The following is a 46,269-nucleotide window of genomic DNA, read 5'->3' as shown; positions in this document are numbered from 1 at the left end:
CACCTGCGCGACCAACCCCCGCGGCCCCCCACCCCGCGCCCCCCCCCCCTTCCCCCCCCCCCCCCCCCCCCCCCCCCGCCCCCCCCTCCCCCCCCCGCCCCCCTCCGCGCGGTCTGCTCGATCCGGGCCACGTCGGGACTGGAGCGGTCCTGCAGCCCTCGTACGCCCGCGCTCGCCGCGAGGAGGCGCGCGGCCTGCTCGGGCTCGTCGCGGCGCAGGGCCAGGTCCGCGACCCCGACGAGCACATGCGCGACGAGCATCGCGTGTCCCGCCTCGGACGCCGTCTCGCAGGCCGCGACACGGTGCGCCCGGGCCTGGCCGATGTCGTCGGCGAGATAGCCGAGCACGTCGTGCGTCAGCGCGCGGATGTTCGCGCCCTCCGCTTCGTCGCCCAGCAGGGCCTGTACGACGCCGAGTTGGCGGCGTGCCTCCTCGACGTCGCCGCCCCACCGGGCGATGTCCATCTTCGCGAGGGCGAGCTCGGCCAGCGCGTTCGGCCAGGTGACCCGCTCCGCGCACCGCTGCGCCTCGGCGATGGCGGCCGCGCAGGCGTCCTCGTCGCCGAGCAGCCGGTACAGCCGTGCCTGCAACGACCGCAGCCGGATGACGTCCTCGGTGGCGCCGACCTCGGTGACGACCGCGATCGCCTGCTCGTAGTACGCGCACGCACCGGCGAACTCGCCGCGTACGGCGATCCGGTCCGCCAGCTCGCTCAGGGCGAACGAGATCCCGAACCGCTCGCCGAGCGCCCGGAACTCGGCGAGCGCCGTCTGAAGGTGCGCGTCCGCGTCCCGTCCCCCGTGGCCGAGCATGATGCGCGTCTTGCCCATGTGCAGCCGGGCGAGGGCACGCACCCACGGATCCTCGCTGTCGAGCAGCGGTTCGAACGCCGACAGGGCCGCGTCGGACCCGTGCAGCATGCGTTCCATCGCGGCGACGAGCCCGAGGAGCGGGGAGCCGCTTCGGCTGAGCCGGCTGAACCGGTGCGCCTTGTTGATGTACTCCGCGGCCTCCTGCGCGTCGCCACGGCCGGAGCTCACGAACAGCACGACCATCAAGTACGCCATGGCCCGCACCGCGTCGGTCACCTCGCCGGGCGTCCTGGTGGCCGCGGTGATCAGCTCGATGCCCTCGGTCCTGTGCCCTGCGAGCCACCAGTACCAGCCCGTGCTCGCCGCGAGGCGCATCGCCGCCTGCGCCTCACCCGCCGCGAGCGCGCCGCGCATCGCCGCGTTGATGTTGTCGTGGTCGGCGTCGAGCGCGGCCAGCCACTCCAGTTGCTCGGCGCGGCGAAGATGCGGCTCCGCGGTCTCGGTGAGTTCGGTGAAGTGGGCGAGATGCGCGTGGCGCGCCGACTCCGACTCCCCCGCCTCCGCGAGCCGCTGCCCGGCGTACTCCTTGATCGTGCCGATCATGCGGTAGCGCGGGGTGCTTCCGGCATCGGCGACCAGGAGCGACTTCTCGGTCAGCGCGGTGAGCAGTTCGAGCACCTGCTCCCGCTCGACGCCGTCACCAGCGCAGCCCGCGGCACTCGCGCAGCCCGCGTCACCCGCATGGCCCGCGTCACTCGCGCAGACCCGTTCGGCCGCTTCCGGGCTCGCCCCGCCGGAGAACACCGAGAGCCTGCGCAGCACCGCACGTTCGGCGTCGGTGAGCAGGTCCCAACTCCAGTCGACCACCGCACGCAGCGTCTTGTGCCGGGGCAGCGCGGTCCGGCTGCCGCTGGTGAGGAGGCGGAACCGGTCGTCGAGCCGGTGGGCGAGCTGGTCGACGGACATTGTGCGCAGGCTGGCCGCGGCCAGTTCGATCGCGAGCGGCATCCCGTCGAGGGCCCGGCAGACGCGCACCATCGTCGACAGCGTGCGGGCGTCGGCCGCGAGGTCCCTGCGCACCGCCCCGGCCCGGTCCCGAAGGAGCTGGACGGCGGGTGAGGACTCGATCTCGGCCGGGCCCGCGCCCTCCGCGGGCAGGGCGAGCGGCTCGACCGGCCACAGCGCCTCCCCCGTGATGCCGAGCGGCTCCCGGCTCGTCGCCAGGATCCGCAGCCGCCCGCACTCCCCCAGCATCCGGTGGGCGAACCGTGCGGCCGACTCGATCACGTGCTCGCAGTTGTCCAGGATCAGCAGCGTCTCCCGCTCGCGGATCGCGGCGATGAGCCGGTCCGTCAGCTCCGCGTTCGGGGCGCCGCCGAGCAGGGCGTCCCGCAGGCCAAGACCGGCGAGCGTCGACTGTGCCACGTCTCCGTCCGCGCCGATGGCCGCGAGCTCCACGAGCCATACGCCGTCGGGAAGATCGCCGAGCAGCGTGCGCGCGGTCTCCGTGGCCAGCCTGGTCTTGCCCGAGCCGCCGGGCCCGATCACGGTGGTGAGCCGGTGCTCGGCGATGAGCTCGCCGACCGCGGCGACGTCGGCCTCCTTGCCGACGAAGGTGGTCAGCTCGGCACGCAGGTTGGTCTTGCGGCTCTCTTCCCGCCGCCCCAACTCGCCCCGCAGCAGCGCGACGTGCAAGGCGGCGAGCTCCGGCGAAGGGTCGACGCCCAGCGCGTCGGCAAGGGCCTCCCGGGCACGCTGGTACACGAGGAGCGCCTCGCTGTCGCGACCGGCCGCGGCGAGGGCACGTATCAGCGCGGCGACGAGCCGTTCCCGCAGTGGATGCGCGGCCACCAGGTCGGTCAGCTCCGTGACCATCTCCGGGCCGCGCCCGAGCGCGACCTCCGCGTCGGCCCGCTCCTCCGTGGCGGTCAGGCGCAGCCCCTCAAGGCGTACGATCGCGGCGTCGAACGCGGCGCTGTCCTGCAGACCGACGTCCTGCATCGCCGCACCGCGCCAGAGCCCGGCGGCCTCGTGCAGCAGCCGCACCCGCCGGGAACCGTCCTCGGTACCGGACCGGCCCGCGACGACGAGACGTTCGAACCGCACGGCGTCGACGGCGTCGGGCTCGACCCTCAGCCGGTAGCCGTCCGGCTGCCCCTCGATCACCCCGTCCGGCAAGACCTTGCGCAGCCGGGAGACCAAGCGCTGGAGGGAGTTCGTGGCGTCGGCGGGCGGGTGCTCTCCCCAGATCCAGTCGACGAGCGACGCCTTCGGCACGGCCTGCCCCGGCTTGAGCGCGAGGGCGATCAACAGCCCACGCAGCCGCGCACCCGGCACGTCGGCCAGGCCACCGTCGTCGGCGCGCACCTCGAATGGGCCCAGCATCCCTATCTGCACCCGCTGATTTTGCCATGGGCGCCGGGCGGGCATTCTCGGCTGGACGCGACTCAATGGCGCTGTGCCGAAAGGGCAGTTGAGCACCGCGCTCCGGCTTCGGGACCGCACGAGCCGGTACGGAGGCCACACGAGCCCGCATGAAGGCCACACGGGGGGGTGAGGCCGGTCTGAGGCCGACACACGTAGAGGCCACACGCAGGCCACAGCAGGCCGCGCAGATGCCGGACCAAGGCCACACGACGCCGGACTGAGGCCGCATGAATCGCCGGACCGAGGCCACACGAGATCACGCAGATGCCGGACGAACCCGCACGCAGGCCGCACGGGCCCACAGGGAAGCCGGACCGAGGCCGCACCGCAGCCGGACAAGGCCGCACCCCGCCCGCACGCAGGCCCTCCGATCGCCCCTCAGCGAGGCCCCGCCACCCCCCGCAGCGCCCCCAGTACCCTGCTCACCGCGGCGCCCCCCGCCGCCCCGCGACGCACCGCCGCCACCACGTGCCGCCGCGGCCGGTCCGCGGTCAGTTCCCGCATCGCCACGTCGTCACGGCGGACCGCCGCCATCCGCGGGACGAGGGCCACCCCCATCCCCGCCTCCACCATCGCGAGGATCGCCGTCCAGCCGGAGGCGGAATGCGCCTGCTCCGGGGTGAACCCGGCCCCCTCGCACGCCGCACGCGTGATCTCCGACCAGGGACCGCTGCCCCCGAAGATCCACGGTTCCCCGGCCAGATCCGCGAGCCGGAGCCCCTCGGCGGCCGCCAGCGGATGGTCCCCGGGCAGCGCCACGTCCAGCGGATCCGCGAGGAGCGACTCCCGCGTGAAGCGCGAGTCGGCGTCCCCGGACGCCGGCGCCGTCACCGCCAGGGAGAGGGCGACGTCCACCTCGCCCGCGGCAAGGAGTTCGTACGCCTGAGCGGCCTCCGCCTCACGGACCCGCACCGAGATCCCGGGCGCCGCCGCCCGCAGCTCCCGCACCGCGGGGACCACGAGTGCGGGCACCGCGGTCGAGAAGGCGCCGACCCGCACCTCCCCGGCCTCGCCCTGCGCGTACGCCGCCAACTCCACGTCCGCGCGCTCCAGTTGGGCGAAGACCGCTTCCGCGTGCCGCAGCACGAGATGCGCCGCGTCCGTGAGGCGGACCCGCCGCCCGTGCGCCTCCAGGAGCGGCACCCCCAGCTGCTTCGCGAGGTTGGACAGCTGCTGCGACACCGCCGACGGCGTCATCTGCAGCGTCCGCGCCGTCGCCGTGACCGTGCCCCGCTCGCTCAACGTACGCAGGATCTGCAGTTTCTTGATGTCCCACTCGCTCATGGAGTCAACGTACCGACTGGTCAGGAGAGGTGATCCCACGGGACGCTCCCCCTACTTCGTACGCGCCGCGCCGAGCACGACGCCGCCCAGGATCAGCCCCATGCACATCACCCGCAGCCACCCCATCGCCTCGCCGAGCAGCGCGAAGGAGAGCAGGGCGACGCACACCGGCTGGAGGTAGTAGATGACCCCGGCGCGGGCGGCGCCGATGATCGAGATCGCCTTGTTCCAGGCGAAGAAGGCGATCGCGGACGAGACGACACCGACGTACAGGAGCGGGGACACCGTCCCGAGGGTGGGCTCGAAGCCGCCCTGGAGCACATAGCTGGCCACGAACACCGGAAGCAGCATCAGCGCGCCGAGTGTGAACGTCGCGAAGAGGAACGGCAGTCCGCCGATCTCGGTCGGCTTGCGCTTGAGTAGCGCGCTGTACGAGCCGAAGGCGATGGCGCCCGCGATCACCCACAGGTCGCCCGCCGCGAAGTCCATGGCGAGAGATCCCCCGGAGACCAGGACCAGGACGCCCGCGCAGGCGATCAGCATGCCCGTCACGCGGCGCGCGCCGAGCCTCGCGCCGCCGAGTCGTTCGTACACCGCCATCAGGACCGGCGACGCCGCCATGATCATGCCCATGTTGCCCGCGGTGGTGGTGACGCCCGCCTGGTTGACCAGCGTGTTGTAGATGGTCACGCCGAGGAGGGAGGCGAGGAGCAGGAAGCGCAGGTGTTCGCGGAGCAGGGCCCGCTGCCGCCATGTCTGCCGCGCCGCGAACGGCGCCACCACCGCGATCGCGATGACCCACCGCCAGAACGCGTGCTGAATGGGCGGCACGCTGTCGGCCAGGGCACGTGAGGTGACGAAGCTGCCCGACCAGACGACGGTGGCGAGTGCCGCGAGGGCGAGGCCGATGCCGATGGGGCGTGTGGCCCGGTGCGGCTCGCTCGCCACCGTCGGGGTCGGCGCTTTCGACGCGGCATGGGTGGAGGTCGTCCGGTCCAGGACCGTCACTGATATCCCTTGTCTCTCTCCCGATGGCCCGGGAAAACACGATCCCCGCCGAGGTGGTCACCACCCGGCGGGGATCTCTTGGCTGATCTCTTGGTTGGCTGCGGGACTACCGTCGCACCTCCATACCCATCAGGTCCATCGAATCTTTTCGAGGTTTATTTGAAGCTGAACTGAACAGTAGGTCTCGTGAGTGAGCCGCCGTCAGGCAGCCGCGCCCCACTCCCCCAGCGCCGCCCGCACCGCACCCGCGTCCGCCTCGTCCGCGGCCCACGCCACGTACCCGTCAGGACGGACGAGGACGGTCGTACGCCGCCCGCTCGTCCAGTGCGTCACGACGGCACACCCCGCGCCGTACTCCGCGTCCGTGCCCTCCGGGACGATCAGTACGAACTCGCCCTCGCGCAGGGCCTCGTAGAGCCGCCCCTCCTTGAGCGCGATGTCCGGAGCGCGGTGCCCGGCCAGGCGGTGGGCGCCCTTCGGGGCGGGGTAGGTGTAGCCGATGCCGGTGAGTTGGCCGATCGCCTTGTCGCGGACCGGGCGCACGGCGCCGATGAAGGACGCGAGGACGGCGCGGCCCGCGCGCGACCACGGGCGTTTGACCATCGCGAGCCGCACGATCCCGCCGCTGCTGCGCAGGACCGCCTTGCCGATGGGGTGCCGCTCGGACTGGTAGGTGTCCAGCAGACCTTCCGGCGCACGGCCGTTGACCACCGCCACCAGCTTCCAGCTCAGGTTCACGGCGTCCTGGAGGCCGGTGTTCATGCCCTGCCCGCCCGCCGGGGTGTGGACGTGCGCCGCGTCCCCGGCGAGGAAGACCCTCCCGACCCGGTACGCGGGCGCCTGGCGCTCGTCGCTGTGGAAGCGGGACATCCAGCGGGCGTCGTGCATGCCGTAGTCGCGGCCGAGCGCGAGCCGGGTGATCTCCTTGACCTCGTCGAGGTCGAGGGGCTCGCTGTCGGGGACGTTGTGGGCGCGGTTCCAGCCGATGACGCGGTAGTAGCCGTCGGCGAAGGGCGCGATGAAGGCGAAGGCGTCACCGGCGGCGTTCACGGTGAGGACCGACGCGGGCTTCTCGGCGAGCTTCACGTCGGCGAGGACGAGCGAGCGGATCGCGGACTTCCCGGGGAAGGGCAGGCCGATGGCCTTGCGGACCGGGCTGTGCAGCCCGTCGGCGCCGACGACGTACGCCGCCCGTCGCGTGCTGGACTCACCGCCGGGGCCCCGGACTTCGAGGGTCACGCCGTCCGCGTCCTGGGTGAGTCCGGTGACCTCGCTCTCGTACCGGAAGTCGACTCCGGCCGCGATCGCCCGCCGTTCGAGGACACGCTCCACCTCGTACTGCGGCAGGACGAGGAGGTGGTTGTAGCGCGAGGGCAACGTGGCGAGGTCCACGTCGAGGTGGGCGAAGAGGCGCAGGCGATCGAGCCTCCTGCCCATGGCCTCCAGCTCGTCGGCGAGGCCGCGCGCGTCGAGCTGTTCGAGGGTGCGGGCGTGCAGCACCAGGGCGCGCGAGAGGTTGCTGATCTCGTGCGGCCGCTTTTCGAGGAGGGTGACGGGGACACCCGCGGCCGCCAGGTCCCCGGCGAGCAGCAGCCCTGTCGGGCCGGAGCCGACGACGATCACAGTGTCCTGGGTCCGGGTTCCGTTCATGGCGGCCTCCTTGTGCCAACAACTGTTGGTCAACGCTTGTTGGCTAACGTAGAACCACCGTCATGGACTGTCAACACATGTTGGCCTACGCTTGTTGGCATGACGGAAAGCGCACCCGATCCAGTGACCGCGGCACCACCCCGCCGCTCCGACGCGACCCGCGGCGCGATCATCGACGCCGCCCGCGAGCGGTTCGCCGCCGACGGCTATGAACGGGCCACCATCCGCGCCATCGCCAAGGACGCGCGGATCGACCCGTCGATGGTGATGCGCTATTACGGCAACAAGGAGGGCCTGTTCGCCGCGGCCTGCTCCATCGATCTGCGGCTGCCCGATCTCACCGCGGTGCCGCGCGAGGACATCGGGCGAGCCCTGGTGAGCCACTTCCTCGACATCTGGGAGAACGACGGGGTGCTGACCGCGATGCTCCGCGTCGGCATCACGAACACGGCGGGCGCCGAGCGCATGCAGGGCATCTTCAGGGACCAGCTGCTGCCGGTCGCGCGCCGCGTCTGCCCCGATCCCGCCGACGCACCGAAACGGGCCGGGCTCTGCGCCTCGCAGATTCTCGGCATGGCGCTGACCCGCTATGTGCTGCGGTTCCCGCCGACGGTCGCGCTGTCCGGCGAGGAGATGGCGGAATGGGTCGGGCCGACGGTCCAGCGCTATCTGACGGCCGAGCGGCCATGACGTAGGTGCCGTACCTGTCGTACGTGCCGTACGTCCCGCACCTGTCGTACGTCCCGCACCTGCCACGACACACATAGGGGGCTCTCGACCGGCGTACGCAACGCATGCGTGCGCGCCGGTCGAGAGCCCCCTACGGAGAACTCAGGAAGTGAAGCGGAAAGCGGGAAGCGGCGTCAGCCCCGCTTCTCCTGCTTGCGGGACTTGTCACCGACCATGACGAGGCCCGCGATCACCAGGAACAGCACGATGGGCGCCACGACATAGAGACCCAGCGTCTCGACCACGCTCAGGCCCGGACCCGGGTCATCACCGTCGTCCTGCATGTACGCGAGCGCGGGGGACGACATGAGCAGCATCATCAGCGTCGTACCGGAAGCCAGGGCACCGGCGCGCAGAGCGTTCTTCTTGTCCACGGTGCCAACGTAGCGAATGGCTAAACGGGCCGCGCGCCCGGGGGTGCCGTACGGGGCTCTCGGCGTGCGCGGCGCACGTCCGTGAACACCTCCATGAACGCGTGCAGGCGCGGTGACGCGGCGAGTTCCTCCAGGGTGACGGGGCGGCCTTCGGCGTCGGCGACCGGCAGCCGCCAATTGGGGTACTGGTCCCAGGTGCCGGGGAGATTCTGCGGGCGCCGGTCACCGACCGCGTCCGGCAGCCATACGCCGATCATGCGGGCCGGGGTGGCGCGCAGGAAGCGGTGGACGGCGCGGATCTCCTCCTGTTCGTTCCCACCGCCGCCGGGCAGCATCCCGAGCCGGGAGAGCAGCCCGAGCCACTCCGACACGTCGGCCGCGGCCTCGGCCTGCTCCACGGCCGCCGGGCGGGTCAGCAGACCGAGCCGGTCGCGGAGTTGGACGTGCTCGCCGCTGAGCCGGGCCGCTGTGGACGGCAGGTCGTGGGTGGTGGCGGTGGCCAGGCAGTCCGCGCGCCACCGCTCGGGCGGCAGTGGCCGTCCCGTACCGGCCCAGTCCCGCTCGAACCAGAGCACGGACGTGCCGAGCACGCCGTGCCGCTGCAAGGTCTCGCGGACACCCGGTTCCACGGTGCCGAGGTCCTCGCCGATGACGAGGGCGCCCGCGCGGTGCGCCTCAAGGGCAAGGACGGCGAGCATCGCTTCGGCGTCGTAGTGGACATACGTTCCCTCGGTGGGCGCGCGGCCCTCCGGGACCCACCAGAGCCGGAAGAGCCCCATCACATGGTCGATGCGGATCGCGCCCGCGTGCCGGAGCAGTCCGCGCAGGAGGGCGCGGTAGGGGGCGTATCCGGACTCGGCGAGCCGGTCGGGGCGCCAGGGCGGAAGGCCCCAGTCCTGGCCGCGCGCGTTGAACGCGTCCGGCGGGGCACCGGCCGACATGCCCGCGGCGAAGTGCCGCTGCTGCGCCCAGGCGTCGGCCCCGGCCGGATGGACACCGACCGCGAGGTCGTGCACCAGGCCGATGTCCATGCCCGCGTCGCACGCGGAGCGCTGCGCCGCCGCGAGCTGGGCGTCGGTGAGCCAGGCGAGACGGCAGTGGAAGTCGACACGGTCCATCAACTCACGGCGGGCGCGGGCGGATCGGGGTGACGCGGGGTCACGCAGGGGGGCGGGCCAGGAGTGCCAGTCGGGGCCGTACCGCTCGGCGAGCGCGTACCAAGTGGCGTGGTCCTCAAGGGCTTCGCCGTGCTCGGCGAGGAAGTCGTTGTAGGCGGCGCCCCGTCCGGGGCCGAGCGGGACCTCGTGGATCAGCTCCAGGGCCTTGAGCTTGAGCTCCCACACCGCGTCGCGGTCGATCAACTGGCCCTGCTGGAGCACGGACTCGCGCAGCGCGGCGGCCCGGCGCGTGAGGTCGGCCGCCTGGTCGCGGGCCTCGCCTTCCAGGTACGCGTACTCGGGAATGTCCTCGACCCTCAGATGGACGGGGTCGGGGAAGCGGCGCGAGGAAGGGCGGTAGGGAGAGGGGTCGGACGGCCCGTCCGGCGGCTTCGGCACCGCCGCGTGCAACGGGTTGACCTGTACGAATCCCGCGCCCAGGGAGCGGCCGGACCAGGCGGCGAGCTCGGCCAGGTCACCGAGGTCGCCCATGCCCCAGGAGCGGCGGGAGAGGAGGGAGTAGAGCTGGACGAGTATTCCGTACGAGTTCGCGCGCGGGGGCGGTAAGTGGTGCGGGGCGACGATGAGGTGGGCGGTGGCCGTGTGGGCGTCCGGGGTCTCGGCTCGCAGCTGATGCACGCCCGGCGGCAGCGCCTGCGCCAGATCACCCGGCGCCTCCCACTCCACCCGCTGCCCCCGCTCCGTCTCCACGGACAGCCTCGTGCCCGGTGGCAGGCCGGACCAGGGCGGGGGCGTGTCAGGGCCGCCCTGCCACACCACCACCGTCGGCGGCAGCAGCTGGTCGCTCAGCTCCGTCTCACGGGCCGTGAGGGCGCGGCGCACCGTCTCGGGTGTGCTCGCGTCCACGTCGAGGGCGGCCAGGGCCGCGATCACCGCGGCGTCGGTGGCCGGAACCGTTCGGTCCGGTGACGGGGAGTAAGAAGTCGCCACGCCGTGCAGGGCAGCAAGGCGGGAAAGTTCGGTGGGGCCGACGGGTCCGACGGGTTCGATGGGTCCGGCGGGTCCGGTGGGGGCGATGGGTCCAGTGGATCCGGTCAGTCCGGTGGGCTCAGTGGGCTCAGTGGGGCCGGTGGGACCGGTAGCTCCGGGTGGGGCCATCTAGACCCCCATGTAGTCCAGGCCCGACGCGGTGCCGGTGGAGGTCGGCTCGCTGGTCAGCGGGGCGGCGTCGGCGAGCGGGGGCTCGCTGGTCAGGGGTGCGGCGTCGGCGAGCGGGGGCTCGCTGGTCAGGGGCGGCTCCAGGCAGCCGCAGGAGCAGGAGCCGTCGAGTCCGGAGTCAGGACCGGAGACCTGTTTGGAGAGAGCGGAGAGAAGCATCGTGGAAGCGGGCACGTAGGGCTCCATTGTCAGGGGGCAGGACGGGTCTTCGGCAGCAGCCCTACCCCGAAAGCTGGTTCGCAGACATATCCGTTGTATGAACGTGCGCGTACTCACATTCGTTTCCCCGAGTGGGGGGATAGACGCAAGATCTTCCTTTTCCCCTGTTCCGTACCTTCCCGCACCCAGGGTCACCCATCCGGCTCCCTTCAGCTCCCCCCCCCAGCTCCCTCCGGTCCCCTCCAGCACCTCCGCCCCCTCCGGCACGCGCGTGCGAACTCCACACCCGTTGACACCCGCGCCACGCAGGTGATGGGCTCGGTGACACCCTGAGACGACCCGTGCACCATAAGTGATCACCGGGACCCGCCAAGACCCACCGTGACGAGGGACCGAGCCGAGGAGAGTGCCGTGCAGCTGCGGCGCAGGAAGGGCGCGGTGGCCATCACCGTCGCCGTCATCGCCGGCACGCTCGGCGGCGCTCCGGGCGCTGTCGCCGCCCCCGGCGCCCCCGGAAAGCCCGGCACCCCGGCCGCGTCCCCGGACGACGACCGGGAGACCGACGGCACCCTCCCGCCGGTCTGGCCCCGCCCTCAGTCGATGAGCATGAGCACGACAGGGACTCCGGTCACTGTCACCGACGAGGTCGTCCTGGTCACGGGCCGGGCCCCGGACCCGTACGCCATGGATGCCCTCCGCGCCCTCCTCGGCGACGCGGGCGCCCGCAGGATCACCGAGGTGAAGGACGGCGAACCACTCCCCGCGGGCAGCGGAAACCTCGTCATCCGTACCGAAGGCACCAGTGCGGACCAGGCGCTGCGCACCCTCGGCGCCCGCGACCGGCGCGACCTCCCGTCCGGCGGCTACCGCCTCGCGGTGGGCCGGATCGGCGGCCAGGACACCATCGCCCTCGCGGGCGTGGGCGCCGACGGCCTCTTCCACGGCGTACAGACCCTCCGCCAGCTGGTCACCAAGGGCGGCGAGAAGAACACCGGCAACACCCGGCGGACCATCCCCGGAGTCCAGATCCGCGACTGGCCCGGCACCGCGGTCCGCGGCATGACGGAGGGCTTCTACGGCACCCCGTGGACCCGCGAGCAGCGCCTGGACCAGCTGGACTTCATGGGCCGCACGAAGCAGAACCGCTATCTCTACGCCCCCGGCGACGACCTGTACCGCCAGGCACGCTGGCGCGAGCCCTACCCCGCCGACCAGCGCGCCGACTTCCGCGCCCTCGCCGAGCGGGCGGAGCGCAACCACGTCACGCTCGCCTGGTCCATCGCCCCCGGCCAGGCCATGTGCATGTCGTCCGAGAAGGACATCAAGGCCCTGAACCGCAAGATCGACGCCATGTGGGCCCTGGGCGTGCGCGCCTTCCAGCTGCAGTTCCAGGACGTCAGCTACAGCGAGTGGCACTGCGAGGCGGACGCCGACGCCTTCGGTTCCGGACCCGAGGCCGCCGCGAGGGCGCAGTCCCGCGTCGCCAACGCCGTCTCCGCGCACCTCACCGAGCGCCACCCGGACGCGAAGCCGCTCTCCCTCATGCCCACGGAGTACTACCAGAACGGCTCCACCAAGTACCGCGCCGCCATCGCGGACCGCCTCGACCCCGGCATCGAGGTGGCGTGGACCGGCGTCGGCGTGGTCCCCAGAACCATCACAGGACGGGAACTCACGGGCGCCCGCACGGCGTTCGGCGATCACCCGATCGTGACGACGGACAACTACCCCGTCAACGACTTCGCGGAGGACCGCGTCTTCCTCGGCCCGTACACCGGCCGCGAGCCCGCCGTGGCCACCGGCTCGGCGGCGCTGCTCGGCAACGCCATGGAGCAGCCTTCCGCGTCCCGCATCCCGCTGTTCACCGCCGCCGACTACGCCTGGAACCCCCGCGCCTACCGCCCGCACGAGTCCTGGCTCGCCGCGATCGACGACCTCTCGGGCGGCGACAAGAAGACGCGGGGCGCCCTGCGGGCCCTCGCGGGCAATGACGCGTCCTCCGTGCTCGGCGCCGACGAATCGGCGTATCTGCGCCCGCTCATGGACGACTTCTGGCGCGCGCGTACGACGACGGACACCGCCCGTATCAAGAAGTCCGGGCAGGCCCTGCGGGACGCCTTCACCGTCATGAAGGAGGCACCGCGACACCTCGCCGACAGCAGCAGTGGCATCTACGGCGAAGTGCGGCCCTGGGTGACGCGGTTGGCGCGCTACGGGAGAGCGGGCGAGACGGCGGTCGACATGCTGCGCGCGCAGTCCACCGGCGACGGAGCGGCCGCCTGGCGCGCCTCGCGCACCCTGGCCGGACTCCAGAGGGACCTGAAGGCGGCCGGTCAAGTCACCGTCGGCAAGGGCGTCCTTGCCCCCTTCCTCGCGCGGTCGCAGAAGGCGTACGAGGCGTGGGCGGGGCTCGACAACGAGCAGGCGTCCGACCGCGCGACGGTCCGCGTCCCCCGTGCCCGTCCCCTCACGGCGGTGACCGCGCTGACCGACCCCGGCACCAAGGGCAGCATCGAGGCCCACGTCCCCGGCGAGGGCTGGCGCCGGGTCGCCGCCCTGTCCGACACGGGCTTCACCGAGGCCAGGCCCGAGCCCGGACCCCATGGCCCAAGCCCCCGCGTCGACGCCGTCCGCGTCAAGGTCACCGAGGGCACGGTCCGCCACGTGGTCCCCTGGTACGCCGACTCCCCCGCCGCCCGCTTCTCCCTGGCCCGCGCCGAGGCCGACGTGGAGATCGGCGGCGGCCCGCAGCGGGTCACGGCGAAGCTGACGTCCCTGCGCCCCGGCGACGTGCAGGGCAAGGTCACGGCCAAGGCTCCCGAGGGCATCGAGGTGCGCACCCCCGAGAAGTCCACGCTGCCGCGCGGCACTCAGGTGGACGTCCCCGTCGACGTCACCGTCCCGGCGGGCACGCGCTCGGGTACGTACGAAATTCCGCTCACCTTCGACGGCCGGAGCAGAACGGTCTCGATCCGCGCCTACCCGCGCACCGCGGGACCCGACCTGGCGCGCGGCGCGAAGGCGTCGTCGTCGGGCGACGAGACAAGGGACTTTCCGGCGTCGGGCGCCAACGACGGTGACCCCGGGACCCGTTGGTCCTCGCGGTACGAGGACGGCGCCTGGTGGCAGATGGAGCTCGCGGAGCCGGTCAGGCTCGGTCAGGTCGTCCTGCGCTGGCAGGACGCGTACGCGGCGGGCTACCGCGTGCAGACGTCCGCCGACGGCAGGACCTGGCGCACGGCCGCGACCGTGAAGGACGGCAAGGGCGGCCGCGAGGCGGTCCGCATGGACGCCCGCGACACCCGCTACGTCCGGGTGCAGGGCGACAAGCGGGCCACGCGCTTCGGCTACTCCCTCTGGTCGGTGGAGGCGTACGCGGTGGCCGACGCCAGGTAGAAGGCCTGCCTGCGCGTCAGCAAGGCGCCTGCGGGGCTTGCCAGTTGGGCCTTTCGGCGCGCGATGATGGAGACGAGGCCTCACCAGGGGGGATCGACATGCGGCTACTGGCGCACCGACCGGATGCGCGGCGCTCGTGTGCCGTTCTGCTGTACGAGGGCGACGTCGGCTGGCCGGACGCCTATCGCCACCGGCCCGGTCACGAGGACGACCCGTACGAGCGGGAGCGCCGTGAGCGCGAGTGGTACGAGCGGGAGTGGTACAACCAGATGGGCGGCCACCGGCGCTCGTCGTCCAGACCTCCCCACCCCGCGTCCTCTCCCCTTCCTCCCCCGGCCACACTGGCCGTCCGGGACTCCCTGACCCGCTGGCCCGACAGCCTCTTCCGCACCGAGCCCGGCCGCGTCGTCGCGCTCGACCTCACCTTCCCGGACAGCTCGTACAGGCTCCACGAAGCCGTCCGCGACACGAGCGATCTGCTGCTCGTCCACTACACGGGCGTCCTGGACGTCAGCGACCCCCATGACCGGCCCCCGGGCCGGGGCGGCCTGTCGTTCGCCTCACTGTTCGATTTGATCGACGTGGTCCGGGACCGGGCCCGGCACATCGTCGTGGTCCTGGAACCGGACCGACCGGACCAGGCCCGGCAGATGGCGGAATTCCCCCGTCGGTACGAGCAGCTGATGCGGCACTTCCAGGGCCGTCTCACTCTGATCGTCACCAACCCGGACCGTTGGTCCCCCCGCCCGTTCCTGACCGACGCGCTCGCCGCCGGAGCCCCCCTCTCCGCGCGCACGCTCGCCGCCCACCCGCGGGCACGCGTCCTGATGCGGGCGAACGGCCGCGACGTACAGCTGTCGGGGCCCGGACGGCGCGGCGGCCGGGAACCGCTCCTTGGCCACCGCGCCCGTGACGCACTCTCCGTCACCCGCTCCTCACTCACCAAGGCCCGTGAGTCCACCGCCTCCGCGCTGTCCGCCGCCGCGCTGCCCACCCTCCTCCTTCTTGCCTTCGCGGTGATCGCGGGCGGCCTCTACGCCTTGCTCAGGGCGTTGCCGCCGATGCGGGGGACGTGGGGGGCGGCCGCACTGCTCGGCCTGTGGGCGGTGCTCGTCGTCATCGGGATCGTCGGCGCCCGGCTGCGGAGGCCGCCCGCCCGCGCCCGCCCGCCCGGCGCCGCGTCCACGCCGTCTCCCGTGCCCCGGAGCCGCGCCTTCATGGACGGCGTATGGGCGGCGTGGGGGTTCTCCGGACCGCTGACGGACACGGCCGCTCGCCCCCGACAGCCGGTCCCGGACCCGCCGCGCCCCACCCGTGAGGAGGCCCAGGCCACGGTCGAACGTTCCCTGAACGCCTTGTACGCCAGGCTGCCGGTGCCCCAGCTACGAGCCCCGGACCCGCCCGCACCGCCCCCGCCCCCGCCCTCGTCCTCTCCCTCGTCCCCCTCGCCCGACAACAACGGGACCACTCCATGACCGCCCCCGTCCCACCCCGCTCACCGGAGCCGGAGAACCCACCGGAGCCGGAGAAGTCCCCGGAGCCCGCAGCGCAACCCGCACCCGGCGAGTACCGCGAGCTGCCGTCCGGCGAGCAGATGCGCATCTGGAACGATCTTGTGTCGGACTCGGCCGAGCGCATGCTGTCGCTCGTCGAGCAGGAGTTCCAGATGAAGAACAAGCTCGTCGACCAGCGGATACGGGACGCCGAGCACAACCGCCGTCTCGACCTGGTCAACGTGTGGTTCCGGGCGGCGGGCCTGGTGACCGGCGTGGTCCTCGGCGCGGGCGGGATCGTGGGCTACCTCTGGATCGCCAAGTACTGCGTCGACCACGGAGCGGCGGGCGCGGGCGCCGGGCTGCTCGGCGGTGGTGTCGCGGCGCTGGCAGCCGTGATCACGGCCGTACAGCGGCGTAACGGCTCATGACAACGGCTCATGGCGCAGCGGATCAAGACGCAACGGGTCATGACGCAGCGGATCATGACACAACGGCTCATGACGTGTGGCCGGAGCGGTGCGGACGCCGACGCTCCGGCCACACGTAAAAGCCCGGATCTCTCAGGCAGAAATGCCGTCGATCCGGGCCATCGCGTCGTCCGCGCCGAACGGCTGCAAGTACGGCAGCCAGCGCGGATCCCTATGCCCGGTCCCGATGATGCGCCACGCGAGGCCCGAGGGCGGCGCGGGCTTGTGACGCAGGCGCCACCCCAGCTCCAGGAGGTGACGGTCCGCCTTGGTGTGGTTGCAGCGGCGGCAGGACGCCACCACGTTCTCCCAGGCGTGCGGGCCGCCACGGCTCTTTGGAATGACGTGGTCGACGCTGGTTGCGACGCCACCGCAGTACATGCACCGACCGCCGTCGCGGGCGAAGAGCGCCCGCCTGGTCAGAGGAACGGGCCCCCGGTAGGGGACCCGGACGAACCGCTTGAGGCGGACCACGCTGGGTGCGGGGACAGTGCGCGTTGCGCTGTGCATGAAGGCGCCGGATTCCTCGAGGCAGAGAGCCTTGTTCTCCAGGACGAGGACGAGCGCGCGGCGGAGCGGTACGACGCCAAGAGGCTCGTACGACGCATTGAGGACCAGGACGTGCGGCACGGATGCCTCCTATTACGCCGGCGGCGCGTGGCTCGCGCCGGGACGATCTGTAGCCAGTCTCCCCTCATGCCTGGTCCAAGCGCCACCATGTGCCGGTAACGGGCTCGGAGTGTTTTCGACCACAGATGCACAACACCCTTATCTTCCCCAGGCCAACACCGTCTCTCCCTCGAACATCACAACGATCCACACACAATGCCCCGTTAGTGTGGTGTCTCTGCCCGGTGCATCTCCTGGGCAGGCCGCTATGCCTGGAGGTACCTGCCGTGTTCCTGTCCGTCCTGTCAGCAGCCGGAACGGACCCGGACGACAAGACGACGCCGAAGCCCCCGACCTTGGAAGACGCCCAGGAGCACGCGACGAACGCCGCGAGCTGGGTCGAGCAGAACTGGTCGGCGTGGCTCGGCATCGGGCTCCGCATCCTGCTGATCATCGCCGTCGCCGTCGTCCTTCGTGTGGTCATCCGGCGCTCGATCACCAAGCTCATAGAGCGCATGAACCGCACGGCGCAGTCCGTGAACGGCACGGCGCTCGGCGGCCTCCTGGTCAACGTGGAGCGCCGCCGTCAGCGCTCGCAGGCCATCGGCTCGGTGCTGCGTTCGGTGGCGTCGTTCCTGATCCTGGGCACGGCCGCGCTGATGATCCTCGGCACATTCCAGATCAACCTCGCCCCGCTGCTCGCGTCGGCGGGTGTCGCGGGTGTGGCGATCGGTTTCGGCGCCCGCAACCTCGTCACGGACTTCCTCTCCGGCGTCTTCATGATCCTTGAGGACCAGTACGGCGTCGGTGACTCGATCGACGCGGGCGTGGCCTCCGGCGAGGTGATCGAGGTCGGCCTCCGCGTCACGAAGCTGCGCGGCGACAACGGCGAGATCTGGTACGTCCGCAACGGCGAGGTCAAGCGCATCGGCAACCTCAGCCAGGGCTGGTCGACGGCGGGTGTCGACGTCACCGTCCGCCCGGACGAGGACCTGGAGAAGGTGCAGGCGACGCTGATCGAGGTCGGCGAGTCCATGGCGAAGGACGAGCCGTGGAACGAGCGCCTCTGGGGCCCGGTCGAGGTACTCGGCCTGGACAGCGTGCTGCTGGACTCGATGGTCGTGCGGGTCTCCGCGAAGACGATGCCGGGCAACGCCCTGGGCGTGGAGCGGGAACTGCGCTGGCGCATCAAGCGGGCCTTCGACGCGGAGGGCATCCGCATCGTGGGCGGCCTCCCCCTCCAGGCGACGGAGGAGGCGCCCGACCCGTCAGCAGGCGTGGCGGCCCCCTCGGCATACGCGTCCGCGACCTCCCCCCAGTCCGTGGCGGCATCCCCGCTGGCCCCGCCCCCGAACCTGGCGAAGTAGGCATCGGGCGCCGTCGGCATCGGGCGCAGTCGGCCATCGCAGGAAAGTCCCACCGCGCGGCGTCGGCGTCGGCGTGTCGCCGGGACTTTTCTGCGATGGCCGATGTGCTGTCCGGGCGGGCGGCGGGTCAGGGGGAGTGGAAGGCGACCTCCGGGTTGGTGTTCGACGGGCCGTCGAGGACGGATCGGTGCCGGGCCTTGAGGTGCTGGTCGAAGAAGGCTGTGACGTATTCGGTGGTGATCTCGCCCGAGCGTTTTCCGGACAGCGGGGCCGAGGGGTCGGTCATCCCCAGCTGATCACCGAGTACCGGCATGTCGGTGAAGGTGAGGTGTCCGGAGTCGGCGACCGTGAGCCAGCGCTTCCAGCCGTGCAGGCGCCTCCACTCGCGTGGCCAGGTGACGTCGTCGGTGCGGGGGCTGTGGCCGTTCCGGGTGCCGAGCATGAGGACGGGGCGGCCGGTGCCCGCAGCCGGGACCGGCGCGAAGAAAGTGCCGTCCAGGTTGGCCGCCGCACGGATTCGGTGGTCGGTGCCGGCTGCTGTGGTCGCCGCGTTTCCGCCGAGCGAGTGGCCTGCGGCGCCGATTCGCCGGGGGTCGATCAGGGCCCGGTAGTCGGGGTGGCGTCCGTCATCGGTACGGGTGCGGGACCGGTTGTCGTCGGTGCGCGATCGGCCGTCGTCGGTGCGGGAGCGGCCGTCATCGGTGCGGGAGCGGCCGGTCAGCGCGTCGATGACGTAGGAGATGTCCGCCGCCCGGTTCCTGGCCGCCTCGGCCAGTGCCTTCTTCTCTCCCGCGTCGCCGTGCGGCGCGTTCTCGACCTTCTCGCAGGCGACGCAGGTGAGCGTTCGGGAAGACTCCCCCTTGCCGGGGAATTCCGTTCCGAAGGACTCGTACGCGTGGTCGACGAGCGCTACGAGATAGCCCTGCGACGCCAGTTCCTCCGCGAGGCCGGTCAGCGTGGCGCGGTGCAGGGTGAAGCCCGGGGAGAGGACCACGAGCGGATGTCTGCCCTTGGCCGGGCGGGCGGCGGGCCTGGCGTTCGTCCGTACGGAAGCGACCTGCTCGGCGTCGAACCGCTCGTCCAGCTTCTGCCCTTTCAGCAGCAGTGCGGACTCCTTGACCGACAGATACGGCGCCCTGGCACCGCCACCGCCACCGCGCTGAGCCGGATAGAAGACGGACACCATCAGCTCGCGGGCCCCTGCCGATGGCACCCACAGGTCGCGGCGGCTCGCGTCCACGAGGTGGAGGGTGTCCCGTCCGACGCTGTGGGGTCCTGACGGGCGCGGTAGGGACGGTCCGGCTTCGCGTTCGGCCGCGGAAGCGGGGCGGTGCGAGAACGAGTCGTCGGCGCGGGCCGCGGCTGTCGGAGCGAGGAAGGTGAGGGCCACCAGGGCTGCTGCGGTCCTGCGCCGGGTGCGGTTGCCCATGCGGTTGCCCATTCGATTGCCTATGCGACTGCCCATGCGGTTGCTGCTGCGGTTGCTGGTCATGGCGGTGAGCGTAGGAATCGCGGGTGGGCGTCCGGCACCGGCGAAAGTGCGGCGCGCCCCATGACTTTCGTCCATGGCATGAGCCGGAAGCACCCCGTGCAACGCCCCGCCCCCGCAGGTAACGACTTGGTTGCCGCGGGGGCGTGCGCTATTGACGCCTCATTCACGCCAGCCGTACGGTCCTCACGAATTGGAAAGTTTCCTAACAGTTAGTGGGCGAGCGCCGATCGGTGCCCGGCCGCTAACCTTCGGGCAGCCGATAGGCAGGTGTCGTCATGGCAGCAGCAAGCAGCACCCCGGGGACCCCGGGCACGCCCAGCGTCCTGCGCGCCATGAACGACCGGGCGGTGCTCGACCTGCTCGTCGTGCACGGGCCGCTCACCCGCACCCGCATCGGTGAGCTGACCGGCCTCTCCAAGCCCACCACCTCGCAGCTGCTCGGGCGCCTTGAAGCCGCCGGCCTCGTGCACACCACCGGCAGCCTCAGCGGACGGCCCGGACCCAACGCACTGCTGTACGAGATCGACCCGGGCGCCGCACATGTCGCCGCCCTGTCCGCCGACCCCACCGGGATCACCGCGCTCGTCGCCGACATCACCGGCACCGTGATCGGGCAGGCGCGCGTCGAGGCGGAGGCCGTGGCCGAGGATGTGCGCCACCGCACGGCACAACTGGTCACGGAGGCCGTCGACGAGGCGCTGCGCCAGGCGGGCCTCGGCCACGACGACCTGCGGGCCGCGGTGATCGGCACGCCCGGCGCCATCGACCCGCACACCGGAGAGCTGCGGTACGCCCCGCACCTGCCGGGCTGGCACTCGCGGACGCTGCGCGACGATCTCGCCGCCGTCCTCGGCACGCCCGTCGACATCGAGAACGACGTGAATCTGGCCGCCGTCGCCGAGCAGTACGAGGGCGCCGCCCAGGACAACGACAACTACGTCCTTACCTGGCTCGACGACGGCGTCGGTGCCGCCATCGTGCTCGGCGGCACCCTGCTGCGCGGCGCGACCGGCGGCGCGGGCGAGATCGGCTACATGCCGCTGCCCGGCGCTCCCCTGGCGCACGGCGGTCCCGAGGCGACCCGCGGCCCCGACGGGGGCGGCGGCTTCCAGAGCCTCGTCTCCGCGCCGGTCGTCAAGCAACTCGCGGGCGGCGCGGCCACGTTGGCCGACGCCTTCGCCGACGACACCGTGCTCGGCGAGGTCGCACGCCGCCTCGCCACCGGTATCGCCGCCGTCGTCGCCGTCGTCGACCCCGAACTCGTCGTGCTCTCCGGCTCCGTGGCCCAGGCGGGCGGCGACAAGCTGCGCGTCAGGGTCGAGGAGGAGCTGACCGGGCTCGCACTGCCACGCCCCCAGATCCGCATCAGCGAACTCGACGGCGACCCGATCCTCACCGGCGCCCTGCGCTCCGCCCTCACCCTGGCCCGCGACCAGGTCTTCGACACGGCCTGAACCGCCGCCCCACCCTCTTCTCCGCACCGCACCTCCCCTCCCCCGTAAAGGAAGTCCGCCATGCCGCGATGGCGCATGCCCACCTGCGCGTCCGCGGCGCTCGCCGCAGCCGGTCTCTTGCTCTCCGGCTGCGCCAACCCGAGCGTCGGCAGCGCGAACGACGACCCGACCAAGCCGGTCACCCTGAAGTTCTGGCACGGCTGGTCGACGCCCGGCGAGGTCAAGGCCGTCAACGACAGCATCGACCGCTTCGAGAAGCTGCACCCGAACATCAAGGTGCGGGCCACCGGGAACGTCTCCGACGAGACCGTCAACCAGGCCCTGCGGGCGGGCGGCGACAAGGCACCTGACGTCGTCTCGTCCTTCACCACCAACAACGTGGGCCAGTACTGCGACTCCGGGATGTGGGCGGACCTCGATCCGTTCATGGAGAAGACCGGCCTCGACAAGCGCAAGACCTTCCCCAAGACGCTGCTCGACTACACGAACTACCGGGGAAGCCAGTGCGCCCTGCCGCTGCTCGCTGACGCCTTCGGGATGTACTACAACAAGGACGCCTACAAGAAGGCGGGCATCGAGCGGCCGCCGCGCACGATGTCCGAGTTCGAAGAGGTCTCCAAGAAGCTGACCATTCGCAGCGGCAAGGGCTCGTACAAGCAGGTCGGGTACATGCCCAACTTCCGCTTCTACCAGAACAGTCCGGACCGGCTCTTCGCACAGTGGGGCCCTGAGTACTTCGACGCCGACGGCGACTCGCGGCTCGCCGACGAGCCCGCGGCGTACAAGTTCTTCAAGACCGCACAGCAACTGGCCAAGGCGCAGGGTGGTTTCGGCGACCTGGAGAAGTTCCGGATGTCGTTCGGCGACGAGATGTCCAACCAGAACGCCTTCCTGACCGGCAAGGTGGCCATGCACCTGGACGGTGAGTGGCGCGGCCTGATGCTGGACGAGGCGAAGGCGAAGTTCGACTGGGGCGTGGCACCGCTGCCCGTCCCGGACGACCAGGCCGACACGTACGGGCGGGGCTTCATCACCGGCACCGTCGCGGGGATCGCGCACAGCAGCAAGCACCAGAACGCCGCGTGGGAGCTGGTGCGGTTCCTGACCGCCGACACCAAGCAGGTCGTGGACTTCGCGAACGCCATCCACAACGTGCCCTCCACGTTCGCGGCGCTCAAGTCACCCGACCTGGACGCCGATCCGACCTTCCGGACCTTCTTCGACATCCTGGAGAACAAGCACAGCAAGGCCCTGCCGCCCTCCGTCAACGGCGGCGCCTACGTCGTCTCGCTGATGGACTTCGCGTACGGCGTCGAGTCCGGGCGCGTCCCCGATCTGCGCAAGGGCCTGACGAAGCTCGACGAGCAGATCGACGCCGACACCCTCCAGTCGAAGAGCTGAGGACCCCGCCATGGCACTTTCCCTCTCCAACCCCGCGCGCCGCAGACTGCGTACGCTCGGCTTCCTCTCCCCCTGGCTGGTCGGCTTCAGCGTCTTCTTCGCGTATCCGCTGCTCGCCACCGTCTACTTCTCGTTCATGCACTACAACCAGATCAAGGAGCCCACCTTCGTGGGCCTGCGGAACTGGAAGTACGTGTTCGAGCAGATGCCCCTGTTCGGCCCGGCCCTGTGGAACACCCTGTGGCTGGTCGTGATCATGGTGGCCGTGCGCGTCGTCTTCGGGCTCTCGCTCGGGCTGCTCATCACGAAGATCAAGACGGGCGCCGGGTTCTTCCGCACCGCCTTCTACCTCCCCTACCTCGCCCCGCCGGTGGCCGCCACCGTCGCCTTCGTCTTCCTGCTCAACCCGGGCACGGGACCGGTGAACGAGATCCTCGACGCGGTCGGGACCTCGGGCCCCAACTGGTTCAACGACCCGGACACCGCCAAGCCCTCGCTCGTGCTGCTCTCCCTGTGGGGCATCGGCGACCTGATGGTCATCTTCATGGCCTCGCTGCTCGACGTACCGAAGGAGCAGTACGAGGCCGCGGACCTGGACGGCGCCGGGGCGTTCGCCAAGTTCCGCTACGTGACCTGGCCCGCGATCACGCCGATCGTGATGTTCGCGGTGGTCACCGGCGTCGTACAGACCATGCAGTACTACACACAGGCCCTGGTCGCGGGGAAGGTCGCGTCCGGCGTCAACATCGGCCCCGGCTCGGTGATCCAGCCCGGCTACCCGGACCACTCGACCCTCACGGTCCCCCAGCTCGTCTACCAAATGGGCTTCCAGAACTTCAACACCGGTGCCGCGTGCGTGCTCTCGCTCGTGCTCTTCGCCATCGCCATGGCCGTCACGCTGCTCCTGATGCGCAAGCGCTCCGGGCTGCTCGCGGCGGAGGACTGAGGACTCTCGATGACTTCCACGACTCTCAGCGCGCCCGCGTCGGCGCCCGAACGCACCGCCCCCTCCAGAGGCCCCGCCGCCGCCCGCGCCCGCCGCAAGCGGATCCTGCACTGGATCGCCGTGCACAGCGTGGCGATAGGCGTGGCGCTGCTCTTCGTCCTGCCGTTCGTCTTCGTCTTCCTGACGTCGGTGATGAGCGACTCACAGGCGATGAGCGGCGACCTGTGGCCCGACTCCTGGCACTGGTCGAACTACAAGGAAGTCTTCGAGACTCCGGGCTTCCTGGACTGGTGGCGCAACTCGCTGATGTACGCCGGTCTCGGCACCCTCTTCACCGTCTGCTCGGCGATCCCCGTGGCGTACGCGCTCGCCAAGTTCCGCTTCCGCGGCCGGCGCACGGCGATGCTGCTCGTCATCTCGACGATGATGCTGCCGCCGCAGGTCATCGTGATCCCGATGTATCTGGTCTGGGCCCAGCAGTTCCATCTGTCGGGCACGCTGTGGCCGCTGATCATCCCGATGGCGTTCGGTGACGCGTACTCGATCTTCCTGCTCCGCCAGTTCCTCCTCACCATCCCCAAGGAGTACATCGAGTCGGCGAAGGTCGACGGCTGCGGTGAGTTCCGCACCATGGTCAAGATCGTCGTGCCGATGGCCAAGCCCGGCATCACCGCCATCGCGCTCTTCCAGTTCTTCTACTGCTGGAACGACTACTTCGGGCCACAGATCTACGCCGCCCAGAACCCCGGTGCCTGGACACTGAGTTACGGCCTGGAATCGTTCAAGAGCGCGCACTCCGTGAACTGGAACATGACCATGGCCGCGACCCTGCTCGTCATGGCCCCCGTCATCATCATCTTCTTCTTCGCACAGAAGGCCTTCGTAGAAGGCGTCACCCTCACCGGAGTAAAGGGCTGAGAACCGATATGAAGCTCGCAGTGGTCGGCGGAGGGTCGACCTACACACCCGAACTGATCGACGGATTCGCGCGGTTGAGGGACACCCTGCCGATCGAGGAACTCGTCCTCGTGGACCCGGCAGCCGACCGTCTCGACCTGGTGGGCGGCCTCGCGCGGCGCATCTTCGCCAAGCAGGGGCACCCCGGCCGCATCGTCACCACGTCCGACGTGGACGCGGGCGTCGCGGACGCCGACGCGGTCCTGCTCCAGCTGCGCGTCGGCGGGCAGGCGGCCCGCAACCAGGACGAGACGTGGCCCCTGGAGTGCGGCTGCGTCGGCCAGGAGACCACAGGCGCGGGCGGCCTTGCCAAGGCCCTGCGCACCGTGCCCGTCGTCCTCGACATCGCCGAGCGCGTACGGCGCACCAACCCGAACGCCTGGATCATCGACTTCACCAACCCCGTGGGCATCGTCACCCGCGCGCTGCTCCAGGCGGGCCACAAGGCCGTCGGCCTGTGCAACGTGGCGATCGGCTTCCAGCGCAAGTTCGCGAAGCTGCTCGACGTCGCACCGGGCGATGTGCACCTCGATCACGTGGGGCTCAACCACCTGACATGGGAGACGGGCGTACGTCTCGGAGGGCCTGACGGCGACGACATCCTGCCCAAGCTGCTCGCCGAGCACGGGGACGCGGTCGCCGCGGATCTGCGCATGCCGCGCGAGATCGTCGACCGGCTCGGCGTCGTGCCCTCGTACTACCTGCGCTACTTCTACCAGCACGACGCCGTGGTGGAGGAGTTGCGGACCAAGCCGTCGCGGGCCGCCGAGGTGGCCGAGATGGAGCGCGAGCTCCTGAAGATGTACGGCGACCCGACGCTCGACGAGAAGCCGGCCCTGCTCGGCAAGCGCGGCGGCGCCTTCTACTCGGAGGCGGCCGTGGATCTCGCGGCCTCGCTGCTCGGCGACGGCGGCAGCCCCTTCCAGGTGGTGAACACCGTCAACAACGGCACGCTGCCGTTCCTGCCGGACGACGCGGTCATCGAGGTGCAGGCCTCGGTGGACGGCTCGGGCGCCACGCCCCTGGCGGTACCGAAGCTGGATCCGCTGTACGCCGGGCTCATCTCGAACGTCACCGCGTACGAGGACCTGGCCCTGCAGGCCGCGGTGCACGGGGGACGCGAGCGCGTCTTCAAGGCGCTGCTCGCCCACCCGCTCGTCGGCCAGTACGCGTACGCCGAGCAGCTCACCGAGAGCCTCATCGCGCACAACCGGGAGCACCTGGCGTGGGCGTAGGCACGAGTGTGCTCGCGATCGACGCGGGCAACAGCAAGACCGACGTCGCGGTGGTCGCGGCCGACGGCGAGGTCGTCGGCGCGGCACGCGGCGGCGGGTTCCAGCCGCCGCAGGTCGGCGTCGAGGCCGCGGTGGACATCCTTCAGGAGGCGGTGACGCGGGCCCTGGCCGAGGCGGGCGTGGCCTCCGTCGGGCATGTGTCCGCCTGTCTGGCCAACGCGGATCTCCCGGTGGAGGAGCGGGAGTTGGCCGACGCGCTGCGCCGCCGCGCGTGGGGCCGGTCGGTCGACGTACGCAACGACACCTTCGCCATCCTGCGGGCCGGTCTCCTGGAGGACACCGAGCCGCGGGGCGTCGCCGTGGTGTGCGGCGCCGGCATCAACTGCGTGGGCATGCTGCCCGACGGGCGCACCGCCCGCTTCCCCGCCATCGGCCGGATCTCCGGCGACTGGGGCGGGGGCGGCGCTCTCGCCGAGGAGGCCCTGTGGTTCGCGGCGCGGGCCGAGGACGGCCGCGGCGAGGCGACCGCGCTGCGCGAGGCGCTGCCCGCGCACTTCGGCCTGCCCTCCATGTACGCGCTGATCGAGGCCCTGCATCTGGGGGGCATCGCTCCGGTACGGCGGCACGAGCTGACACCGGTGCTCTTCGCCACGGCGGCGGCGGGCGACGCGGTGGCGCGTGCGCTGGTGGACCGGATGGCCGACGAGGTCGTCGCCATGTCGACCGTGGCCCTCGACCGGCTCGGCCTGCTCGGCGAGGAGGCCCCGGTGCTGCTCGGCGGCAGCGTCCTGGCCGCCCGCCACCCGCAACTGGACGACCGCGTCCGTACGTTGCTCGCCGAACGGGCGCCCAAGGCGGTGCCCCGGGTGGTCGTCGCCCGTCCCGTGCTCGGCGCCGCGCTGCTCGGCCTGGACCAGATCGGGGCGCCCACCGAGGTGCACGCGCGCGTGCGGGGGCACTACGAGAGTGGCGTGGGAGCCTGAAGCGGCTCAGTTCATGGGCCCGGCAGGGAACCGAACCGTACTGAATCGCGTATTCAAGGGCAGGGGTGGTGTGCGATCTTCGCGTGACCCGGGCAGAGGGGTCGCCTGATCCGGACAGGGGGATCCGTACACGGTGATGCGGACACGATGATCAGTACAAGATCGAGTCAATGCCTGTGCGGATGTCAGTCCCTGCGGCGATACTTGCGGCCGTGCACTTCTTCCCGCACCGCGCACTTGGGGCGGAAGTGAACGTCCGATGACCAAGGGGGAGGTCGAGGTCGAGGTGACATACCCGCCTAACGGCAGTGCCGCGCCGCCGGGACAGGCAGCGCCGACGATGCCCACCGTCCCGCCTCAGGCGGGAGGGGGCTCCGCCGCGCCCGCGGAGACCGTGCAGAGCGCGCCGCCCCGCCGCCCTGCCTGGATGGAAGGCCGCGACCGGCTGCGCGCGGCGGCGACGACCGAACCGGGCAGGCTGCGGATCATCGGCGCCGTGCTCGCGCTGCTCGTCGTGGCGTTCGGCGCGGTCACCACCTGGCAGATGACCGACCGCTCGGACGCCGCGAACAGCGTCCTGAACCGCAGCCAGCCGCTGAGCGACGACGCGGCGGCCATCTACCGCTCCCTCGCGGACGCCAACACGGCCGCTTCCAGCGGCTTCTTGGCGGGCGGTCAGGAGCCCGCCGCCGTGCGCGACCGGTACAACCGCGACATCGACCGCGCCTCCGAGAAGCTGGCCAACGCCGCGTCGAACGCGGGCGCGGGTTCGACGGCCGCCGCCTCGGTGAGCAAGCTCAACAAGCTCCTCCCGGAGTACACCGGCCTGATCGAGCGGGCCCGCGCGAACAACCGCCAGGGCCTCCCCCTCGGCGGCGCCTATCTGCGGTACGCCAACGACAAGATGCAGACCAAGATGCTCCCGGCGGCCGAGGAGCTCTACACCGCGCAGAAGCAGCGGCTGAAGTCGGACTACGCCGACGCGAAGCCGTATCCGTGGTTCGCCATCGCCCTCGGTGTGCTCGCGCTCGGCGCCCTGTTCTGGGCCCAGCGCCGCAACTACCACCGCACGAACCGGGTGTTGAACCACGGCCTGGTCGCCGCGACCGCCGCGTCCACGATCGTCCTGCTCTGGCTGGTCGCCGGGCACACCTTCGCGCGCTCGGGGCTCAATGACTCGTACGACCACGGCGTGCAGTCCCTGAACGTCCTGAACGACGCCCGCATCAGCTCGCTCAAGGCCCGCAGCAACGAGAACCTCACGCTGGTCAGCCGGGGCGCGGAGACCGTCGAGGTCGGTGCGGACAAGGAGATCAAGGACAAGTTCGACGTCGACTACCAGGCGCAGATGAAGCAGCTCGGCAGCGCCGACAGCGGGCTGCTCGGCCAGGCCGCGGCCATCGCCGACGACGCGTCGGGCAAGAACCCCGTCGAGGCCGCCGCGAAGAACGTGTCGGTCTGGAAGGACCGCCACAAGACCGCGCGGGACAGCGACGACGCGGGTGACTACAAGGGCGCGCTCGCCAAGGTCGTCGGCGACAAGAAGGACAAGCCCACCGGCGAGTGTTTCGACAATGTCGACGAGGCACTCGAGGTCGCGCTGAAGCACGAGCAGGGCGAGTTCCAGCAGGCGGCCAAGGACGGCAAGGGAGCGATGACCGGACTCCCGGAGGGCGCCGCCGTGCTCGCGGTGCTCGCCGCCGCGGGCGCCCTGCTCGGCATCGGGCGCAGGCTGTCGGAGTACAGGTGAGAGGGGGCGAGCGGACGATGCGTACGCGAGGACTGGCGAGGCTGCGCGGCTGGGGCGGAGCTGCCGCCATGGCGGTGGCCTGCGCGCTCACGGGCTCCCTCGTCCTGGTGCTGCCGGAGGCGGGCGGCGCGGCCAAGTCGGGTGGGGACGCCGGTGCGAGCCGTGCGTCCCAGCGTTCCGCCGGGGCCGCTGCCGCGCGCGCCGAGGAGTGCGAGGCCCCCGAGACGAGCCTGTCGCCCTCCGGCAAGGACGGCCCGACGATCGAGGCCATCCGCAACCGCAAGGTCAAGAAGCTCATCGTCGGCGTCGACCAGAACAGCTACCGCTGGGGGTATCGCGACCCGAACAAGAAGACGGCGACGCTCGAAGGCTTCGACATCGACCTCGCGCACAAGATCGCCGAGGACATCCTCGGCGACCGCGACGCCGTGCTCTTCCGCGCCATCCCCACCAACCAGCGCGTCAAGGCCATACAGAGCGGCCAGGTCGACATGGTCGTACGGACGATGACGATCACCTGCGAACGCGAGGAGGACGTCTCCTTCTCCACCGCCTACTTCAAGACCGGCCAGCAGGTCCTCGCGCCCAAGTCCTCGGACATCACCGGGTTCAACGACACACTGGACGGCAAGAAGGTCTGCTCGGCAAAGGGTTCCACGGCACTGACGGAGCTGGAGGAGCTCAAGAAGAAGGGCCTCGGCGCCGACATCGGTACTACGGTCCCCAACCAACTCGACTGCCTGGTGAGGCTCCAGCTCGGTGAGGTGGACGCCGTCGTGACCGACAGCGCGCTCGCCGCGAGCCAGGCCGCGCAGGACCCTACGGTCGAGCTCAAGGGCGACGCGCCGCTCAACACCGAGTACTACGGCGTGGCGATGAAGAAGCCGGAGAACGGCGACGACGACCTGGTGCGGCGGGTCAACCAAGTCCTGGAGGACTATCGCAAGAGCGGCTGGCAGAAGTCGTACGACCACTGGCTGAAGTCGGCCCTCGGTGAATCGGCCGGACCTCCCGCGCCGAAGTACAGCGACTGAGCCGGACGTGAACAGCAACGCAGAGCGGAGAGGTGATCGATGAGCGTCGCGGGACCCCCCGGTCCTGTGATGGACCGGGACGAGGTGGACCGTGCGCTGGCGCGGCTCGACGCCGAGCACGAGGCGATCGAGACCTCGCTCCTCGCCCTTCAGGATCACGCGGGCCGCCGACTCCTCGAAGGCGCCGGTCTCACCGGCACCACACAGGAGCGCTGGCAGTCCACCGAACAGCAGATCACCCTCCTGTGGGCGTACTTCGACGCGTACGCCGCCGCCCTGCGCACCGCGCACGACGTGCGGCTCCGCAGACGATGGCCCAACAGGGACGACCTGGTGGAGCTGACCGAGCTGCTGCGCGGTGAGAGCATCACCGTCGCCGGCGGCGCCGCCCCCGCGCCGTCGGCCTCGATCACCGGTCCCGCCAAGCTCACCGAACGCTTCACCCTCATCGAGCTCGTCGCACGGATGAACGACCTGTACGCGCACTCGCTCGACATGGTCGTCGCCGCCGACGCGGTCTGGTCCGCGCTGCCCGCCCGGATAGACCTCCTGGCCGCCGAGCTGCACCGCACCCGCCAGCTCGCGCACTCCGTGGGCGTACGCCCGGGCGAGCATCCGGCGGGCGACGACCTGGAGCGGATCACGGCGGAGCTGACGCGCCTGCGCGAGCAGGTGGTGTCCGACCCGCTGGCCTTCTGGCAGCCCACGAAGGGCAGTTCGGCCCCCGGCGGCGGACGCCCGCACACCGAGCGGTACGACCGCGAGGCCCGCGCCCTTGAGGACGTACGCCGTGAGATCGACGCCGTGCTCACCGTCCGGCAGGACGCGGAGCTGCGGCTCGGCAGGCTGCGTGACGTGCTCTCGCGCGCGGACCGCACCCTGGCCGAGGCCCGCTCGGCGCGCGGCGAGGTCCTCGCCAAGATCGCCGCGTCCGAAGTGCCCGCCGTCAGCGGCCCGTCGACCGCGCTGCAGGAGCAGCTGGCCATGGCGTCCGACTACCGCAGGCACGCCCAGTGGCACCGCCTCTCCCCGCTCCTGGAGTCACTTGAGCAGAAGGCGGAGGACGAACTCCTACGGGCCCGGGAGTCGTTGAGCGCCGTCACGCAGCCCCTCGCGGTCCGTGCGGAGCTGCGCGGGCGCCTGGACGCGTACAAGGCGAAGGTCGCGCGGCTCGGTCACGCGGAGGACCCCTTCCTCGTCGAGCGGTACGACGCGGCGCGCCGGATGCTCTGGAGCGCGCCCTGCGATCTGCGCGTCGCCGAACAGGCCGTGCTCCGCTACCAGCAGGCGGCGGCCGAAGTCCTAGCACCGAGGGTGCCGCAACAGGGCGCACCCACCGACCGGAGGGGGGAAGCATGAGTGAGCAGCGGAAGTGCCAGCGACCCGGATGCACAGGGTCGTACGAGGACGTGGGCGGCGGCGAGCTGTACTGCGACACCTGCGGCCTGGCCCCGGTCGTCTCACCGACGGGCATGGTGTCCTCTCCCCCGACCGGCATCACCGGCGGCGCAAAGGGCTCGGGCAGCAGCAGCTCCCGGTCCAGCTCCCGCGCCTCGTCCCGCTCGGCGCGCTCGCAGTCCTCGCGCAGGTCGGTGTCGGGGCGCCTCTCGCGCTCGCTGTCCGGCGCCTCGACGTCCCGGTCGGTCTCGGTGCGCAGCTCCGGCGCGGCGGCCAGTTCGTCGGCCCGCAGCAGGCTGGGCGTGGGCCTGGTCCTCGTGCCCGAGGTGCCGCGCCCCGACCCTCGCCAGGCGGTGCAGGAGAACCCCGAGGTTCCCGAGCGGAAGCGATTCTGCTCGCGCTCCGACTGCGGTGCTCCGGTGGGCCGCGCCCGCGGTGAGCGCCCCGGCCGCACCGAGGGGTTCTGCACCAAGTGCGGCCACCCGTACTCGTTCGTGCCGAAGCTGGCCACCGGCGACATCGTGCACGGTCAGTACGAGGTCGTGGGCTGTCTGGCGCACGGCGGGCTCGGCTGGGTCTATCTCGCCGTCGACCGAGCGGTCTCCGACCGCTGGGTGGTCCTCAAGGGCCTGCTCGACACGGGCGACCAGGACGCGATGGCCGCCGCGATCTCCGAGCGCCGCTTCCTCGCCGAGATCGAGCACAGCAACATCGTGCGCATCTACAACTTCGTCGAGCACCTCGACCAGCGCACGGGCTCCATGGACGGCTACATCGTCATGGAGTACGTCGGCGGCAAGTCCCTCAAGGAGATCGCCAACGAACGCCGTACGCCGCAGGGCAAGCGCGACCCGCTGCCGGTCGAACAGGCCTGCGCGTTCGGCATCGAGGCGCTCGAAGCCCTCGGACACCTGCACAGCCGCAATCTCCTGTACTGCGACTTCAAGGTCGACAACGCGATCCAGACCGAGGACCAGCTCAAGCTGATCGACATGGGCGCGGTCCGCCGCATGGACGACGACGAGTCGGCGATCTACGGCACGGTCGGCTACCAAGGCCCCGAAGTGGCCGAGCTCGGCCCGTCGGTGGCCTCCGACCTCTATACGGTCGCGCGCACCCTGGCCGTGCTCACCTTCGACTTCCAGGGGTACACGAACGTCTTCGTGGACTCCCTGCCGGACCCCGACAACATCGAGGTCTTCCGTAAGTACGAGTCGTTCTACCGCCTCCTCGTGCGCGCCACCGACCCTGACCCCGCCCGCAGGTTCGCCTCCGCGCAGGAGATGGCGGAGCAGCTCACGGGGGTGCTGAGGGAGGTCGTGGCCCTCCAGACGGGTCGGCCGCGCCCCGCGCTCTCCACGCTGTTCGGGCCCGAGGTGAAGGTCACGGACACGGAGCTGTTCGCGGAGCTGACCGGGGACGTCTCGCACTTCGGGGTACGCGTGCTGCCGACGGGCCGCAGGAAGGGCCGCCCTGAACTGGCGGCGGGCAACGGCCATGGCCCGGGTAACGGCCAGATCCAGGGCAACGGCACCCCGGCGATCGCGCCGCCCGTGCCTCCGGCCGCCCCGACCGCCCGGATCGTCCGCTCTCTCGACGCCCCCGCGACGGCCCTCGCCCTGCCGGTGCCGCGCGTCGACCCGAACGACCCGAACGCCGGGTTCCTCGCCGGGCTCATGACGTCCGCGCCCGCCGAGCTGATCACCGCGCTCGGGGCCGCGACCACCGACTCCGTGGAACTCCAGCTGCGCGGGCTCCGGGCCCGCCTGGCGATGGGAGAACTCAAGCCCGCGGCGCAGGCCTTGGCCGACTTGGAGGTACGGCATCCGGACGACTGGCGGGTGGTCTGGTACCGCGGCATCGCCTCGCTGGCGATCGGCGACCACGAGAACGCGGCGCTGTCCTTCGACGCCGTGTACGACGCGTTCCCCGGCGAGCCCGCGCCCAAGCTGGCCCTCGGGGTCTGCGCCGAGGTCCTGGAGCAGCTGGACAACGCGGCCGAGTACTACCGCCTCGTGTGGGCCACCGACCCGAGCTATGTCAGCGCCGCGTTCGGCCTGGCCCGCGTACAGCTCGCGTCGGACGACCGGCGCGGCGCCGTGCGCACCCTGGAGTCGGTGCCCGAGTCCTCCATCCACTACACCGCGGCCCGCGTCGCGGCGGTGCGGGCGAGGCTGCGGCACCGTATGACGTTGGACACCGCGCCGTCGCCCGGCGCGCCCTTCCTCGACGTCCTGGACGACCTGACGGCCGCGGCGGGCCAGGTGGAGGCCCTCGCGGGCTTCGGCCTCGACGCGGTGCGCCGCGAGCGACTCTCCACCGAGGTCCTTGGCACCGCGTTGGACTGGGTACTCTCCGGTAGGCACTCTGGTCACGCGTCCGCTCCGCCGACAGCACCCGCTGCACCGGCAAGCGGTTCGCGGACCGTGCTGCTCGGCAACGATCTGGACGAGCGCGGCCTCCGCTACGGCCTTGAGCGCTCTTACCGAACGCTTGCCCGGCTCGCACAGGGTGGCGAGGAAAGGATCGAACTGGTGGAGCGGGCCAACCGTTTCCGCCCTCGGACGTGGGTGTGAAGATGTCGCAGATTCACCAGCAGACTGCCGGGGCAGCAGGTTCCACGTGCCCCGGCTGCCAGGAGCCGCTGGAATCGGGTGACCTGTTCTGCGGCGCGTGCGGGTTCGACCTGTCGGCGCGGCCGGCCGGGTCGGACGACCGCCCCACCGTCGCGATGAACGGCTCGTCGCCCGCGCCGCGGGCCGACGCGTCGTCGCAGTGGCCCATCGCCCCGGACGTGGACAGCTCCGACATGCCGGTGCCCGCGCACCTGCCCACCGACCTGCCGGTCACGGAGTCGTCGGGCGGCGAGTTCTCCCCGAACGCGGGGGAGGCGCTGGGCGCACGGGACGTACGGACGGACGCTCCCTTCGAGCGGCCCGCCGAGCAGTCCGTCACGCAGTCCGCCGCGCAGTCCGCCGGGCAGCCCTCCGAGCCGGACGAGTACCCCCTGCCCGCCCCCGGCGCCGCACCGGAGGCCGCGCCCGCCACGCCCGCCGAGCCCGCCGATCCCCGGACGGTCCTCTCCGAGCCCACGCCGCCCGCGGGCACCAAGCTCTGCGTGGCGTGCCGTTCGGGCCGCGTCGACCCCGACGGCTACTGCGAGAACTGCGGGCACGCCCAGCCCCGCGAGCGCGACCACATGGAGCAGGAGCTCGACGCGGTCGCCGCGGTCAGCGACCGGGGCCTGCGCCACCACCGCAACGAGGACGCGTTCGCGATCTCGTCGGCCGCGCTGCCGGACGGTTCCCCCGCCGTCGTCGCGATCGTCTGCGACGGTGTCTCGTCCGCGACCCGCCCCGACGAGGCATCGCTCGCCGCGTCCCGCGCGGCCAACGAGTCGCTCCTGGACGCCCTGCCGCGCGGTACGCACCCGCAGCAGGCCATGCACGACGCGATCCTCTCGGCGGCCGACGCCGTCAACGCCCTCGCCGCGGAGCCCACTCAGGCCAGGGAGCACTCCCCTCACCAGAACGCCCCCGCGTGCACCCTGGTCGGCTCGATCATCGCCGGTGGCCTCCTGGTCGTCGGCTGGGTCGGCGACAGCCGCGCCTACTGGGTCCCCGACGACCGCAGCGGCCCGACCGTCCGGCTCACCGAGGACGACTCGTGGGCCGCGCAGATGGTGGCCGCGGGCCTGATGAACGAGGCGGAGGCGTACGCCGACGAGCGCGCGCACGCCATCACGGGCTGGCTCGGCGCCGACGCGTACGAACTGGAGCCGCACACCGCTTCCTTCAAGCCGGACCGTGCGGGTGTAGTGGTGGTATGCACGGACGGGCTCTGGAACTACGCGGAAGCGGTGGAGGAGATGGCGCGGGCCGTGCCGGTCGATTCCGCCGTGCGCCCGCTGCACAGCGCACAGGTTCTGGTCGGCCACGCACTGGACGGCGGGGGCCACGACAACGTAACAGTGGCGATTCTGCCGTTCCGTGTGGTGCCGCAAGGGGCAGGATCCGCCTAGCGGAGGTCCCCGCGACGGGTGCCGACCACACGTTCGAAACGGGTGCCGACCGCGCGTACTTGTCACCCACCGGCTTGGGGAAGCCGGTGGGAACATTTAGGGGGAGCAGAATTCCATGGCCAATTTCTCGAAGTCGAACGTGCCGCAGTTCTCGGTCGACGTGTACCAGAACGAGTACATGGCGGAGGGCGCCCGCGAGGTCAACGCCATCGCCACGGTCACCTCGACCGGCGGCGGCACAGTGGGAGCCGCGGCGAGCGCTCCGCACCTCTACTCGGCGGGGCAGACCCCGGACGCGGCCGTGGCGATCATGGTCGACTGTTCGGGATCGATGGACTACCCGCCGACGAAGATGCGCGGCGCCCGTGACGCCACGTCCGCCGCGATCGACGCCGTACGTGACGGAGTCCACTTCGCGGTGATCGGCGGCACCCATGTCGCCAAAGAGGTCTACCCGGGCAACGGCCGCCTGGCGGTCGCGGACGCGCAGACCCGGGGACAGGCCAAGCAGGCCCTGCGCAAGCTCAGCGCGGGCGGCGGCACGGCGATCGGCACCTGGCTGCGCCTTGCCGACCGGCTGCTCTCCTCGGCCGATGTCTCGATCCGGCACGGAATCGTCCTGACGGACGGCCGCAACGAACACGAGTCGCCCGAGGACCTCCAGGCCTCCCTCGACGCCTGCGCGGGCCGCTTCACCTGCGACGCCCGCGGTGTCGGCACCGACTGGGAGGTCAAGGAGGTCACCGGCATCGCCTCCGCGCTCCTCGGCACCGCCGACATCGTCGCCGACCCCGCGGGCCTCTCCGCCGACTTCACGCGGATGATGGAGACAGCGATGGGCAAGGAGGTCGCCGACGTCAGCCTGCGGGTGTGGACACCGATGGGCGCGGAGATCAAGTTCGTCAAGCAAGTGGCGCCCACGGTCGAGGAATTGACGGGGCGTCGCACGGAGGCAGGACCGCGCGCGGGCGACTATCCCACCGGGTCCTGGGGTGACGAATCCCGCGATTACCACATCTGTGTCGAGGTGCCGAACGCCGAGCTCGGCCAGGAGATGCTCGCGGCCCGCGTCTCACTGATCGTGCCGCAGCCGGACGGCAGCGCCCAGACGCTCTCGCAGGGCCTGGTGCGGGCCGTGTGGACGGATGACATGTCCGCTTCCACGTCGATCAATCCGCAGGTGGCGCACTACACCGGCCAGGCGGAACTGGCACAAGTGATCCAACAGGGCCTCGATGCGCGCAAGTCGGGAGATATGGACGGAGCGACGGCCAAACTGGGCCGTGCCGTTCAGCTCGCGAGCGCCTCGGGCAACGAGGACACCGCGAAGCTGCTTTCGAAGGTGGTCGACGTGGTCGATGCCGTGGCAGGTACTGTTCGATTGAAGGCGAGGGTCGCCGAGGCCGACGAGATGACTCTCGAGACGCGGTCCACGAAGACTGTTCGCGTGAAGAAGTAGCACGTCCCATACTCATCGGTACTCATTCAGTGGCTCCACAGCAAGTGGGTCCACAGTGAGTGGGTCCACAGCAGCACGTACGGCCCCAGGGCCGGAGAAGGAGAGGGGGAAGCGCCGACATGCCGACCTGCCCGAACGGACACCAGTCGGGTTCCGACGACTGGTGCGAGGTCTGCGGTCACCGCATGGCCGGTGCCGTGCCGCCGCCCCCGCCGCCGCCACCGGCCGCTCCCGGATACGGCTATCCGCCGCCGCCCGGACCCGGCCAGAACGCCGGGTACGGCTATCCGCCGCCCAGCCCCGGCCCCGGCCAGGACGCCGGATACGGCTACCCTCAGCAGGCCCCCGGCCGCCCGCACCTGTCGGCCGTGCCGGACCAGCCCGCCGAGCCGCAGCTCTGCCCGCAGTGCCGCACGCCCCGCGAGGCGAACGCACCGTTCTGCGAAGAGTGCCGCTGGAACTTCCTGACGAACACGGCGACCTCGTACACCCCGGCCGCCCCGCACCCGCCCGTGTCGAACCCGGCACAGCAGTTCCAGCAGCCCCAGCAGTCCCAGCAGCCCCCCGGCACGCAGCCGGGCCAGGACCCGTTCGGGTACCAGGGTTCGCGGCCCTCGCAGATGAACCGGCCCGCCGAGCCGATCCCGCCGTTCGGCAACGGCAACCCGTCTTCCGGTCAGGTACCTCCGCCGTCCGCGCCTTCGCCGTACGGCAACGGCAACCCGCCCGGACAGGTGCCGCCGCCGTACAGCGGTGGTGAGCAGTCGGGGCAGCCCGGTCAGCAGGGGCAGCCCGGTCAGCACGGGCAGCCTCCGCAGGGGTTCCAGCAGCAGGGTCCGCCGGCGCCGCCCGCGTTTCCGCAGGAGACGGGGGCTCCGGCGCCTCCGCAGCAGCCTGGTCCTGGCGGTCCTGGACAGCCTGGTCCTGGTCAGCCCGGTTCTGGCGGCCCTGGTCAGTCCGGTCCTGGCGGCCCGCCCTTCGGTGGCGGTGACGACGACTGGGTGATCTCGCCGCCGTCGTCGGCCGCTCCGGGTCCCGGCGCTGCGGCGCCCGGAGCTCCGGGTGGCGCTCCGCAGGCTCCCGAGCAGGGCGAGTGGGTCCGGCAGCCGCAGCCGGGCCAGCCGCCGCAGCAGACGCAGGCACCGCAGGGCCCTCCGGGCTTCCAGGCGGTTCCCGGTCCCGGCACCGGCACGGTCACCTGGTCGGCGACGATCGGCCCCGACCGTGAGTACTTCATGGCGATGATGCACCGCAGCGGTCCCGAGGCGTCGGGCCTGAACCTGCCCGCGTACTCGCCCGAGCAGCAGCGCCCGCTGGCCGGCAACCAGATCACCATCGGCCGCCGTCGGCACTCCACCGGAGACACCCCGGACATCGACCTGTCGGTGCCGCCGGAGGACCCGGGCGTATCGCACCAGCACGCGGTCCTGGTCCAGCAGCCGGACGGCACCTGGGCGGTCGTCGACCAGAACTCGACGAACGGCACCACGGTCAACAACGGCGAGGAGCCCATCCAGCCGTTCGTCCCTGTGCCGCTTCAGGACGGCGACCGGGTGCACGTGGGCGCCTGGACGACGATCACGATCCGGCACAGCTGAGGATCGCTCGACGCGGGTTCAGGCGAGTGGCCAGGCGTACGGCCCTTCGGGGTCGTCGAGCCAGGCCCACTCGTGCGGTCCGCTGACGGTTACCCCGAAGCGCTCGCGCACCGGCCGCCCCTCGCGCTCCCACAGGGCGAGTGCTTCGTAGGGGTCGAGACTGCCTTCGGTCAGTTCGAGCAAGAAGCGGAAGAGCTGGTTCTGTAGAGCCCCGCGCGGCAGCCCCCCGAGGTGCTGCTCGTGCGGGGCTCTTCCGCTGCCGCCCCGCAGCGGCACGAAGTACGCGGGGGTGTGCAGGAAGCGGCCCTCGGCGTGCTCGGCGTCCCGCACCGTCAGCGCGATCAGGCCGGTGGCCAGCGGGGCCAGGATGCGGGCGCCGGGGCGGCTCTGGGCCAGCCAGGGGCGCGGTACGGAGTTCAGGGTGCAGGTCGCGATGATCCGGTCGTACGGAGCGCGCCGGGGGCACCCCGCGGTGCCGTCGCCGGTGACGACGGCCGGGTGGTATCCGGCGGCCGTGAGATGCCGCCGCGCGGACTCGGTGATCTCCGGGTCCAGGTCGACGGTGGTGACGTGCTCGTCGCCGAGCCGGTGGGCGAGCAGGGCGGCGTTGTAGCCGGTGCCCGCGCCGATCTCCAGGACGTCGCAGTCCCCGTCGCGCAGATCCAGCTCGTCCAGCATCTTCGCCATCAGGGAGGGCTGGCTGCTGGACGAGAGCAGCTCTCCGTCGCGTACGCGGGTGGCGAGCGGGGCGTCCGCGTAGGCCCCTCGCAGCCAGCGCGCCCGGCGTACGGGATCGGGGTCCTCGCCCCACAGGCGTTCATAGCCGCCGCCCGGCGAGGTGACGTAGTAGTACGGCACGAACAGGTGCCGCGGAACCTGTTCGAACGCCGTACGCAGCTCCGGGTCCCGCGTCCAGGCACCGCTGGCCTCGACCTCACGGACCAGAGCGGTTGCGGCCTCCGCGGCGAGAAGGGGGTCGACTGTGGGTCCCATAGAGCCACTGTGCTGCGGCACGGCCTGCGACGCGAGCGGCAGGACGTACCGATCCGCAGGAGATCGGTCCTAAGTCTTCCGTCCTCGGCCGCCCCGTCTGAGACCATGGACCGTGTGATAGAGATCCCGCGCGGCACGCTTCAGGAGCAGACCTTCTACGAACAGGTCGGCGGCGAGGAGACCTTCAGGCGCCTGGTGCACCACTTCTACCAAGGGGTCGCGGAGGATCCGCTGCTGCGACCGATGTACCCGGAGGAGGATCTGGGCCCCGCCGAGGAGCGCCTCGCGCTGTTCCTCATGCAGTACTGGGGCGGCCCCCGCACGTACAGCGACAACCGCGGCCACCCCCGGCTGCGCATGCGGCACGCCCCGTTCACCGTCGACAGGGCCGCACACGACGCCTGGCTGAAGCACATGCGGGCCGCCGTCGAGGAGCTGAAGCTCTCCGAGGAACATGAGCGGACCCTGTGGAACTACATGACGTACGCGGCGGCGTCCATGGTCAACACCGAGGGCTGACGCATGCGGGGCTGGGTCACCCGTCAGACGGCGGGTGCGCTCAGGTAGCGGGTGAGCATGGTGACGAGTTCGTCCTCGAACCGCACGATGTCGACCTGGCCGGACCCGGACTCGGCCCCGGCCCCAGAATCAGATCCGGAATCAGCCCCCGCCCCGGACCCGGACCCGGACCCGGCCATCACCCGGTGCACCACCATCTCCACCGTGGAGACGACGAGCCGGGCGGCGATGTCGACGTCCGCGACCCGCACCTCCGGATGGTTCCGGAGCAGCCTGCGGGCGTAGGCGATCCGTCTCCGCTCGCTGTCCGCGACCCGCTCCAGCAACTCCGGCGCGCGGGGCCCCTGTTCCATCATCACGCGGAGCAACTGCGGGTCCTCGCGGTGGTTCTCGATCGCGCTGCGCACGTAGAAGCGCATGATGCCCTCGATGGACTCCGGCAGCAGGTCGTCCTGGTCCAGCGGGGCCGCGGCCATCCCGGCGTCGAGATGCCGGGTCAGCAACTCGACCAGGATCGCATCCTTGTTCGGGTAGTACTGATACAGCGAACCGATCGAGACCCGGGCCCGCTCCGCGATCCGATTGGTGGTCCCCGCCGCATACCCGTACTCGGCGAAAACGCGAGCAGCGGCGTCGAGGATGCGCTGCCGGGTCAGCTCGGCCCGGACCTGGCGGGGCTGTTTACGTGGCTGAAGTCCACGGCGGTCGGCCGTCATGACACCTCCTGCGAGGGGCCGTGAAAGCGAGTAGCGCACGACCTGAGTAATTGCTCACAATAGTGCCATGAACTGCGGCGATGAGCCGAAGGAAGGCACCATGACGCATGCCCCCACTGCCCCCACTTCCCCTATCGACCCCACCGCCCCCACGCGCCCTCGCAGGGTCTCCCCGCAGGAGGTGCTTGCACGGCTCGGACAGCCGGACGCGATGGTCAAAGCGAAGCTGAAGGACCGCATCGACGACTACTTCCGCTACTTCATCGCCCACTCGCCGTTCCTGACGATGGCCACGGCGGACGCGGCCGGACGCGCCGACTGCTCGCCCCGCGGCGACTACCCCGGCTTCGTGAAGGTCCTCGACGAGCAGACCATCGCCCTCCCCGACCGCCCCGGCAACAAGATCGCCGACTCCTTCCGCAACCTCGCCGAGAACGACGGCGTCGGCCTGTGCTTCTTCGTCCCCGGCATGCGGGAGGTCCTGCGCGTCAACGGCAGCGGCTACGTCACCGACGAACCCGATGTGCTGGTCCGGATGCGTACCGAGGCCAAGCAGCCGGAGCTGGCGATCGTCGTCGAGGTGGCCGAGGCGTACTTCCACTGCGGGCGCGCCCTGATCCGCTCCCGGCTGTGGGACCCGGCAAGCCAGGCGCTCGCGGAGGAGATGCCGTCGTTCGGTGAGATCGCGGCGGCGCAGTTCGGCGTCGACGTGGACCCGAGGCTGCTCGAACAGTCCCTGGAGGACGGCTACCGAAAGCTCTACTGACCAGACCTCACAGCTTCGCAGCCTCGCAGCCTCGCAGCCTCGCAGCCTCGCAGTCCGACAAGGGAATCACCGATGCAACAGACTGTCGTCGACCACATCGACCGGGTCGCCGAGGACGTCGTAGCCCTCACCCTGCGCACCGCCACCGGAGATCTCGCGCCCTGGGACCCCGGCGCCCACATCGACCTGTCCCTGCCCAACTGGCTGACGCGGCAGTACTCGTTGTGCGGGAACCCCGCCGACCGCGATGCCTACCGCGTCGCCGTTCGCTACGACCCGCTCAGCCGGGGCGGCTCGGAGTACGTCCACCGTTTCCTGCGCCCGGGCCGCGCCCTCGACGTCTCCCTGCCCCGCAACCACTTCCCGCTCGTCCCCGCACCGAGCTACCTGTTCCTCGCGGGCGGGATCGGGATCACGCCCTTGCTGCCGATGCTGCGCGCGGTGGCGTCCGCGGGACTTCCGGCGACCCTGCTGTACGTGGGGCAGTCGGCGGACAGCATGCCTTTCGCCGACGAACTGCGCAGCTCGTACGGTGACCGGGTACAAATCATGGAGACCAAGCCCAAACCCAAGCCCAAGACCGAGACCGAGACCAAAGGTCAAGGCAGACCGGACTTCGACGCCCTCGCGGCCACGCTGGAGACAGACACCCTCGTCTACTGCTGCGGCCCAGCGGCCATGCTGGCGGCGGCCGAGGCGGCGTTCCCCGCCGAGCGGCTGCACGCGGAACGGTTCCAGCCGGTGGCCCGAACGTTCGGCCCGGACACCGCCTTCGAGGCGGTCTGCACCCGATCGGGGAAGACCGTCGCCGTACCGCCCGACGAGTCACTCCTGGACGCCCTCGCCCACGCCGGACTCCAACTCCCGTCAGGCTGCCGCGAAGGCGTGTGCGGCAGCTGCGAAGTCACCGTCCTGGACGGCGCACCGGAGCACCGGGACGACATCGGCGCCCCCGAGGGCAGGATGTACGCGTGCGTGTCCCGGGCCCGGTCTCCCCGGCTGACCCTCGACCTCTGAGAGGCCCGTCACGGCACCGGCTAGGCCGGTGTCACGGAAAGCCCGCCGACTCCGGCCCGGCGTACGGCGATGGACCCGTAGTCCGTACGCAGCCGCAGCCACGCCCCGGAAGACAGCAGGTCGAACGAATCCCCTCGCAAGAACCCCAGGGCCTGCGCGGCATGCGCGGCCCGTACGGGCAGGCCCGTGTCCCCGATGGTCCGGGACCAGATCTCCCGCCCCACTTGGTCGAGCTCGGCCCGGACCCGCCGCTCGTGCGGCAACTCTTCGACGCGGGACTTGAATTCGGCGACGGCCGCCGCCACGAGTCCGCGCACCGCGTCCACCGGCGGAAGTCCCTGCTCCGACTGCCAGCCGCCGCGTGGCGGCAGAATCCCGGCCCAGGGCGGCCCGGTGACGGCCCCCGGTACAACGGCCGCGCCCGCCGATCGGGCGGATTCGCCGGATTCGGCGGATTCGGCGGACTCCCCCACGGATTCGAGGAGTTCACCGGCGGAGACGGTGACGTCGAGCGAGGAGTCGAGCCCGTCCTCGTACGGCTTCGCGAGCCGGGCCGTACGGATGGCGAGCACTTCGAACGACGGCGGCCGGCCGAACACGGCGAGCGTGTCGCCCGCCGCCTGCAACCGGACCGCGGCCGCCTTGTCGTAGTGGATGAGCCGGGCCAGGAAGGCGGCGAGATCCCCCGCCTCCCCGGCGTCGGCGAAGTGCAGCTGCGCCGTCATGCGACGAGCGCCTCCGGGCTTCCGGCGACATCGCCGTCGTCGTCCATGTACGTCAGGAGCATGGCCTTCTCCTCGGCGGTGATCCGCCGAGGGCGCTGCGCCTCCAGGTTGAACGGGACGACCACCGTCGTGGCCCGCACATACACCTGCTCGGGGTCCTTGACCTCGTACGAGATGGTGAGCGAGGCAGCGCTTATCTTCGTCACCCACGACTCGATGGTCACCGGCGAGTGCCGATGGACCAACGGCCGTACGTAGTCGATCTCATGGCGGGCCACGACGGACCCGCCCGAGAACGACGGGCTGCCGTCCCCCGGCGCGAGGCGGAACATGAAGTCGATCCGCGCCTCTTCCAAGTACCGCAAGAAGACGACGTTGTTGACGTGCCCGAAGGCATCCATGTCCGACCACCGGAGGGGGCAACTGTAGATATGCCGACTCATGTCAGTCTCAGCCTCAGCCTCGGGTGAGCTTCTTGTAGGTGGCGCGGTGCGGACGGGCCGCGTCGGCACCGAGGCGCTCGATCTTGTTCTTCTCGTACGACTCGAAGTTGCCCTCGAACCAGTACCAGCTGGAGTCACCCTCGTAGGCAAGGATGTGCGTGGCGACCCTGTCGAGGAACCACCGGTCGTGGGAGATGACCACGGCCGCACCGGGGAACTCCAGGAGGGCGTTCTCGAGCGACGACAGGGTCTCGACGTCGAGGTCGTTCGTCGGTTCGTCGAGGAGGAGCAGGTTGCCGCCCTCCTTGAGGGTCAGCGCCAGGTTGAGGCGGTTGCGCTCACCACCGGAGAGCACCCCGGCAGGCTTCTGCTGGTCCGGGCCCTTGAACCCGAAGGCGGAGACATACGCCCGCGAGGGCATCTCGACCTGACCGACGTTGATGTAGTCGAGCTCGTCGCTCACGACGGCCCAAAGGGTCTTCTTGGGATCGATGTTGGCACGGCCCTGGTCGACGTAACTGACCTTGACCGTGTCGCCGACCTTGATGCTGCCGGAGTCCGGCTGCTCCAGGCCCTGGATCATCTTGAACAGCGTGGTCTTGCCCGCGCCGTTCGGACCGATGATGCCGACGATGCCGTTGCGCGGCAGCGAGAAGCTCAGGTCATCGACAAGCACCTTGTCGCCGAAGGCCTTGGAGAGGTTCTCGACCTCGACGACGATCGAACCGAGCCGCGGGCCCGGCGGAATCTGGATCTCCTCGAAGTCCAGCTTCCGCATCTTGTCGGCCTCGGCGGCCATTTCCTCGTAACGGGCAAGGCGAGCCTTGGACTTGGCCTGACGCCCCTTGGCGTTGGACCGCACCCACTCGAGCTCTTCCTTGAGCCGCTTGGCGCGCTTCTCGTCCTTGCGGCCCTCGACCTTGAGGCGGGTGGCCTTCTTCTCCAGGTACGTGGAGTAGTTGCCCTCGTAGGGGTGGGCGCGACCGCGGTCGAGCTCGAGGATCCACTGAGCGACGTTGTCCAGGAAGTACCGGTCGTGAGTGACCGCTACGACGGCGCCGGCGTACTGGGAGAGGTGCTGCTCCAGCCAGTTCACCGACTCGGCGTCGAGGTGGTTGGTGGGCTCGTCGAGGAGCAGCAGGTCGGGCGCCTCGATGAGGAGCTTGCAGAGCGCGACGCGGCGCTTCTCACCACCGGAGAGGGTGGTGACGGGCCAGTCGCCGGGCGGGCAGCCGAGCGCGTCCATGGCCTGCTCGAGCTGGGCGTCGAGGTCCCACGCGTTGGCGTGGTCCAGGTCCTCCTGGAGCTTGCCCATCTCGTCCATGAGCGCGTCGGAGTAGTCGGTCGCCATGAGCTCGGCGACCTCGTTGAAGCGCTTGAGCTTTCCCATGACCTCGGCGGCGCCGTCCTGGACGTTCTCAAGGACGGTCTTCGTCTCGTCGAGCTGCGGCTCCTGCATGAGGATGCCGACGCTGTACCCGGGCGCGAGGAACGCGTCACCGTTGGACGGCTGCTCAAGCCCGGCCATGATCTTCAGCACCGTGGACTTACCGGCGCCGTTGGGGCCCACGACACCGATCTTGGCGCCAGGCAGGAAGCTCAGGGTGACGTCATCAAGAATCACCTTGTCGCCGTGCGCCTTGCGCGTCTTGCGCATGGTGTAGATGTACTCAGCCAAGAGAAACCGTCCGGCAATCAGTGAGTGGGCAGATACACCCCATCTTGCCTGACGGCCACCTACCGGGGGAAACCAGTATGGCCGGGGGGCCATGAGCTGGACGTTCTCCGACTGCTTGGGTAGTTGATCTGTCACTGCCTGTCGCTATAGGTCGGTGCCGAGCGACGTCGGACGGCCCACAGACGACCCAGGAACGATCATTGATGGCCGCCCGCCGCACCCGGCTCCGCGCCCGAATCAGCGGCGCTGCCGCGCTCTCGCCCCGCGGCTTCCTGCAACGCAACGAGCTCCCTCAGGTCGTTCGAGACCATGACCTGAGCCAAGCGCCCGGCCACCGCCACAACGTCCGGCCAGACGGTCGCCCGGAGGTACTCCGCGTCGGTGTCGTTCGGCGCCTCGGCTGTGGCGGCGTTCAGCGCAGCACCGAGCTCTCCCATCAGAACGACCTCTTCCTCTGTCCTGAGGCTGGTACCGAGGTACCGCTCGGGTTCGTCGGCATCGCAGAAGTCATCGAAGAGCGTGTGAAAGACGTGATCAAGATTCTCGAACATCGACGGGTCGAGCCACACGTCTCGCTGCCAGGGCGGATTGGCCAGAGCCAGAACCACAGGCACGACATGGACGCGGAAGTTCGCTATGCACAGGGCGTTCTCGCTCACGGACGGAGCCTAGCGACGGGGGTTCGATGAGTCGCGGGGATTACGGCGCACCGCCAGGGCGCGACGAGTGGCTCCCTCTATCGACTGATCGGAACCTCGTAGACGATCTCGCAGAGAGCCGCGGGCACCACAATGTCCGCCGTCTCCACGGGCTGGCCTTCGTCGCTGTAGTAGGTCCGACGGATGTGAGTAACCAGGGCTGCCTTCTGAATACCCAGAAGTGACGCTTCCTCGGCGGTCACCTGCCGCGGCTCCGGCTGCTCCACGGCGTGGCTGACGGTGATGCCGATCTCGGCCATGCGGTTCACGACGCCCGCCCCGGCGTGCGGGCCTCCCTCGGGAAGGACGACGAGAGTGCCGCCGGTGATCTCGTACGGCTCCCAACTCATCGACAGCTGAACCGGCTTGCCGTCGGCGAGGAACTCGTACGCAGTACGGACGCACAGCCCACCCTCGCCAATCCCAAGGCGCGAGGCGACCTCGGCCGGCGCCGGGACTTTGGCATCGGTCCGACTTTCCCAGTCCCCTTGCCTACCCACGGCCTTCATGTCCGCACGGAACGGGGAGCTCTGAGGCTGCTCACGCGCCGCTGACCGCACAACCCGCACACGCTGCCAGGACTCGGCGACATAGCTGCATGTGGCAGATTCTCGGCTTCGCGTGCCCCGACTCATCCTGATCGGCAGTCACTCCACCTTGAGATCGGCCCTCATCGCGTTGTGCAGCGTGAAGAGCGCCTCCCCGTACCGCTCCTGTGTCTCGGCAAATTCTGCAGATCCGCCTTCTACGTCGGCATCTGCCACGTCCCTGAAGTCACGGAGGCCACGGAAGCAGGCGGCAGAAGCCGCGACGATGGGGGCCGGGGCTGAAATCATCAGGTGGTATCGAAGAGGGTAGGCATCGCCACCGCG

The 46,269-nt window shown here is 70.9% G+C and carries 37 protein-coding genes and 1 pseudogene (1 of these 38 cut by a window edge); 21 read left to right on the top strand and 17 right to left on the bottom strand.

Features of this window, described 5'->3' with window-relative positions; all coding sequences use genetic code 11:
- The 4 genes from ACZ5CR_RS06355 to ACZ5CR_RS06340 all read right to left on the bottom strand — a co-directional run.
- Window positions 1-3,209, bottom strand: a 3,209-nt coding sequence (locus ACZ5CR_RS06355) for an AfsR/SARP family transcriptional regulator (RefSeq protein ID WP_468854141.1), incomplete at its 3' end; no start/stop codon positions are given.
- Window positions 3,210-3,617: 408 nt separating this feature from the next.
- The gene (locus ACZ5CR_RS06350) at window positions 3,618-4,523 is read right to left on the bottom strand and encodes a LysR family transcriptional regulator (protein WP_468854139.1); all 906 of its coding nucleotides are present in this window, start codon (window positions 4,521-4,523) and stop codon (window positions 3,618-3,620) included.
- Between the two features lie 51 nt (window positions 4,524-4,574).
- On the bottom strand, window positions 4,575-5,531 hold the full coding sequence (locus tag ACZ5CR_RS06345) for a DMT family transporter (protein ID WP_468854138.1): 957 nt from the start codon (window positions 5,529-5,531) through the stop codon (window positions 4,575-4,577).
- Between the two features lie 201 nt (window positions 5,532-5,732).
- A complete protein-coding gene (locus ACZ5CR_RS06340) occupies window positions 5,733-7,181 on the bottom strand; it encodes an FAD-dependent monooxygenase (protein ID WP_468854137.1) in 1,449 nt (482 codons plus the stop codon).
- A gap of 99 nt (window positions 7,182-7,280) precedes the next feature.
- Here ACZ5CR_RS06340 and ACZ5CR_RS06335 point away from each other — a divergent pair, with 99 nt between their 5' ends.
- Window positions 7,281-7,871, top strand: coding sequence for a TetR/AcrR family transcriptional regulator (locus ACZ5CR_RS06335; RefSeq protein WP_468854135.1), 591 nt, complete (start codon window positions 7,281-7,283; stop codon window positions 7,869-7,871).
- Window positions 7,872-8,044: 173 nt separating this feature from the next.
- Here the strand turns inward: ACZ5CR_RS06335 and ACZ5CR_RS06330 are convergent, their stop codons facing one another.
- From ACZ5CR_RS06330 to ACZ5CR_RS06320, 3 genes are read right to left on the bottom strand one after another with little or no spacing between them, the layout of a single operon-like run.
- The gene (locus ACZ5CR_RS06330) at window positions 8,045-8,284 is read right to left on the bottom strand and encodes a hypothetical protein (RefSeq protein WP_468854132.1); all 240 of its coding nucleotides are present in this window, start codon (window positions 8,282-8,284) and stop codon (window positions 8,045-8,047) included.
- Window positions 8,285-8,304: 20 nt separating this feature from the next.
- Window positions 8,305-10,560 carry a 4-alpha-glucanotransferase gene (malQ, locus tag ACZ5CR_RS06325; RefSeq protein ID WP_468854131.1) on the bottom strand — a complete coding sequence of 752 codons (2,256 nt, stop codon included), beginning with the start codon at window positions 10,558-10,560 and terminating at the stop codon, window positions 8,305-8,307.
- On the bottom strand, window positions 10,561-10,806 hold the full coding sequence (locus ACZ5CR_RS06320; protein WP_453525602.1) for a hypothetical protein: 246 nt from the start codon (window positions 10,804-10,806) through the stop codon (window positions 10,561-10,563).
- Between the two features lie 384 nt (window positions 10,807-11,190).
- Here ACZ5CR_RS06320 and ACZ5CR_RS06315 point away from each other — a divergent pair, with 384 nt between their 5' ends.
- The 3 genes from ACZ5CR_RS06315 (at window position 11,191) to ACZ5CR_RS06305 (ending at window position 16,099) form a co-directional block, all read left to right on the top strand.
- Window positions 11,191-14,175 (top strand): beta-N-acetylglucosaminidase domain-containing protein, encoded by a 2,985-nt coding sequence (locus ACZ5CR_RS06315; protein WP_468854784.1) that lies wholly within the window; start codon window positions 11,191-11,193, stop codon window positions 14,173-14,175.
- Between the two features lie 98 nt (window positions 14,176-14,273).
- Window positions 14,274-15,650, top strand: coding sequence for a hypothetical protein (locus ACZ5CR_RS06310; protein ID WP_468854129.1), 1,377 nt, complete (start codon window positions 14,274-14,276; stop codon window positions 15,648-15,650).
- On the top strand, window positions 15,647-16,099 hold the full coding sequence (locus ACZ5CR_RS06305; protein ID WP_468854127.1) for a hypothetical protein: 453 nt from the start codon (window positions 15,647-15,649) through the stop codon (window positions 16,097-16,099). Before ACZ5CR_RS06310 ends, ACZ5CR_RS06305 begins: the two co-directional genes overlap by 4 nt.
- Window positions 16,100-16,231: 132 nt before the next feature.
- On the opposite strand, the gene ACZ5CR_RS06300 is transcribed toward ACZ5CR_RS06305, so the two are convergent.
- On the bottom strand, window positions 16,232-16,768 hold the full coding sequence (locus ACZ5CR_RS06300; protein ID WP_389907065.1) for an HNH endonuclease: 537 nt from the start codon (window positions 16,766-16,768) through the stop codon (window positions 16,232-16,234).
- Window positions 16,769-17,034: 266 nt separating this feature from the next.
- Here ACZ5CR_RS06300 and ACZ5CR_RS06295 point away from each other — a divergent pair, with 266 nt between their 5' ends.
- Complete coding sequence (locus ACZ5CR_RS06295; RefSeq protein ID WP_468854125.1) at window positions 17,035-18,114, top strand: mechanosensitive ion channel family protein; 1,080 nt, start codon at window positions 17,035-17,037, stop codon at window positions 18,112-18,114.
- Between the two features lie 127 nt (window positions 18,115-18,241).
- On the opposite strand, the gene ACZ5CR_RS06290 is transcribed toward ACZ5CR_RS06295, so the two are convergent.
- Complete coding sequence (locus ACZ5CR_RS06290; protein ID WP_468854124.1) at window positions 18,242-19,606, bottom strand: alpha/beta hydrolase family protein; 1,365 nt, start codon at window positions 19,604-19,606, stop codon at window positions 18,242-18,244.
- 275 nt (window positions 19,607-19,881) lie between these two features.
- On the opposite strand from ACZ5CR_RS06290, the gene ACZ5CR_RS06285 reads away from it, so the two are divergent.
- The 13 genes from ACZ5CR_RS06285 (at window position 19,882) to ACZ5CR_RS06225 (ending at window position 37,842) form a co-directional block, all read left to right on the top strand.
- Complete coding sequence (locus ACZ5CR_RS06285) at window positions 19,882-21,060, top strand: ROK family transcriptional regulator (RefSeq protein WP_468854123.1); 1,179 nt, start codon at window positions 19,882-19,884, stop codon at window positions 21,058-21,060.
- 60 nt (window positions 21,061-21,120) lie between these two features.
- Window positions 21,121-22,461, top strand: coding sequence for an ABC transporter substrate-binding protein (locus tag ACZ5CR_RS06280; protein WP_468854122.1), 1,341 nt, complete (start codon window positions 21,121-21,123; stop codon window positions 22,459-22,461).
- Window positions 22,462-22,471: 10 nt separating this feature from the next.
- On the top strand, window positions 22,472-23,407 hold the full coding sequence (locus ACZ5CR_RS06275) for a carbohydrate ABC transporter permease (RefSeq protein ID WP_468854120.1): 936 nt from the start codon (window positions 22,472-22,474) through the stop codon (window positions 23,405-23,407).
- 9 nt (window positions 23,408-23,416) lie between these two features.
- A complete protein-coding gene (locus tag ACZ5CR_RS06270; protein ID WP_468854117.1) occupies window positions 23,417-24,325 on the top strand; it encodes a carbohydrate ABC transporter permease in 909 nt (302 codons plus the stop codon).
- Window positions 24,326-24,333: 8 nt separating this feature from the next.
- Window positions 24,334-25,599 carry a 6-phospho-beta-glucosidase gene (locus ACZ5CR_RS06265; RefSeq protein WP_468854116.1) on the top strand — a complete coding sequence of 422 codons (1,266 nt, stop codon included), beginning with the start codon at window positions 24,334-24,336 and terminating at the stop codon, window positions 25,597-25,599.
- On the top strand, window positions 25,590-26,582 hold the full coding sequence (locus ACZ5CR_RS06260) for an N-acetylglucosamine kinase (protein WP_468854115.1): 993 nt from the start codon (window positions 25,590-25,592) through the stop codon (window positions 26,580-26,582). Before ACZ5CR_RS06265 ends, ACZ5CR_RS06260 begins: the two co-directional genes overlap by 10 nt.
- A 286-nt stretch (window positions 26,583-26,868) precedes the next feature.
- Window positions 26,869-28,332 (top strand): hypothetical protein, encoded by a 1,464-nt coding sequence (locus tag ACZ5CR_RS06255; protein WP_468854783.1) that lies wholly within the window; start codon window positions 26,869-26,871, stop codon window positions 28,330-28,332.
- A 17-nt stretch (window positions 28,333-28,349) separates the two neighbouring features.
- Complete coding sequence (locus tag ACZ5CR_RS06250; protein WP_468854113.1) at window positions 28,350-29,366, top strand: glutamate ABC transporter substrate-binding protein; 1,017 nt, start codon at window positions 28,350-28,352, stop codon at window positions 29,364-29,366.
- A gap of 39 nt (window positions 29,367-29,405) precedes the next feature.
- Window positions 29,406-30,725, top strand: a complete 1,320-nt coding sequence (locus ACZ5CR_RS06245; RefSeq protein ID WP_468854112.1) for a coiled-coil domain-containing protein — start codon at window positions 29,406-29,408, stop codon at window positions 30,723-30,725.
- Window positions 30,722-33,340 (top strand): serine/threonine-protein kinase, encoded by a 2,619-nt coding sequence (locus ACZ5CR_RS06240; RefSeq protein ID WP_468854110.1) that lies wholly within the window; start codon window positions 30,722-30,724, stop codon window positions 33,338-33,340. Before ACZ5CR_RS06245 ends, ACZ5CR_RS06240 begins: the two co-directional genes overlap by 4 nt.
- Window positions 33,341-33,342: 2 nt before the next feature.
- On the top strand, window positions 33,343-34,785 hold the full coding sequence (locus tag ACZ5CR_RS06235) for a PP2C family protein-serine/threonine phosphatase (protein WP_468854107.1): 1,443 nt from the start codon (window positions 33,343-33,345) through the stop codon (window positions 34,783-34,785).
- Between the two features lie 115 nt (window positions 34,786-34,900).
- A complete protein-coding gene (locus tag ACZ5CR_RS06230) occupies window positions 34,901-36,244 on the top strand; it encodes a VWA domain-containing protein (RefSeq protein WP_468854104.1) in 1,344 nt (447 codons plus the stop codon).
- 119 nt (window positions 36,245-36,363) lie between these two features.
- Window positions 36,364-37,842, top strand: a complete 1,479-nt coding sequence (locus ACZ5CR_RS06225; RefSeq protein WP_468854103.1) for an FHA domain-containing protein — start codon at window positions 36,364-36,366, stop codon at window positions 37,840-37,842.
- A gap of 18 nt (window positions 37,843-37,860) precedes the next feature.
- Here ACZ5CR_RS06225 and ACZ5CR_RS06220 read toward each other — a convergent pair whose 3' ends face one another.
- Complete coding sequence (locus tag ACZ5CR_RS06220; protein WP_468854101.1) at window positions 37,861-38,835, bottom strand: methyltransferase domain-containing protein; 975 nt, start codon at window positions 38,833-38,835, stop codon at window positions 37,861-37,863.
- A 105-nt stretch (window positions 38,836-38,940) separates the two neighbouring features.
- On the opposite strand from ACZ5CR_RS06220, the gene ACZ5CR_RS06215 reads away from it, so the two are divergent.
- Complete coding sequence (locus ACZ5CR_RS06215; RefSeq protein WP_468854098.1) at window positions 38,941-39,354, top strand: globin; 414 nt, start codon at window positions 38,941-38,943, stop codon at window positions 39,352-39,354.
- A 23-nt stretch (window positions 39,355-39,377) separates the two neighbouring features.
- On the opposite strand, the gene ACZ5CR_RS06210 is transcribed toward ACZ5CR_RS06215, so the two are convergent.
- Window positions 39,378-40,070, bottom strand: coding sequence for a TetR/AcrR family transcriptional regulator (locus tag ACZ5CR_RS06210; protein WP_468854096.1), 693 nt, complete (start codon window positions 40,068-40,070; stop codon window positions 39,378-39,380).
- A 100-nt stretch (window positions 40,071-40,170) separates the two neighbouring features.
- Here ACZ5CR_RS06210 and ACZ5CR_RS06205 point away from each other — a divergent pair, with 100 nt between their 5' ends.
- Both ACZ5CR_RS06205 and ACZ5CR_RS06200 read left to right on the top strand, forming a co-directional pair.
- The gene (locus ACZ5CR_RS06205) at window positions 40,171-40,836 is read left to right on the top strand and encodes an MSMEG_1061 family FMN-dependent PPOX-type flavoprotein (protein ID WP_468854094.1); all 666 of its coding nucleotides are present in this window, start codon (window positions 40,171-40,173) and stop codon (window positions 40,834-40,836) included.
- A gap of 72 nt (window positions 40,837-40,908) precedes the next feature.
- Complete coding sequence (locus tag ACZ5CR_RS06200; protein ID WP_468854092.1) at window positions 40,909-41,853, top strand: PDR/VanB family oxidoreductase; 945 nt, start codon at window positions 40,909-40,911, stop codon at window positions 41,851-41,853.
- A gap of 20 nt (window positions 41,854-41,873) precedes the next feature.
- Here ACZ5CR_RS06200 and ACZ5CR_RS06195 read toward each other — a convergent pair whose 3' ends face one another.
- From ACZ5CR_RS06195 to ACZ5CR_RS06170, 6 genes and pseudogenes are all read right to left on the bottom strand, one after another.
- Window positions 41,874-42,578 carry a DUF8185 domain-containing protein gene (locus tag ACZ5CR_RS06195; protein WP_468854091.1) on the bottom strand — a complete coding sequence of 235 codons (705 nt, stop codon included), beginning with the start codon at window positions 42,576-42,578 and terminating at the stop codon, window positions 41,874-41,876.
- On the bottom strand, window positions 42,575-43,021 hold the full coding sequence (locus ACZ5CR_RS06190; protein WP_468854090.1) for an acyl-CoA thioesterase: 447 nt from the start codon (window positions 43,019-43,021) through the stop codon (window positions 42,575-42,577). Before ACZ5CR_RS06190 ends, ACZ5CR_RS06195 begins: the two co-directional genes overlap by 4 nt.
- Window positions 43,022-43,034: 13 nt before the next feature.
- On the bottom strand, window positions 43,035-44,699 hold the full coding sequence (gene ettA / locus ACZ5CR_RS06185; RefSeq protein WP_468854088.1) for an energy-dependent translational throttle protein EttA: 1,665 nt from the start codon (window positions 44,697-44,699) through the stop codon (window positions 43,035-43,037).
- 197 nt (window positions 44,700-44,896) lie between these two features.
- A complete protein-coding gene (locus tag ACZ5CR_RS06180; RefSeq protein WP_468854086.1) occupies window positions 44,897-45,358 on the bottom strand; it encodes an SCO4402 family protein in 462 nt (153 codons plus the stop codon).
- Window positions 45,359-45,435: 77 nt separating this feature from the next.
- Window positions 45,436-45,993 (bottom strand): annotated as a pseudogene (locus ACZ5CR_RS06175) (UTRA domain-containing protein); the annotation flags it as partial.
- A gap of 51 nt (window positions 45,994-46,044) precedes the next feature.
- A protein-coding gene (locus tag ACZ5CR_RS06170; protein ID WP_468854084.1) for a hypothetical protein crosses the window boundary here: on the bottom strand, window positions 46,045-46,269 show its 3' portion. The gene runs 234 nt beyond the window's last position; the window shows 225 of its 459 coding nt (coding positions 235-459); the start codon falls outside the window, past its right edge — the gene reads right to left on this strand; its stop codon occupies window positions 46,045-46,047.

The sequence above is a fragment of the Streptomyces sp. NPDC031274 genome (assembly GCF_055570235.1).
The sequence above is the reverse complement of the archived record's forward strand: the minus strand, read 5'-3'. Positions and strand labels throughout refer to the sequence as shown.

Bases quoted from the DNA above. Each gene is read 5' to 3' on its own strand.
- ACZ5CR_RS06350 (WP_468854139.1), bottom strand. From the start codon at position 4,523: ATGAGCGAGTGGGACATCAAGAAACTGCAGATCCTGCGTACGTTGAGC.
- ACZ5CR_RS06340 (WP_468854137.1), bottom strand. From the start codon at position 7,181: ATGAACGGAACCCGGACCCAGGACACTGTGATCGTCGTCGGCTCCGGC.
- ACZ5CR_RS06335 (WP_468854135.1), top strand. From the start codon at position 7,281: ATGACGGAAAGCGCACCCGATCCAGTGACCGCGGCACCACCCCGCCGC.
- malQ (WP_468854131.1), bottom strand. From the start codon at position 10,560: ATGGCCCCACCCGGAGCTACCGGTCCCACCGGCCCCACTGAGCCCACT.
- ACZ5CR_RS06320 (WP_453525602.1), bottom strand. From the start codon at position 10,806: ATGGAGCCCTACGTGCCCGCTTCCACGATGCTTCTCTCCGCTCTCTCC.
- ACZ5CR_RS06310 (WP_468854129.1), top strand. From the start codon at position 14,274: ATGCGGCTACTGGCGCACCGACCGGATGCGCGGCGCTCGTGTGCCGTT.
- ACZ5CR_RS06305 (WP_468854127.1), top strand. From the start codon at position 15,647: ATGACCGCCCCCGTCCCACCCCGCTCACCGGAGCCGGAGAACCCACCG.
- ACZ5CR_RS06290 (WP_468854124.1), bottom strand. From the start codon at position 19,606: ATGACCAGCAACCGCAGCAGCAACCGCATGGGCAGTCGCATAGGCAAT.
- ACZ5CR_RS06285 (WP_468854123.1), top strand. From the start codon at position 19,882: ATGGCAGCAGCAAGCAGCACCCCGGGGACCCCGGGCACGCCCAGCGTC.
- ACZ5CR_RS06280 (WP_468854122.1), top strand. From the start codon at position 21,121: ATGCCGCGATGGCGCATGCCCACCTGCGCGTCCGCGGCGCTCGCCGCA.
- ACZ5CR_RS06275 (WP_468854120.1), top strand. From the start codon at position 22,472: ATGGCACTTTCCCTCTCCAACCCCGCGCGCCGCAGACTGCGTACGCTC.
- ACZ5CR_RS06270 (WP_468854117.1), top strand. From the start codon at position 23,417: ATGACTTCCACGACTCTCAGCGCGCCCGCGTCGGCGCCCGAACGCACC.
- ACZ5CR_RS06265 (WP_468854116.1), top strand. From the start codon at position 24,334: ATGAAGCTCGCAGTGGTCGGCGGAGGGTCGACCTACACACCCGAACTG.
- ACZ5CR_RS06250 (WP_468854113.1), top strand. From the start codon at position 28,350: ATGCGTACGCGAGGACTGGCGAGGCTGCGCGGCTGGGGCGGAGCTGCC.
- ACZ5CR_RS06245 (WP_468854112.1), top strand. From the start codon at position 29,406: ATGAGCGTCGCGGGACCCCCCGGTCCTGTGATGGACCGGGACGAGGTG.
- ACZ5CR_RS06240 (WP_468854110.1), top strand. From the start codon at position 30,722: ATGAGTGAGCAGCGGAAGTGCCAGCGACCCGGATGCACAGGGTCGTAC.
- ACZ5CR_RS06235 (WP_468854107.1), top strand. From the start codon at position 33,343: ATGTCGCAGATTCACCAGCAGACTGCCGGGGCAGCAGGTTCCACGTGC.
- ACZ5CR_RS06230 (WP_468854104.1), top strand. From the start codon at position 34,901: ATGGCCAATTTCTCGAAGTCGAACGTGCCGCAGTTCTCGGTCGACGTG.
- ACZ5CR_RS06225 (WP_468854103.1), top strand. From the start codon at position 36,364: ATGCCGACCTGCCCGAACGGACACCAGTCGGGTTCCGACGACTGGTGC.
- ACZ5CR_RS06220 (WP_468854101.1), bottom strand. From the start codon at position 38,835: ATGGGACCCACAGTCGACCCCCTTCTCGCCGCGGAGGCCGCAACCGCT.
- ACZ5CR_RS06215 (WP_468854098.1), top strand. From the start codon at position 38,941: ATGGACCGTGTGATAGAGATCCCGCGCGGCACGCTTCAGGAGCAGACC.
- ACZ5CR_RS06210 (WP_468854096.1), bottom strand. From the start codon at position 40,070: ATGACGGCCGACCGCCGTGGACTTCAGCCACGTAAACAGCCCCGCCAG.
- ACZ5CR_RS06205 (WP_468854094.1), top strand. From the start codon at position 40,171: ATGACGCATGCCCCCACTGCCCCCACTTCCCCTATCGACCCCACCGCC.
- ACZ5CR_RS06200 (WP_468854092.1), top strand. From the start codon at position 40,909: ATGCAACAGACTGTCGTCGACCACATCGACCGGGTCGCCGAGGACGTC.
- ACZ5CR_RS06195 (WP_468854091.1), bottom strand. From the start codon at position 42,578: ATGACGGCGCAGCTGCACTTCGCCGACGCCGGGGAGGCGGGGGATCTC.
- ACZ5CR_RS06190 (WP_468854090.1), bottom strand. From the start codon at position 43,021: ATGAGTCGGCATATCTACAGTTGCCCCCTCCGGTGGTCGGACATGGAT.